A 57,671-nucleotide genomic window follows, 5' to 3' on the forward strand; every position below is an offset into this window, starting at 1 on the left:
TTTTTCAAGCAGAAGACGGCATACGAGATCTAGTACGGTCTCGTGGGCTCGGAGATGTGTATAAGAGACAGAGGTCCGTCTTAGACACGAGAAATACGGAAAAACCATTTCTATAATGAGTTTAGTGAGATTTTCATGGCCTTCTACCTGAAAGTCAAAGAAGCAATGGACGAAATAGACCTGCTGGTATTTGTTCCCATAGAAAACCCTGATAAAACCGGCTGTCCGGAATCCGAATTCCCCCAATTACGCAGGCAAGTCAACGACCTGCTGGAAGAATGGCTAGATGCTTTTGACGTGGATACAATCACGGTTAGCGGAACATTGCCGGAACGCGAGAAACAGGTCATTGAGGCCATCCTTCGATTCGATTAAACTTTTCGGGAACGGTATGATCTAAGAAACTATGAGCGAAAACGAAAAGCCGGAATTCTGGGAATCCAACTTCATCAGCAAGCAGGAAATGTGGGGAATCAATCCGGCAAAATCTGCATTAATTACCAAAGATCTTTTCCGGGAGAAATCCGTTAAGAATGTACTTATCCCCGGGATCGGTTACGGGCGAAACGCGCAGATTTTCCAGGAAAACGGCATGTCAGTAACCGGAATTGAGATTTCCGAAACAGCCATCCGGTTATTGCGGAAACATTACGGAACAGATATGATTGTCTATCACGGCTCCGTAACCGATATGCCATTCGATCAAAATCAGTTTGACGGGATTTTCTGTTACGCACTAATCCATTTGCTGGACACTGAAGAACGCAAAAAACTCATCAGTGACTGCTATAGCCAGCTTACAAACAGCGGGATCATGGTCTTTACCGTCATTTCAAAAAAAGCTCCGACTTACGGAACCGGAACACCCATCGGGAAAGACCGTTTTGAACAGTTCGGTGGAGTTAACATGTTCTTCTACGACGAAGATTCGATCCGGGAAGAGTTCGGGGAATTTGGTTTGACCGAGATCCGGGAAGTTGAAGAGAACTTTCCGTTTTATTGGATTATTTGTGAGAAAGTAAGTTAACCACTTGATATTTTTTAAGTATACTCACCCTATGAATAAATCATTCTTAACAATCTTAATCGCATTGTTTATAAGTGCTTCATGTACTGCACCTGAACTTCCCGATGTTCAGTCATTAGATAAAATTGCTGACGCAAATAGCAGTTTACTATATGATTGGAATGAAGAATCCATCAGAAATGAAAAAAGCATTTTCAATAAAAAAGATCTGGACATTAAGGTTAATCGCAAGGTTTCATTTCCTTATAAAGGTCAGAAATATTTGCTTTATCCATTTTTCAAGAAGACTTCAAACAACCACCCAATTGCGTTTCTTCATTTCTTACTCACAGAAGAAAGTTTGGACATCGCTAAACTAAGAGGTACCTCATTTAAGGATTTAACCGAACTTGATCGGGATAAAGCTTATTATTACTATCAATAAGTCTCGAATAGAATGATAGAAAATTTAGCATTTGCTTCTTCTCATTTGCTTTCTAGAATAAAGACCGATAAGTTGAATAACTTAGATTTCCTATATTTAGGATAATAATTAAATCAACCAAAAATGATCCGTGTTATTCTATTTATTATCTCATTATCAATCGGAAGTTTAATTTCCTTTGGACAAACAAGCGTTTTTGCAATTACAAATGATGGATCAATAATCAGAATTAATCCTGGAAATTGCAGTTATGAAATAATGGTACCTGGATCTCAAATCAACCAAAGCTTTACAGATATTGCTTATGATAATGGCGAATTGTATGTTTGCAACAATAAAATTTTCAGAATCGATCTATTTTCAGGGAGTGCTGTATCAACCAATATCGGATCAATCAATGATAGCCCTTTAAATGGTTTGACAAGTGATCTTAATGGAAACTTCTATGCATCCGGAGGAAAATTATCCAAAGTAATTCTATCTACAGGAAGCATTGGAAACCTTGGATTCCTAGACAATTACTATACAGCTGGAGATTTGGAAATTCATAATGAAGCTTTTTATATTGCTGCTATTGATTCAGTCGGCAGCACCAAGTTGATCCGGGTTCAAACCAATCCATTTATGATTTCGGAAATCGGTTTGTTACCAGATGCTGTTTACGGGATGACCAAACACAGCTCTTTGAATGCCGATGAAGTTTTCATCTCGAGTTTTTCAAATTTATTAGTCCTCAATTTAAACACAACCGTGACATCGGTCATTTGCCCACAAATTTGGCCAGGAATGAGTATTTACGGACTGACATCCGGACCGGAGTATTTAAACATTCAACTTCAAGCCAATTCAAGCGAAATAAATATTGTGCAACAGGAAAAACAGGTAACAATTCATATTGAAAACACGCAATTGGATCAATTCATTTACGAGATTCAAAATACTCTTGGACAAATTATTGTTTCATCGGGCATTTCTTCTCAAAACACCAGTATTAATCTAAGTAATTTTGTTAAAGGAATATATTTCCTTACCATCATTAAATCAAACCAGCCTATTCTTCAAAAAAAACTAATTTCCTTTTAATTCATTTACATGCAATCAAACCTTGCATTTTCATTTCCCTGACCCGCCTGTTCATTTACAGCGACAGATTAATCTTTGCTGGAATGGTCCCATTTTTAATCCTTGCCCTTTGTTTGATAAAAAATAAACATTGAAAATCAATCATTTAACTCATCAAGGGGTAACCCCCTATTTGCGTTTTTTTCTTAGCAAAGAGCTAACAATCAAAATTAAAACCCTAGATTCGCACCGAATTTTTAAATCACTATTTATGATGAAAAAACTACACTTAATTTTTCTTGCGTTTACTTTTTTGGGTTTTAAAGCCTATGCACAGCCATGTGCTGCCGTCATCACTGCCTCAGATGCTTTGATTTGTTCTGGTGACAGCATTACCCTTCATGCTCTTGCAAATGGTCCGGATAACCAGCTGGATGCCTCGAACACTGCCGGAAACAATCACCGAGGTAACATGTTCGATATTGTTGCCACAAATGCGGTAACTATTCTCTCTTTCGATGCTTCTCCCATGGGAAATACAACCATCGAAATCTATTACAAGGCCGGAACCTGGAACGGATTCGCTAATACACCCTCTGCATGGACGTATATCGGTTCAGCCGCCACTCCATACACCGGAGGATTCTCAACTGTTGCTGTCCCGGTAAATGTGACTATCCCGGCGGGACAAACTTATGCATTTTACGTAACGTCGAATACATCCGCAGTCAGTCTGAACTACTCAAATGGTACAGCAGTAGGAAATGTTTACTCCTCTGATGCAAACATCACTTTCCTGGAGGGAGGCGGATTGGAATATCCGTTTACGCAAAATACAGGTGCCGTTTACCAACCGCGTGTATGGAACGGAAGAATCCACTATGCCATAGCGGATCAACCGGGATCAACACTTACCTGGGGAACAGGAGAGACAACGGCATCTATTCCTGCAGCACCAACTTCCGCAACAACTTATACTGTTTCGGCAACAGTTCCCGGGTGTCCCTCAACATTAGCGGATACGCTGGCAGTAGTTGTTTCACTTCCTCCTGTAACCGCACACGCACCTTTGGTAGTTTGTGCTGAAGACGAAGTAACACTCTACGGTACCGGCGCTGAAACCTTCACATGGGACAACGGTGTAACAGACAGCCTTGCTTTCGATGCAACTGTTACAACAACTTATGTTGTTACCGGTACGGATTCCATCGGATGTGCGGATACTGACACAATAACCATGACTGTCAATCAGCTTCCTAATGTAAATGCAGGTGCAGATTTCGGGGTTTGTGAAGGGAACGATATCACTCTAACAGGACAAGGTGCAGATACTTATGCCTGGAATAACGGAGTAATGGATAATGTTCCGTTCGAACCAGCAACAACGGCTTCCTATATTCTAACGGGAACAGACACCAACGGATGTATTAAAAACGACACAATTACAGTGACCGTTAACTCTACACCAATTGTTTCTGCAGGACCGGACCTGGATCTTTGCCAGGGAATACCTCATACATTTTCAGGAACAGGTGCACAAACATATGTTTGGACCAACGGAGTAACCGATGGTACTCCGGCTATTCCTGTGAATGCAACGTACACTGTTACCGGAACAGATTCGAACGGATGTTCCGCGAGTGATCAGATGACGGTTACCATCCACAACGTGATGTCCTCGATCTTTTCATCCGGTGGAATACTCACTGCCGGGGTATTGGTCGACATGACTGCTCAGTGGGTAAATTGTGCCGATATGTCTATCATTCCGGGAGCAACAGACGTTATTTTTGAACCGACACACGGCGGAACTTACGCAATCGTTATCCAGGACAATGTTTACGGATGTATCGATACTTCAAATTGCGTAGATATTCAATTTGCAGGGATCGACGATGTGTCAGCTGCCGAGTTGAACGTTTACCCGGTTCCAACGAATGGAAAAGTAACAGTTGCTTCAACAGGAACAGTGATAGAACGCGTAGAGTTAATCGACATGCTTGGAAAAGTACTGGAAACTTCAGAACCAAATACATTGCAGGCGGAACTTGATCTTTCAGCATACGAGTCTAATACTTTTTTCCTGCGCGTTTACCGCAGCGGACAGGCGGTTTTGCTAAAAGTGGTAAAGAATTGATAAAACCAAACTTTCCGGTTGACATTTCATAAATTGTCAATTTATATTTCACCTCAGTAAACTATGTTTGCTGAGGTTTTTTATTTCAATCTAAAATTCCGATTTTACCATCTTATTTTAACGAATTTTAAGGTTTCCATCCGCTTAGAAAATCGATTTAATCACTTACCTTTATTCATTCGAAAGTACAAGCTTTATCCAATTTCACTGACCGAAAATTTTCATTCCAAACTCGCGGTCAGTCACAACTTAAAACAAACAACAACATGCGCAAAGGATTTGTATTTACACCCTATTCTGCTCCCGAGTTGTCTCCCTTCGACAGGCTGTTTGAGATCTTTAAGGAACTCATCACGCACACATCCGGGGATTTTGACGAGGCAATTGACTGGCTCCGTGTACTCGACAAGGAATACGAGCTCACTACCCCGGATTACACCATTGATGATTTCGTGGAAGATCTTCGGAAAAAGAACTTTATTCGTGATAAAAACGGAAAAGACGGAACCGGCGGAGCAGAAATTACTGCTAAAATGGAACGAGCCATTCGCCAGCATGCCCTGGAACAAATCTTCGGGAACCTGAAAAAAAGCGGGCTTGGAAATCACCGTACCAAACACAGCGGGACCGGTGATGAACAAACCGGTGATTACCGGCAGTTCAATTTCGGCGACGGACTGGAAAAAATCTCCATGACAGAGAGTCTGCGAAACGCACAGATCAACAACGGAATGGGAGAATTCCAGCTTCATGAACGTGATTTAGTGGTTGAAGAAAGCTTCTACAAAGCACAAATGAGTACGGTTTTGATGATAGACATCAGCCACAGCATGATCCTGTACGGTGAAGACCGCATTACTCCGGCTAAAAAAGTAGCCATGGCTTTGGCTGAACTTATCAAAACACGTTATCCGAAAGACACTCTCGATATCCTGGTTTTCGGAGATGATGCCTGGGCTATTGAAGCGAAAGACCTTCCCTACCTGGAAGTCGGACCGTATCACACCAATACAGTTGCAGGGCTCGAATTGGCAATGGACCTGCTTCGCAGAAAGCGCAATACCAACAAGCAGATCTTTATGATTACCGATGGAAAACCGAGTTGTGTGATCGAACCGGATGGTTCTTATTATATGAATTCTGTTGGTTTGGACAAGTACATCGTCGACAAATGCTACACAACGGCTCAACAGGCGCGTAAACTGCACATTCCAATCACCACGTTCATGATTGCGCAAGACCCGTATTTACAGCAATTCATTCAGAACTTTACAGCTGCAAACCAGGGAAAGGCATTCTATACAGGAATCCAGGGATTGGGACAAATGATCTTTGAAGATTATCAAACAAATCGAATTAAACGAATCAGAGGATAGACAACAAGTTCAAAAAGTTTAAAAGTTCAATTTGAACATTTGAACATTTGAACATTTGAACATTTGAACATTTGAACATTTGAACATTTGAACAAATTAAATACACAAACAGAACGTATGAAATCAATTAAAACATTAGGCGAATTAAAAGCATCGGGATACCAAACTAGGAGTGTTAAAGAAGAACTGCGGTCGAATTTAATGGAAGCATTGAAATCCGGGAAGCAGGCATTTGAAGGAATACACGGTTACGAAAACACGGTTATACCTGAACTGGAGCGTGCTATCCTGGCAAAACACAATATCAATTTACTGGGACTTCGCGGACAGGCAAAAACACGTTTGGCGCGCCTGATGGTAAACCTGCTTGACGAATGGATGCCGATCGTTCAGGGTTCGGAAGTAAACGATGATCCACTGGCACCGCTTTCCCGCTACGCAAAAGACCTGATTGCAGAAAAAGGAGACGACACACCGATTGCCTGGGTTCACCGTGAAGACCGCTTTGCTGAGAAACTGGCAACTCCGGATGTAACGATTGCAGACCTCATCGGGGACGTAGATCCGATCAAAGCTGCAAACATGAAATTGTCTTACGCTGACGAGCGGGTAATTCACTTCGGGATGATCCCACGCGCAAACCGGTGTATTTTCGTGATTAACGAATTACCGGATCTGCAGGCCCGCATCCAGGTGGCTTTATTCAATATTTTACAGGAAGGTGATATCCAGATACGTGGTTTCCAATTGCGCTTCCCACTGGACATTCAGTTTGTATTCACTGCAAACCCGGAAGATTACACCAACCGCGGAAGTATCGTTACACCGCTGAAAGACCGTATCGGTTCTCAAATTCTCACGCACTACCCGGAAACTATCCAGGTTGCAAGGACCATTACCGAACAGGAGGCAAAACTGGAAGGGGATCAGAAAGAGAATATCACTGTTCCGGGACTGGCAATGGACCTGATCGAACAAATTGGATTTGAAGCTCGTGAAAGCGAATACATTGACGTAAAAAGCGGTGTAAGTGCACGAATGAGTATTTCTGCCTTTGAGAACCTGGTAAGTGCAGCAGAATTGCGCGGATTGAAAAGCAAAAGCCCGAAAACAAGTGTCAGACTGGCCGATTTCCAGGGAATTATCCCAGCCTTAACGGGTAAAATGGAATTGGTATACGAAGGTGAACAGGAAGGAAGCACGTATGTTGCAGAACAATTGATCGGAAGAGCAGTAAAAACACTGTTCGAAAGCTATTTCCCGAAAGTGGAGAAATTAGAGAAACCGGGAGAAAGCGGTCCGTACCAGGAAATTGTGGATTGGTTCTTCGAACAGGATGAATTCGTTCTTTCCGAAGATGCGGATGACAAAACGTATCATGCCCAACTGGATTCTATTACTCCGCTGGAAGCTTTGATCCAAAAATACCAGCCGAAAGTTACTCCGGCAGAAAAGCATTTCCTGAAAGAATTCGTTTTATGGGGCTTGGTGGAAAGTAAGAAACTGAGCAAATCACAAATGAACAACCATACAACTTTTAGTGATCAGTTCAGCTCTTACGTCAGAGGAGGTTTGAATTAAGAGAGCGAAAAATGAGAACGAGAATGAGTAAATTAAGTTCTCGTTCTAAATCAGTTTACTTCAAGAACTTAATCTTTTTGCAATAAGATTTGTCAGTTTTAGGTCTTAAGCTGTGAGCTAACGTTTTCCATGACCCGCACAAAACAAAAAAGGGAACCCGATTCGGATTCCCTTTTATATTTTACAGTTGATTCTTATTTCTCAGTCAATTTGATCGTTGTTTTTCCTGAAGTAGAGCTTGTTGTACCTCCGGAAGTGCTGGAATTACCGATTTCAGCCTCTAAAGCCAATTCTTTACCTTTAGACTCAGTAACTGTGTAGATCATTACGTTCTCACCGGTCATGTAGCTATCTGTATCCGTAGACGTTTGAGTTGACCCTCCTTGTGGAGTGTAAGCAGTGGTTGTTGTTTCAGACAAAGTGTTGAACATTACACGCTCGTTCTTTTTGAACTCATCCCCTTTTGTTTTACCCACGAAAGACCATGTTCCGCTTGAAGTTGTAGTAACTTTTGTGGTTGCAGTAACTCCAAAAATTTCTTGAGTAGAAGACACATCTGTTGTAGAAGTCCACGTACCATCTTTCTCAATAGTCATTTCGTTTGTGTTTACAGTACCAGTAGAAGTAGTTGTAACTGTTGATCCACCACTTGTTGTAGCTGTGCTGTTAGAAACAGTAGATTCAGTCATTGTAGTAGTGTAAACTGTTTTGTCGCCATTTGACTCAGTTTCTGTTTCTGTAGAATTGTACTCAGTAACTTTCCACTCATTTGCCATTTTACCTTTGGTTGATTTACCACAAGAAGCCAATCCGGCAGCTAAAAATGCAACACTAAGGGTGCAGATAAAAATCTTTTTCATTATTGTAAGTTATAAATTAGTTGAGCAAATGTATCACTATTCGAGTAATAGTCAAACTTTTAACAAAAAGATAACTGGGTTTGCTTGATATATCCATTAGATGAATTTGCGGTTAAAAAAGAAATAACAACCTGATTCTACTCTTCTAATCTGAACATGCCTACATTCTGTTTTTCCCCGCCGGCACTGGTTCCATGCTGTTTTCATCTTCATGTCCCGGGGTAATGCTTAGAAATTTCGGAATGAGTTTTGAACGGCTAAATCTTGCGCTTCAGCCCCTGTTCGAAGGGACCTTTTTTAGAATCTTTAACAGTATTTTAGTCAAAATCAGCTACCTGACAAACTTGCGTAAACGCATTAAGATCTTTATCAAAAGAAAAAGGATCCGTTTATCGAATCCTTCCTCTTAACAATTAAATATCGGTCTCAGTCTTATTGAAGAGTCATTTTTTTAATCATCTTGGTACTGTGGCCTGACCCGGAATCCGGGGTAAATACATAATTCTTATCCAATTCAATCTCCAATGCATCTTTTTTGGACGTTTTAACCACATAAACAAGTACATTTTCTCCGGTCAAAAAAGTGGATTCGCTTGCGTTATCGGACATCACAATCGTGCCTGAATAAGCTTTTTCCTGGGTCTCAGACTTTAAAATATTGAAATGGATCCGTTCATTTTTTTCAAAATCACCTCCCTTATTTTTCTTTAAAAAGCTCCAGGTACCACTTAATTCAGTCCGGCTGTAAAAAGCAAACCCATTATTCGGATAATTGATTTCCTGCAAGTAGGTCCATGTACCGTCCTTTTTGATCGCGAATTCATGTGCTTTTACTTCTCCTGTTCTGGAATTTGTTGCACCGGGCCCGGTAGAAGGTTCATAAATCATTGAATTGGTAACGGTGCTTTCAGTCATAGTAGTCGTACTGACGTTGCGGTCCCCGTTGGATGTATTGAATTCCTGTTCCTCGAAATAAGAAACCACTTTCCAATCATTCGTCAATTTTCTTTTGGTTGTCTTGCCGCAAGAAGTCATTCCGACTAGCGTCATTACAAGTATCCCAATATATAATAAGGTATTTTTCATGCTTTTCATTTTATGTGGTATTAAGTTAAAATCCAGGATTGAATTTTGCAGCTATTTTTCTTCCAAAACAATGGATCGCGTCATTTTCTTAGTGCTGGCATTCCCGTTTATTACATCTCGTGAGTCGACATCCAATTTCAGCTCAAGTTCCTTGTTTTTGGATTTAACAATGGTGTAAACCACTATGCTTTCCCCCGGGGAATAGGTTGTTTTACTTGAGTTAGAGTTCGCTAAAACATTGTTAACAGTCTGAACGGTCGAGTTGGTACGCTCCAGGGCTTCCAGGGAAATCCGCTCATTCTTTTCAAAATCTTCTCCTTTTGATTTCTTTACAAAATTCCAGTTTCCGCTATGAACGTTCTTTACAACATAATTGCTTGTATTTCCACCGCCCAGATCTTCGTTATATACCAATTCCTGGCTCCAGGTCCAGGTACCGTCTTTTTTAATTTCGATTGTATTGGTTGTCACAGTACCAGAAGTTTCCGTCGTGATTGTGCTCCCGGAAAACGGTGTTTGTTCGGAATAATTGGAGAACGTGGTCTCGGTGTAAGTATTTTTGGAATAGCTTTTATCCCCTGCTGAATTTACAACCGTTTGTTCTTCGTTTTGAGAGACGATGGTCCAGTTGTTTGCAATTTTCCCGGTGGTCGATTTGCCGCAGGATGCCGTTCCCAGAACCAAAAATGTAAATCCAAGTCCATAAAGGATTGTTCTTTTCATAGTTTAGATGTATTAATTAAGCAATCTGTTCATACAACGCTGATTCTGATAATTTAGTTGGCACGAACAGAACAAAGTTAAACATCTTGATCAAAAATCTTTTTTTGCCCCAGTTGTTTTCCTCAGGAATTCAAACAAATAATCCACAAATAAAAATACAATACCGCTGCTAACACTGTTTTTCAGGTTTAGGATGGCATTGAATAAGAAGCGGTTGCAATAACATCAAACAACCGAATAAGCTTAGCAAATGCATGCCGAATAAATTGTTTGATCGGTAAAATGAAAAATAATATTGTTCTTTATTTGTACTTAATGGGTTAAAATGCTGACCTTTGCGGAAGAAAATATTTTTAGAATGATTCGATTCATCTTTTTAGTACCCCTAATCGCTCTTGCATTCAGCTTCACAGAGAAGAAGGAAACAAGAACTAAATTCACTGTTCAGAATATCCCTTTTGTCAATCACGAATCGGATGATACACTAAAAATCAACGACCTGGTATTTGCAGATTTCTTTTCTCCGAACGGAGACGGATATAACGATCATTTCATGATCCTGAATGTATTGAACTATCCTTCCAACTATCTAAAAGTATTCAACCGCTGGGGAGAAACCGTTTATTACGCATCACCATACCTGAACCTTTGGGACGGAAGATCAAATCAGGCTAACTCCATGCTTGGCGAAGAATGTTCGTCCGGTGTTTATTATTTTGAATTCAACGACGGATACGGAAACATTGCATCCGGTAAAATAACATTGAAACGATGAGAAAAATATACTCCCTTTTGGTGTTATTAACCATCACCGTAACATCTTCAGCGCAATTGCGTACTTTATACAATCAATACATGTTGAACCAGGGAGTATTCAATCCCGGGTACATGGATATTTCCACGCGATACAGTGCTACGCTGCATTTCAGGAAACAATGGATGACAACTCCGGAAACTCCTTTGACTTTTACAGCAAACGGTCATTATCACATTACCCAAAACCATGGAGTTGGCGCTATAGCAGTCAGTGATTTTACGAACGGAGTAAATTCCCTGGAAATCGGTGGTATTTATAATTATCACATTTGGCTGGGCGAAAGAACAGCACTTGGCTTAGGTGTAAAATTAGGTTACCAGCAGCGATCACTGCAGACAGACTACATCTATTTCAGTGAAAAAGAACCGACTCTGGACAACCGTGTTTCCCGCGGAGTAAACCTGGGAGTTGGTTTATCTATTCAGTCACAAAATTTCGATTTCGGGATTTCCATGCCGAGCATTTTTGACAATGCCTTAGCTGATCCTTCGAATTTTTACACCACCACCTACAATCATTTTTATTCGCACATCGGCTATAAGATCCGCTTCAACGACAATATTATTTTGTATCCGTCAGCAATGGCACGTGCAGTAAAAGGTTCACGCCTGAACATGTCTTTTGACGGTCACTTCCTGTTCGGCCAGCTTGTTTGGGTTGGCGGCGGCTACCAGTCCGATAATTCGGTAACCGGAAGTTTGGGTTTCTTTTTAGAAAAAGGATTACGCATCGTTTACACCTACCAGACAAGTACTTTTTCACCACACAAAACAACCTTCGAGCATACACATGAGATCACACTGAACTTTGCTCGTACAATTGAAGAACTGCCCTTTGCAAGACGCAAATTTACTACCCGAAAAGGAGGAACTTTCCGGAAGAAACAAAAGTGGTAGTCTATGGGTTGAAAACCACATAGGAACATAGAGCACATAGGTAATGTCATGAATTTTTGTTATATTAAATATATAATCATTATTCATAAACATGACAAAATCTTTTTTAGACGAGCTGACTTACAATGTTATAGGTGCGGCAATAGAAGTACATTCCAATTTGGGGCCAGGTTTATTAGAAAGCATCTATCACGAATGTATGAAAATTGAATTGGCAAAAAGGAATTTCTTTCAAGACAGAAATGTCAATTCCTGTAACATACCATGGGCAGATGTTAGAAACTATATTGCGTTGTGATTTGTATGTTGCGAATTCCTTAGTTGTAGAATTAAAAGCAACGAAAAAGATAGAACCAATATTCGAAGCACAATTACTAACCTATATGAAGCTTTTGAAATCGCCCCAAAGGAATCCATATAAATTTTAATTGCACAAATATTTTTCGTGAGGGCCAAAAGACTCTGGTTAATGAAAGGTATCGAATACTTTCTGAATAGAAATATAATTCATCTAAAAAATAAACACATCTATTCTGCTATGTGGCCTATGTTCCTATGTGGAACAAATAAAGAATCAAAACACAGATTTAAAATGCTATTTATCAATGATTTAAGAATAATCATTGAGTTTAGGGTACGAATAAGGGTACTATTGTACTCCCAACGTTCCCAGAGGGTTATAAATAATCCTCTATATTCCCTCTAATTCCCGTTCTCAGGGGTTAAAGTAGCAGATGCATGGTGTTTAACAGCAACTTTCTCCTTTTTGAATGGGTGGACATTTCACTGTTCCGTAACTGCAATAAACGCAACAATCACCCTCCAACGGTTTTAGAACTGTTTTGCACTTCTCACAGTCGTAAAAATAAGTACATGCATCCGTGGGCATGATTTCATCCTTTTTGTGTCCGCAGTTGGGACAAGTAATGGTGGAATGCAATTCTACTTCCTCATCTGAATCACAACAACGACCATGTAATCTGTGGCGATAATAATCTACAATTGTTGCAACCAACAGTCCTAGCATTCCTGCATAAAGGAAATAGACCCAGTATTTGCTATTGTTGAAATGGTATCCGTAAAAGATCAGAATGGCACTTGGAATTGCAATCATGAGCGGATACATACATCTGTGTTTCCTGTATGAAATGAAAAAACCAACCAATGATACAACGACCATTATTTGAAAAATCCACATTGTCCAACCACCGAAAACCTCGAAACTACCCAAACCAAGTGCAGATGCAGCTAGCGCAAATATTGGAAAACAGCACGGTGAGAGAATTGCCACTAACAGCATTCCAATTACACCCCATTTGCTTAAATTTTTAGCCTTACTCATTATCACAAATAATAGGTTATTTAACTCTTGCGGAAACTACAAAACAGGAAATTTTGTGTGGTATCAAATGGTGTTGTATGATCCTCGGTTATACAGCGAATCTTTTCAAATCCGTTTTGCAATTCGGCAGTCAATGTTTCTTCACTGTACTGCTTGATGTCTAACCCACTGCATTTTTTCGGACCATTTTCGGAGAACGTTCCGATAGTTAAATAACCCGTTACAGAATTTCGGGCAGTTGTCATGTACTTTTCAATTTGTTCCGTAGTGGTCAAAAAGTGAAAAGCAGCTCTGTCGTGCCAAACGTCAAATGTCGTGTTGGGTTCAAACGCTGTAATATCACTCACGACCCAATTCACTAAATCGGCTTTTGATCCCAATCTTTCCTTAGCTCGTTCCAGTGCTTTTTCTGAAATATCCAAGACGGTAATGTTTTCAAAACCATCTTCCAATAAGAAATCAACCAGTTTGCTGTCTCCACCACCAATATCGATGATGCGTGCAGATTTTTCCAAATTCAACGAGCCTATAAATTCAAGAGACGTTTTTGGAACTTCCTGTGTCCAACTTACTTGGTCGGATGTTTTTGTTTCATAAACTGTTTCCCAATGTCCCTTGTTATCCATGTTTTCCATTTCTGATTTTATCAATTTTCTATTCTTCTCCTTTGCAACAACCATCACGTTGCTTGTAACCATTTGGATCAGCTTTCACTTCATCGGCATCAAAACCAAGTAGTGAAATCTCTTTACGAATTTGTTCAGGTGTGATTTTCTTAGTCCAATAAACTACAGTTGTCGTTTGGTCAGCTTCGTTGTAAGTTACCAACTGGATTCCTTTCACAAAAACCATTTCACTTTCCAATTTCCCTCCACACGTTTCACATACTTTACAATGACTGCATGTGTTCGGAGTTTTAACTGTGATTGTTTGTCTTTTCGGTGCTTTCTGTGCTACAACTAGTTGAGTAGCAAATAAAAATGCTATAAATAATATTGTTCTCATCTTCTATTTTTTAAGTTTTAATAATGCTTCATACAACAAGTCTTCATCGCCAGGAGAATAATTGTTTCTGGTATAAACAATCTCGCCACTCTCGTTGATCAAAAAGGTGTGGGGAGTATTACTAACGCCCATTGCTCTTTTAAAATCGCTATTTGAGTCCATCAAAACTAAGAATTCCCAACCATTTGCGTTTACCAAAGTCGGAACATTGTTTTTTGTCTTTTCATCATCAACCGATACTGCTACAATGGTAACTCCTGTTTCTTCCTGCCAATCGGCATAGAGTTCGTTTAATGTTCCCATTTCTCTTTTACAAGTTGGACACCACGATGCCCAAAACGTAATAATAATTGGTCCTTTAATACCTAAATTCCCTGTATTAACCTGTTCTCCGTCAACTGTGTTTAATGATACCGACGGCAGCTTTTTTTGTTCCTGTGCAAATGATATTACTGTAAATAATAGCATGGAAAGAACCAGTAGTTGTTTTTTCATACTTGACTTTTTTAGTTTAAAGTAGATGCATAAATCTACCATTTTATATAGTTCCAATGAAACCTAAACCAGTTTCACCCTTTGAATTCTAACAGCATTCAGAATGGCTAATAACGCTACTCCGACATCGGCAAAAACGGCTTCCCATAGGGTTGCTATTCCTCCCGCACCAAGAGCTAAAACAATCACTTTAACCCCCATTGCCAACATGATGTTTTGCCAAACGATCTTCTTTGTGAGTTTCCCGATTTTGATTGCCGAAACAATTTTTGACGGTTCATCGTTCTGAATGACAATATCAGCGGTTTCAATGGTTGCATCGCTTCCCAAACCGCCCATGGCAATTCCTGCATCTGCTAAAGCAATTACTGGAGCATCGTTCACACCATCGCCCACAAAGGCAAGGGTTCTTTTCTGATCCTTCAACGCCTGTACTTTTTCTACTTTATGTTCGGGAAGTAAATCACCAAAAGCTTCATCAACTGAAAGTGCTTTAGCTACTTTATTTACGATGCTTAGCTTGTCGCCTGAAAGCATAACTGTTTTGATTCCTAAACCGTGCAAATCTTTGATTGCTTGCTCGGCATCTTCTTTGATTTCGTCTGCAATGGTGATGTAACCCGCATATTTTCCATTTATGGCAACTACCACAATAGTTTCTACAATCTGTTCTAGTTCGGAATCGAAAGCAATAGCAAATTTCTTCAACAGCTTTAAATTCCCTGCTAAAACCTCTTTTCCATCTATTATTCCTTTCAAACCATGTCCCGAAATCTCTTCGACTTGCTGGATTGTAGCATTGTTAGGTGAATCTCCTGCAAATTGAACTATTGCTGAAGCTATAGGATGTGTTGATTTGCTTTCAATGAATGCAGTAAGCCTCAACAATTCCATTGGATCGATTCCTCCGGCAACAACTTCTTGCACGTTGAAAACGCCTTTGGTCAGTGTACCTGTTTTGTCCATCACCACAGTATCAATCTTGGTCATTACATCCAAGTAATTGGAACCTTTGAACAGGATTCCGTTTCGGGATGCCAAACCGATTCCGCCGAAATAGCCCAATGGAATGGAAATCACTAATGCACACGGACAGGAAATCACCAAGAATACCAATGCTCGGTACAACCAGTCTGAAAATTGATAATCAGACACGAACAAAGAAGGAAGTAAGCAGATTCCGACCGCCAGAAACACCACGATTGGTGTATAGACTTTTGCAAACTTTGAAATGAACAATTGGGTTTGGGATTTGCGTGAAGTGGCATCCTGAACCATTGCCAATATTTTGGAAAGCTTGCTGTCTTTGAACAAAGCAGTAACCCGAATATCTGAAACAGATTGAAGGTTGATCATTCCTGCCAATATGGTTTCGCCTTTTGCTTTGTTATCGGGTTTGCTTTCACCCGTTAATGCAGCGGTATTGAATGAGGCAGTATCGGAAATCAATTCACCGTCTAATGCTACTTTTTCTCCTGACTTTACCTGAATGACTTCTCCGATCTGAACTTCTGAAGGGGAAACACTTTTCAACTGTCCATCCCGCAAAACATTGACGGTATCAGGTCGAATATCAAGCAAGGCTTTGATGCTTCGTTTGGCTTTCTGTACGGCTAATGATTGAAACAATTCGCCTATGGAATAGAATACCATTACGGCAACTCCTTCGGAATATTCGCCAATAAAAAACGCACCGACTGTGGCAATGGTCATCAGGAAGAACTCGGAAAAGAATGCTCCTTTTGCGATGGATTTAACTGCATCGATCATCACAGGTAAGCCAACGGGAACGTATGCCACTAAATACCAAATGAGTTTGATGGGATCTTTGAAAAAAGCAGGTTTGAAGACCTGTTCGAACAATATTCCCGTTAACAAAAGTGTGAAACTTACGATTGCAGGAGCGTACTGCATCCAACTCGGTTTTTCTCCGTGAGAATGATCGTGCCCGTCTTCTGCTTCTTGTTCATGAACCTCACAACAACTGTGTGGAGTACCCGTTTTGGCATCTATCTTTTCTTCCAACGAACAGCACGTCATTCTGCCCTGTGCATCGTAGGTATGAACGTGATTTGGATCTTTACTAATCATATCTTTTAATTGAATAAGGGCAAAGAACTCAGAGATGAAAAAGTCATTACTTCATGTTAAGATCCTCCAAGCCTTTGCCCCAAGATTATTAATGAGCATGTCCGCCTTCTTCCTCGGAATTTTTCATTTTTGCTAACAAACTGTATGCTCCACGCACTACCAATTGCTTTCTCAAATCGAATCCTTCAGGAAGTGTGATTGCAACGAAACCTGCTTCTGCTTTTCCAACAACAATTTCCACCATTTTGAAGACAACGTTTTTCTCTTTGCCTTCCTGATGTTCTTTTTCTTTGATGAAAATGTAGGATTTACCCTCATAAGTGACAATGGCACTTTCAGGCACGGCAGTAACCATGGCATTATCTGTTTCAACCACGGCTTTCAAGTACATTCCAGGAATCAACTCTTTGTCGTTTTTGGTGATGTCGCAATGGATTTCTACACTGCGTTCACTGTTGATTTCTCTTCCAATCAATTTTACACGTGCTTCACGCTCCTTCGTTTCATTGGTCAAACTGAACAATACCCGTTGTCCTTCACGAATAGAGGGAATGTCTTTTTCGTAAACAGTCAATTCAACGTGTAACTCTGCGGTGTTTACAATTTCAATTAGCACATCGGTTGGGTTCACAAATGCCCCAATATTGGTGTTTACTTTGGTAACGTACCCCGAAATCGGAGAATACAGATTGATGGTGTTCTGAATTTTTCCGTTTTGAAGTTTATTGACATTGATTTTCAACAGTTCCAATCGGGATTTTAACCCTTCAATGCGCCCTTTTGCAGACAGGTAATTTGCCTTCGCCTGTTCCAATGATTTTTTGGCATTTATGTTTTCCTTTGCCAATTCTTTTTGACGCTCGTACTCTGAATTCAGAAACTCCAGTTGTCCGTAGTTTTCCAAATACTCTTGTTGCAATTGGATGTAGTCCTGATTTTCCATGATGGCAACAACTTGTCCTTTTGAAACTTTTGAACCTGGCAATAACTGTGTAGATTTTACGAACCCTGCCATGGGTGCGGAAACAGAAACTTTACTTTGAGGCGGAACATCTAAAAAGCCGTTCACAGAAATAACTCCACTAATGCTTCGTTTTTCGATACTTCCCAGTGAAATTTCAGCAGATTCATATTGCGCCTGTGTCAATTCAACTGTTTCAGCTTGTTCGTCGTGATGTTCTTCTTTCGGTTCCGTGCTTGCTTCTTCACCTCCGCAAGATGCAAGTAAACCAAGGAACGCTAAATATATTAACCAATTCGTTTTCATATCTCTAATTTTTCTATCATTCAGCCATTAGGTAGTTCAGGTAAAGCAGGCTTGAATTGTATTCGTTTACTGCGTTTAAGTACCCTTCACCAATAGCTATTGTTTGCTGTGTATTTAATAAATGTGTCGTGAAATTGATTTCACCCAATTCGAATGATTTGATGGATTGCTTTTCAATCAGTTCGGCATTCGGCATGGCTGAAGTGGTGTAATAATCCATTAGGTTTTTACTCGATTGTACTTTCATTAGTGCCTTTTCGTACTCGCTTTGTAATCCGTTCAAATAACTCTCGTACTCCAAACTTTTCACGTCCCGATTAATGGAAGCGGCTTTAGCTTTGTTTAGATCAGGACCAAACCAAAGCGGAATGGTTAAACCAACCTGAAATCCTTGAAAACGATCTGAACGTCCTGCCAACTGGGTTGAATTTTCAGCAAGCAACCCACCGTATAGTGTTTGATTGAAATAGCCTACCCGAAACTCCGGAAGAGCCGAATTGGTCATAAGTTTTCGCTCATTTTCTGCAATGGCAATCTGCTGTTCCAAATACTCGGCTTGTGGATTGTTTTTCAATGCCGATGTATCTTGCAACGAAATCATGTTTAGTGGAGTGAGCGCGCTTACTTCGAATTGAACAGACGTTTTAGAACCTAACAAAAACTGTAATCTTCGGGCTATTCCATTCAACTCGGCATCTACTTGATTCTGCTTACTATGCACCTCATTCAAACGAGTTTCAACGGTTGTTTTTTCGAGTAATGATCCTTCTCCTGTCTGATAATTCAAATCGGTTGCTTTTGCAAAACGTTGCAACAAGGTGTCTTGCTTTGCTAACAGTTTTTTGTAGGAATTCCAGTAGGTACTTTGCGTGTAGAGCTGACGAATTTCGAAGGTCAACTCATTTTTAGATACTGCAAGTGCCAAAGTAGCCCCTTCGGATTGAGATTGTGCTAAATTCGACTTTGCAACAAATACCGTTGGAAAAGGAATGGTTTGCGAAATGGTAATGTTGTTATCGCCTTTGTAATAACTGTTGTACTGACCAATCATTACACTTACATCTGTTTTGGGCAATTCACTACTGGTTTTCTTCAACTGATCGTAATACTGGATTTGTTTCGATTTGGATTGCAAACTTTTATTGTTTGAGTAAGCAACCTGCAATGCAGAATCCAATGAAAGGGTAGTTTGTCCATATCCGAATTGCGCTACCAGTAAACCAAGAATGAGGATTCCGATTGGTTTGGTGATGAATCTTGTCTTTTTGTTCATGGCTTTCGGTCTATTTGTGAGGTAATAAATGCATGGAAGCACTACCAAAGTGAGTAATGTGGCAGTAATTAATCCACCAATAACAACGGTTGCCAATGGTTTTTGAACCTCTGCACCGCTTCCGTGAGAAAGTGCCATGGGCAAGAATCCGAGGGAAGCAACTGCTGCTGTCATTACAACTGGACGCAGACGGGTCTGCGTTGCTTTTAAAATGCGCTCTTTCACGTCGTCTATACCTTCTTTTTTCAAGTGGTTGAATTCTCCAATGAGAACAATACCATTCAACACGGCTACTCCGAAGAGTGCAATGAAACCGACTCCCGCAGAAATACTAAAAGGCATATCACGCAACCACAAGGCAACTACTCCACCAATTGCAGACAATGGAATGGCTGAAAAAATCAGCAAACTTTGACGCATGGAACTGAAGGTGAAATAAAGTAACATCAAGATGAGTAACAATGCAACGGGAACGGCTATTGACAAACGACCTCGTGCTTCTTGCAGGTTCTCAAATGTTCCGCCGTAAGTTGGATAATAACCAGGTGCAAAGTCAACGTTTTGTTCTACTTTCTGTTGAAGTTCTTTGACGAGGCTTTCTACATCTCGCCCACGCACGTTGAATCCAATGGTTATTCTTCGTTTTGCATCGTCTCGCTGAATCTGAATAGGTGCTAAATCATCAAAACAAACACTTGCTACTTGTGAAAGTGGAATCTGATTTCCATTAGGTGCTTTCACGTATAAGTTCTGAACGTCTTCGATACTTGTGCGCAGTTCCTTTTCCATTCTAACCACTAGATCAAAACGTTTTTCACCTTCATACACCAATCCCGCCGATTGTCCTGCAAATGCGGAATTGATAACGGTATTGATGTCTTCAATGTTCAAACCAAAGCGGGCAAGTGCATCCCGATCATAGGAAATAAGAATTTGACGTGCGCCTTTTACATTTTCGAGGTACAAATCAGTTGCGCCGTCGATAGTACCTACAATCCCTGCAATTTTCTTGGAGTAACTGGTCAGCATGTCTAAATCTTCCCCGTAGACTTTGATCACTACGTCTTGTCTTGCTCCCGTCATGAGTTCGTTGAAACGCATTTGAATGGGTTGCTGAAATCCGAAGGTAACTCCCGGAACATCTTCCAACTCCTCAGTCATCAGGTTAGCCAGTTCGTCTTTGTCTTTTGTTTTTGTCCAGTTTGATTTGTCTTTCAAAATCACCATCATATCGCAGGCTTCAATGGGCATGGGATCGGTGGGTATTTCTCCCGAACCAATTTTCCCAACTACCATTTCCACTTCATCGGGAAAACGCTCCAATAATATTTTAGAGCCTTTGTTCGACGCATCAATGGTTTCTTCTAAACTGCTACCAGACATCACACGGGTTTCGACCGCAAAATCGCCTTCGTCCAAGGAGGGAAGGAATTCTGCACCCAATTTGGTAAACAATAACAAAGACGCAACAAACAATACTACCGCAGAACCAATGATCCATTTCGGAACATTCAGTGCTTTGTTGATAATAGGATTGTACACTCGCTGAATGGCATCCACTAAGCGATCTGAAAAATTACGTTTGTGTTTGGTATTCTTGCTCAAAAACAAGGCACTCATCATTGGAACGTAAGTAAGGGAGAGTAGAAATGCACCCAAGATGGCAAAAGAAACCGTTTGCGCCATGGGCTTGAACATCTTTCCTTCAATGCCAACCAACGCTAAAATGGGCAGATAAACAATTAAGATAATGATTTCTCCGAATGCTGCCGATGAACGGATTTTACTCGCAGATTTATAGACTTCTTTGTCCATTTCATGTTGTGTCAGATTTCGATCAACTTGCAGGTGTTTCATGTGATGGAGTGTTGCCTCCACAATGATTACTGCACCATCCACAATTAATCCGAAATCTATTGCTCCCAAACTCATCAGGTTTCCTGAAACACCGAATAAATTCATCAATGAAATGGCAAACAGCATTGCCAATGGAATGACGGAAGCCACAATCAATCCTGCACGGAAATTTCCGAGGAACAAGACCAAAATAAATATCACTATCAGCGCACCTTCCAACAAGTTTTTTGAAACCGTTCCAATGGCACTGTCTACCAATTTTGTGCGATCTAAAAAGGGTTCAATGCGTACACCTTTGGGCAACGTTTTTTCAATTTGTGCAATCCGTTTTTTTACGTTCGCTATGACCTGCGAGGAATTTGCTCCTTTCAGCATCATCACAATTCCACCCACGGCTTCTCCTTTATCGTTGTAGGTTAAAGCTCCATAGCGAATGGCATTTCCAAAGCGAACCTGTGCCACATCCCGAATTAAAACAGGCAATCCGTTGTCCATTTGTTTCACAACGATACGTTTGATGTCTTCAATGCTTCCAATCAATCCTTCACTGCGGATGTACCAAGCATTTGGTTTTTTATCAATGTATGCACCTCCTGTGTTCTGGTTGTTTTTTTCAAGTGCGTTAAACACATCGGTTATGGTGATTCCCAAACTATTGAGTTTATCGGGGTTCAGGGCAACTTCGTATTGCTTTAGGTAACCTCCGAAACTGCTCACATCGGCAATACCTTCTACACCCAATAGCTGGCGGCGCACAATCCAATCCTGAATAGTACGCAGTTCCATAGCGGAGTACTTTTTTTCATACCCTTTTTTGGCGTGAATGGTGTATTGGTAAATCTCGCCCAATCCTGTTGTAACAGGTGCCAATTCAGGGATTCCAACACCTGAAGGAATCTCGTTCATAGCTACTGTTAGCCGTTCGGAAACCATTTGGCGAGCCTGATAAATGTCTACGCCATCTTTAAAGACAACGGTAACAACGCTTAATCCAAAGCGTGAAAAGGATCGCACTTCTTCAATCTCTGGTATGGTGGCAACCGACTGCTCCACAGGGTAAGTAACCAACCGCTCAATGTCCTGTGCCGACTGCGAGGGAGCGGAAGTAATAATTTGAATCTGATTGTTTGTAATATCAGGAACGGCATCAATGGGAAGTCTTGTCAATGAATAACTTCCCCAACCAACTAAAGCAAGCATTAGCATGCCTATAATTAGCTTATTCCTAATGGAAAAGCGAATAACTGCATCCAGCATAAAATAAAATTTAATGTAATAAATAGCTCTTCCGAAGGTATTCGGAATTTCGAGAAACGAGTGTATTAAGCTATTTTAGGCGGTTGCCAGATGCTTCCGTTGTATTCGGAAAAGGTAAAGCGGTAATCAGGTAATTCAGATTTTTCTTTGTCTACAACAACCGTTGTATGCTCTATGATCAGATTGGGTTCTTTTTTGAAAATATAAACCAATTGAGCTGTTCCATGGTTATGTGAAAAGGGGCAATTCTCCTGTTCGCTATCGTGATGTTCGTGTTTGTCGTGTTCCTGATCACTTGTAAAATGTTCACCAATAAATTCAAGAAACCCTATTTCATGGTGCTCCTCGTTGTGATGATTGTAATGAGCAATGAATTTTGGAACAAAAGAAAAGGCATGCGCTGTTTCTCCTGGGAAAGTAATCACCAGAACAAGAAACAAAACAAATGCTTTTTTCAGTTTATTCATTGGGCATAAATATAATGAAAAACAAGTGTTTCTGTCGTTGATTTTAAAAATTAAATGGTGAGGTTAGACGCCGTGTGAAAGTTGAAATTTTCCGCGAATGTCTTTGCTGAATTATAAAGTTACTTTTTCTATTAGAAATAGAAAACATAATTATTGCTTATTAGAGGAGTAAAAACAATTCAAAATTCCTTCAGAATTTGCATTGTATCTTTATCGAGTGAAAATTCTAATTATAGAGGACGAACTCGAATTATCAAAAGATATTATTGGATACTTGAATGCCCAAGATTATTTGTGTGAACTGGCAGCAGATTATAACCAAGCTATTGACAAAATTTCTGCATACACGTACGACTGTATTTTATTGGATTTAATGATTCCCTTTGGTAATGGTTTGGAAGTACTGGAAAGACTGAAAGCTGAAAAACGTTCGGATGGTGTTATTATCATTTCCGCAAAAGGTGCGCTTGACGATAAAATTAAGGGATTACAGTTGGGAGCGGATGATTATTTAGCCAAACCCTTTCATCTATCCGAACTATCTGCACGCATCTATTCAGTTATTCGTAGAAAGCAATTTGACAATTCGAATACCATAACACACGATGAATTGACAGTAGACATACTTTCCAAAACAGTTACGGTTGGCTCAAATATAGTTTCACTCACTAAAAAAGAATTTGATTTGTTGTTGCTCTTTTTGGGCAATAAGAATAAGGTCATTTCGAAGAATGCATTGGCAGAACATCTTTCCGGAGACATTGCAGATATGTTTGATAATCACGATTTCGTGTATGCTCATGTAAAGAACCTCAAAAAGAAGTTGACCGAAGCAGGATGCGATAATTATCTCAAAACAATTTACGGAACGGGCTATAAATGGGAACTATGAGTAAATTACTGGATAAACCTTTTCGATCATTCACCATTTACGCACTCGTTATTTTGGTATGCAGTGTTCCTGTCTACTATTTTGTTGTCGATGCTATTTGGATGGAAGAATTGGATGAACACAACTGGATCATCCGTAAACGAATGGAAAAGGGAATTCAAACGGCAAAAGTCGATGAAAAACAACTCAACCAAACACTTAAAATTTGGAATAAACTGCAACCGGGAACAAAGTTGGTCGCTATTGACGAAAAGAACATAACCCAAAATCGTATTTATACAACGAGAACCTACAATCCTTTCGAGCATGAAATAGATCGCTTCAGGGTTTTATCTACTGCGATTTGGGTGAATGAAAAACCTTATCAGCTGACGATCTCTACGAATGTCGAAGAAGCAGATGAAACGCTGATTGCAATTGCCTTTGTTACGGTATTTTTCTTTTTTCTTTTAGTTATTGGTTTTGTCTTTTTAAACAAACGAATTTCTAAAAAAAGCTGGAAACCATTCTACAAAACCCTGGATCAACTCAAGAACTTTGATCTAAGTAAAGACCAGCACATTCAATTTGAACAATCCGATATTGAGGAATTTGAAGAATTGAATCAAGAGCTGACCACATTGATTAAAAAGAATGCGACTACATTCAATCAACAAAAACGGTTCATCGAAAACGCTTCTCACGAATTGCAAACTCCTTTGTCTGTTTTAAAAACCAAAATGGATGTCTTGTTGCAGAATAACACCCTGTCCGAACAAGAAGCTTCGACTATTGAAGCGATCAATTCAAGTCTTTCCCGAATCTCGCGAATCAATAAGAATCTTTTGCTTTTAGCCAAAATAGAAAATCATCAGTTTGCAGAAGAGATGCCAGTAAATATTAAACAAACATTAGCAGAGAATATTGAATTGTTGGATGATTACTTTCAAAGCAAAGGTATTCACGTTCAAATGAACGTCGAACATTATTCCGTGAAATGTAATCCTACTTTATTGGAAGTGTTATTCAATAACTTAGCTACAAACGTGATTAGGCATGGTAATAAGAATGATATTTTACGAATTAATCTAACTGGCAATAAACTCACTTTTTCGAATACTGGGGCAGCCTCATTGAGTGCGGATAATTTGTTTATTCGTTTTGGAATTTCATCTTCTGAGACAACCAATAGCGGCTTAGGACTTGCAATCTCCAAAGAAATTTGTGATCGTTATAATTGGACGCTTTCTTATCAATTTAATGATCATTTACACGCCTTCAGTATTGAATTCTAAATGTCTTCAGAATCGGTTCGGAAGTTTGTCTTGTAACTTATAAAATAATCTTCATGAAACGATTAATCTTAACAGGAACATTGGCACTATCAATAGCTGGATGTAGTTCTGCTCAAAAAACAGAAAAGGAAGGAAAAGGCTCGAAAATCCCGGCAACAGTTCAGGAGGCTTTCAAAAAACAATTTCCAACAATTACTGATGTGGATTGGGAACAAGAAGGTTCGAATTACGAAGCCGAATTTGAAAACGGTGAAATAGAAACTTCTGTAGTTATCAATACAAGTGGTGTTATCTTGGAAACAGAAACAGAAATGGAAACGAGCGCACTTCCAAAGGCAGTTTTAGACTATATAGAATTGAATTACAAAGGTCAAAAAGTAAAAGAAGCTGCTAAAATTGTTCTAAATGATGGTACAGTCAACTACGAAGCTGAGGTAAACAAAAAAGACGTTATTTTCGATAGCAATGGTACATTCATCAAAGTGATTACTGAATAACATGAAAATCCTCCATTTCCGAAATTGGATTGTCTTGATAGGGCTAATCCTTTCATCTCAGGTATTTGCTCAAAGTGGAAATGTAACGGTCTCCGGAACAATTAAGGGTAAGGCGGATAATACTGCTTTACCCTATGTTCAGGTTGTCCTCAAAACAGAAATCGATTCTGCCCTTGTGATCGGAACAATTACCGATGAAGAAGGTCGCTTTTCCCTTTCACCGGTTAAAACAGGCAACTATGTTTTAGTTGTAACTTCCTTTGGATACAGTACATTGAATAAACTCATCTATGTGGGTTCACTTTCCGACTTTTTGGATTTGTCGGTGATCCAATTGGAAGAGACCGTTGAGTCTTTAGAAGAAGTAGTAATTACTGGTCAAATCGAAGAGGTAAGTGATAAGATGGATAAAAAAGTGTTTTCTGTTGAAGACAATGTGAGCCAAAGCGGAGGATCTGTTTTACAGGCAATGCAGAACCTACCAGGCGTTACCGTTCAGGACGGAAAAGTACAACTACGTGGAAATGAAAAAGTAACGATCCTTATTGATGGAAAACAAACAGCATTGACAGGATTTGGAGATCAGTATGGGTTGGATAATATTCCCGCATCTGCAATTGAACGCATTGAGATCATCAATAATCCTTCTTCGAAATACGATGCGAATGGAAACGCGGGAATCATCAATATCATCCTAAAGAAAAACAAGCAGGAAGGTTTTTCTGGAAAAGTTGGACTGAATAGCGGTTTGGGAGCTTTGTGGGTTAAAAAAGAAAACCTGCCTACCATTCGTCCGCAATATCAGTACACCCCAAAAGTCAATCCAACGGTTTCATTGAGCTATCGAAAAAACAAAATGAACCTGTTTTTCCAAGGTGATTACCTATACACACAAACCTTAAATAAGAACGAATTCGTTACCCGAACGTACGACGACGGAACGATTATCGACCAACAAACCAAGAGAAACAGAAATACGCACTTCGCAAATGCCAAATTAGGTTTTGATTATTCTTTCAATGACAAGAACACTTTAACTATTTCGGGTCTGTATGGAATGGAAAAGATTATAGACAATGGCGACCAACCTTTTTTCAACAGGGATTCATCCGAACGCATCCGCTTATGGCAATTCTTAGAAGATGAGTTGAAGACTACCGCTATGGGGACTCTTGCCTACCAACATAAATTCGCTCAAGCCGGTCATATTTTGAATGCCGGATTTAACTACACTTTTCACCGTGAAAATGAAAAATATTTCTTCGACAACATCTATCCAACATATACAGGACATGATTCATTTAAATTGCTTTCCGATGAACAGGTAGCAGATTTCAATTTGGATTACGTAAAACCATTGAAATTCGGTCGTTTGGAAACAGGTGCTAAATTCCGTTACCGAACCATTCCGACAAACATGCAATTCTACCCTGGCATCAATTCGCCCTTAGACACGACTGCAGGTGGATGGGCAAATTACAAGGAAGTAATTCCAGCTATTTACGGGAACTATATTGTGGATCGTAAGAAAGTAGAAGCCGAAATTGGTTTGCGGGTAGAATACGTTTTATTGAATTATAAAGTGAACCCCAATCACAGCACTTATAAAAGTGATGGGTATAATTATATGCAGCCTTTTCCAACCATGCGATTGGCGTACAAGTTCAATGACAAAAACAAAATCTCCTTATTTTATAATCGTCGAGTTGATAGACCAAATGAAGTAGACATTCGTATTTTCCCTAAGTATGACGATGCCGAAATAATCAAAGTCGGGAACCCTGCGTTAAAACCTCAGTTCACCAACTCATTAGAATTAGGCTTTAAATCAGCTTTGGAAAAAGGATATTTTTACACTGCTTTGTATGGAAGAGAAGCGAACGGAACAATCACACGCATTTCAAGTACCGTTCCCGGAAGCAACCTGATTTATGCCGTATTTCAGAATGCAGGAAAAAGCTACAATGCAGGTGTTGAAATGACATTCTCTATGGATCTTGCTAAGTGGTATTCCTTCAACGTCAATGGAAATGTTTACTACAACCAAATCAACGCTTTTAGTGTTGAAAATAAGTACCCAATCGTACATACTTTTTCTGCTGATCAGCAAAGCATCTATTCAGGGAATGCAAAGCTGAATAATACCTTTCATTTCAAGAAAGATATAGATGTTCAACTGGTAGCAGTTTACCTTGCACCTGACATTATCCCGCAAGGGAAAATCGATTCACGTTTTTCGTTGGATATGGGGATAAAAAAGAAAATACAGAAAGGTAAAGGTGAAGTGTTTCTAAATGCTACTGATTTGCTAAATACAATGGTCATTAAAAAACGAATTCAAGGTAATGGATTCAGTTATATAAGCTCAGACTACTACGAGACACAGGTCGTAAGGATTGGATATAATTATAAGTTTTAGGATTAAACCGTCTTGAGCTGTTTAAATAAACAATCAACTGCCTATCATTTGCTAGGCAGTTGATTGTTTATTTAAATGATAATTCCTAATTATTCAATACAGCTTTTTGTACTATCACCTCACCCGATTCTGAAGTAAGAGTAACAAAGCACATTCCCTTCGAAATGCTATTGGATAGTTCAATAATCGATTCCCCCGAATTAAGTATGGTTTCTTGTGTTGATAAGGTTTGCCCAAGTGAATTAACCACCAGTATAGATGCATTTTGCTGGATATCCGATTGGATATGAATTGAAGAGGTTTCACCCGATTGACTAATAAACATTGAAAGTGATGGTTTTGTATTTTCATCCAATCCAACAGATTGTCCAACCGTTCCCGTCAAATACTTCACATCATTCCCATTGCCGTCACTGTAAACCACATGAAATTTGCCGTTTGAATATTCCAGATCAGGACGTGTTTGATTTCCGCTGAATGTTGCGGTTAGGGTGTCAATTACGATTCCTAATCCACTTGCACCTGAAACCGAACTTGTAAAAAACACTCTTGGAGTTCCTGCATCTGAACCTTGCCAAACCACTGCCAATGTATCACCCTTTCCTGCAATGATTGGATAATTTTCTGTCCCCGTACCCATAGGGAATAACTGGAATTGCATTCCATTTTGCTGATTGGTAAGATTGGTAGTCCCAACATAAACTTTTCCATTACTCATCCAAGTTGAAACAAGTGAATCACCATTAATTACGTTAGAAGGTCCGCTTGAAGGGCAAGACATAATCATCCAATCGGTCTCGTCTATCTCTGAAGAAACAGGATAACTTGCACTTCCGTCTGTGGAATATGAAGCCCACATATTGCGAATATTATTGTCATTATTTCTATAAGTCAGCACATGTTGATTACCGCTGGCAATGATTGTAGCAGGACAGCAATCACAAACAGTTCCAACCGCTCCTAGCGAAGGTATAATAGACGGCATATAGCTTGTTCCCCCATTCATAGATTTGGTAACGGCATATTCGGCATTACCAAAGCTTCCGTCTAGTTGCATAAACGCTATTACGGGATTTCCTCCATATCCAACCGCAACAGTTGGGAAACGTGGTGTATCAGTTCCAATTTGGTCTACACGAACAGTGTCTTGAAAAGTCATTCCTCCATCCAATGATCTAACCGTGTAGACCTTACTTGTTTGGCTAAAATCTGTGCTGAATGTTACAAATACGGTATCACCTGACGATGCAATTTCGGAACCTGCCCAAGTCGCAATAAAAGGAAGTACCCCTGCTGGATTGATCGTTACGGGCATATTGAACGAAGCTCCGTTCCAACGAGCTGTGTAAATCTTGTCATTGTTATCGTTCATCCACGAAACCAACGGAACATCATTATCGGTTAGCGTAAGTCGTGGATAAATGTTGTTGTACATACTTCCCATTGCAACTGTAACGGGAGCATCCCAATTGATTGTCTGACTAAAAGAAGCAGACAGGAAATTCATGGATAGAATTGTAAGTAGTAATTTTTTCATATTTATAGTTTTAGTTTATTCGTATTCATTGATTGTTAATAGGTAAATGTAAATCCTCCACCAAACCCCATATCGCTATCATAATGTGCTGATAAAGAAAAGGATTTATTTAAGACATATTTTAATCCAGCCATGTATTCAAAATCCGAGTTATACATCAGCCCTAAGCGCAAACGTTTCGTTAGGGGAATATCTTCTCGCATCAATTGCAAACGTAATTTCCCATCAGTATCAACTCGTGCATCAGCAATGATAAGCATTGGCAATGTGTATTGCAAACCGAAGCAGATAACCCCACGGCGGTCTTTGGTATTTGTTTGTCCGAACAGGTTGCGTTCCGTTTCACCCATTTCCATTTTACGGTAACGCCAGTCAAATCCTACATACGGAAACAGCCATTGCATTTTTCCGATATATCGTCCGAAGTGTGTTTCTGTTTCGTAACCGTGCATATTGTTATAACCCAAACGCCATTCTGCCTGAAGATTCCAACGGGTATTTTGTAACATCATTTCACCGTCGTTTCCATTGGAGGCAAAGTCATTTTGGAACATGAAATGAAACTCCCGATCATCGGCATACAGTTTTCGCAATGCTTTTTTGGGTTCTGGCAATTGTGGGTTAGGAGGTGAATTCTCGTAAGAAAATATTCGACCCATTCCGCTCATCATGTGATAGAGGATATGACAGTGAAAGAACCAATCGCCGCTTTCCGTAGCTGCAAATTCAATGGTGTCAGTTTCCATCGGCATGATGTCCAATACATTTTTCAATGGTGAGTATTCGCCGTTGCCGTTTAAGATTCTAAAAAAGTGTCCGTGTAAATGCATCGGATGGCGCATCATGGAATTATTGTAAATGATGATGCGTACATTCTCTCCCTTTTTGATTAAGATTTTATCTGTTTCGGAAACTGTCTTGTTGTTGATACTCCAAACATAACGGTTCATATTCCCAGTTAGTTCAAAGTTATAAACGGTTGTTTTTGCATCGGGCAAAGTAGTCTTTACTGGTGATTTGAGCATGTTGTAGTTCAGCGTAACAATTTCCGAAAGTTGGTTACTGTTGTACTGACTGCCATCGCTCATATTCATGTGTTTGCTCTTCTGTTTTTTCTTCTTACCACCAGTGATTTCGGGATACATTACCACATTCATATCCATTTGTTGCAAACTCATGTTCATTCCCATGTCGTCCAGATTTCCATCCATTTTAATCATGTCGTTCATCATTTGCATGCCCTCAAAATATTTCAGCGGTTCTAAGGGGGAAATCAATTGTTTTACTCCAGAACCAAGCCATAACGATGTACTTCTGATCCGATCTTCGGAAGTTGCCTGAAGTTCGAAAGAGGTACTGTCTGAAGGAATGGTGATGATAACGTCATACGTTTCAGCAACAGCGATAATAAACCGATCAACAGGCACGGGAACAACGTCCATTCCATCACTGGCAACAACATCCATTTTACCTCCAGAATAGCGCATCCAAAAATAAGATGAGGAACCACCATTGATAATTCTGATTCTTACTTTATCGCCAGCCTTGAACTTTGGCGCATTATCCTCTTGGCGACCGTTGGTGAGCAATTTATCGTAATAGACATCGCTCACATCCATTGCTAACATACGTTTCCATTCGTTACCGAATTTGGTTTTAAGACTTCCTGCTCCAATTGCATCGGCATAGCTTTGCACCGCACCTTTTTGAAGATTGGCTTTTTTGATTGCTGACCAGTCATTGGCCATGTGTAATCTACGATGCACTTCAAAAGGCTTCATCTCTGTCCAATCACTCAAAACAACTGTATATTCCAACATTTTAGGCTCATCTTTCTTATGAATGATAAATGCCCCATACATTCCACTCTGCTCCTGCAAACCTGTGTGTGAGTGATACCAATAGGTTCCGTTTTGAACGATGGGGAATTGATACAAATGCGTTGTTCCTGCTTTAATTGGTGCTGTTGTCAAATAAGGCACACCGTCTTGTTCATTCGGCAAGATTAACCCATGCCAATGAATAGAAGTTTCAGTTCTCAATTCATTGTGTACCCATATTTCAGCTGTATCACCTTCCGTAAAATGCAATTCAGGCATTGGAATACTTCCATTGACAGCATAGGCGTGTTTTTGTTTTCCTGAAAAATTTACAACGGTGTCTCTCACATACAAATCATACCGCACTTTTTTCTGTGCGAACGTATTGAGTGAGAGTAGTGCAAACAACACCAGTATTAAAGCATTTTTCATTGTAATAGTATCAGTGTTACTGCGCTCATAGCAATCATCAGCGCATCTTCAATAATTGTAATGGTACTCATTGGCAAATTGAAAACAGCTCCCAAACAAGCACATTGTATTTTTCTTTTATTCAGTACACTTTGCAGTACTCCAATTAAACTAATTGTCATTACGACTAGTGTTATCCAATTTACGATATACGGCTCGATGTCTAATAAAAAAGCCAATCCTAACGACAATTCGATCAGTGCGTAGAAATATCCCCATGCTTTGAATCGTTTTGCAATAACATCATACATGCTATAGCTTTCTGCAAATCCTTTTAAATTCAACAACTTAAAAAAGGAGAAAACCAAAAAGAACCCTGCCATAAAGTGGCGCATCCAATGCATGTAATCAAAGTGATGGGCAACCAATTGAACCAACAATGTGGTCAATGTGATATATCCGAAAATCAATAAAACTGGCTTGTATGTTTCAATCCAACTTTTCGCTTGCTCACTCAATTCACTGTGCTCCTTTGCCGTTATTTGGTAACGAGATTCCTTTCCTCCGAGAGCTTCTTGTAAACTGCCAATTGAAATGTGTTTGTCCATCCCAATCACAACAGTTTTGTTCTCTTTTGAAACCTCAACAGAGGTAACGTCAGGTAACGTTAACAAACTTCCTTTTACTTTTGCCTCACAACTTCCACAAGTCATTCCGGCAATACTATACGTGTGTATCATACCATTAATTTTTATTTCACAAAGGTCTGAACACTCGTTTAGTAGTTCGTGATACAATTGTGGAATCGTTTGTTATGATTTACAGATTTTCTATCGGCGTTCGTTTTTGCGATTTCAACTGCTTGAAATGAGACGTTGTTAATCCAGTAACTTTTTTGAACTGTTTACTCAAATGTGAAACACTGCTGTATTCTAATTGGTAAGCTATTTCGCTCAAAGACAATTCATCATAAACCAGCAATTCTTTAACCCGTTCAATTTTCTGAGCTATATAGTACTGTTCAATACTCGTACCTTCTACCTCACTGAATAAGTTGCTGATGTAATTGTAATCTAGCGGAATTTGCTCATTGATGTGTTGAGACAAGTTTGTTCGAAGTCGTTCTGATGGATAATGAACCAATTGAACAATACTGTTTTTTACTTTTTCAATGATCCGGCTCTTTTTGTCATCAATCAATTCAAAGCCCAGTTCCTCGAACCTCAAAACAAGCTGTTCCTTATCGTATTCGGATAAGGCACGATCAAGCTCCACTTCACCCAACTCAACCGTAAGCGGATGAAGTCCGAGCTGTTCAAACTCAGACTTCACTACCATCTTACAACGGTTGCATACCATGTTTTTGATATAAACCTTCATTCGTTTATTTGATCGTCTCTGTTGTTTTTCCGCAAGACAACATGGAACTTCCGTAATACGGATTTTTCACTGTACTTTCCTTGCTCAACCAATCCGCACCTTTTCCATCATTGTACATCGGACAATGTTGCAGGTAAACCGTTTCATCTAACTTGAATGCCTTCGTTAACGAATAAACACCTTGTGAAAGCAATGAGAAATGCTCACGTTGGTGTGCAATGTCTTTTGTTTCGCTGATGTGTTCCGCATGCATCAATAAATCCTTTTCTACTTTCATCCATGCTGAATGCTCCTCAGATGACATAGCTTTCATATCCACTTCGTTGATCGCCTTTGCCAATGCAAGGGCTTTAGAAGATGCCACTGTGCCATCATCTTTTACTAATGCGTCTTTCAGCGCAAAGTATTGATCATAAACCTTCGCAAGTTGATTCACTTTCTCTTGCTCTTTCACAACAGGCTCATTTTTTGGCGAATCATTCACCGTATTGTCCGTTACCACAGCGTCTTTTTTCAGACGGTCATACTGGCAACATCCAGGAAGCTTGGTATAAGCATCATCAGGGGCTAAGAATTGCTCGTTATCATATCCTGCATAAGCCACTTTTTTAAGTACTTCGGATGCTGTGGTTTGCTTAGAGTCATAGGTAAGCTTCATGACTTTTTTGTCCTGGTCCCATTCAGCTAAAGAAATGCCTTTCTTATTTGCTGCAGTTTCGATAGTGCTTTTACACATTTCACAATTTCCCGCAACTTTGTAAGTTTCGGTTTTTGCATTTTTTATTGGGGTTGCACAACTGGTGAATGCCAATAATAACGACATTCCCAGCATAAGGTGCTGTAACTTTTTCATACTATAATTTTTTGCTGAATAACTAATGGATAACCCTAAAAGCAGGATTACAGATCAAGACAAGCCTAATGGCTTTTGGATTCTAAATTAGAAAGGAGTCGTTTTGAATGTAAATGGGCTCTTTGTACCTACCAGGCGGTAGATTTGGAGAGTAGCTTAATGCTACTTTAGGCATTACAATAATCGTATTTCGAATGAAACCGAAATCGAACTGTTTTTCTGCTAATATCTCCGCGTTAGGACTCTTATGATCTAAAGTTGATTGTTTTAATTGCTGATTGTCAAGTTTTAAAGAAAAGGTTACTTGTTCACAGCATTTTTTCTTAATATGAACCTTGTTCTTTGAAGCCATTGCCCCGCAAGCACAACTCATTTTTGGTTTTGAACCAAATAAAGAAACATCCGCCAATTTTCCACCACAATAATGCGTAGATACCGTCATTCCAAGAGCTGGAAGCAGGTATAAAACCATTATTATAAGTGAAAAAATCCGTTTCATTCTCATTTTGACTGTAAGCAAATGTAAACTACTCGCTGTTTTAAAGCAACTAATTTCAACTTAAAGTTAAAAAAGCACTCAATAGCTTTCCTATAATTAAGGTTCTTTTTGATTTCTGTTAATTTTTCGTTATCCATTAAAGAACTTATATTTAGCTCTGTGAAAACAATTTTGGTATATAGCCTTGCAGTATTTTATCTTCTAATAAGTGTTAGACTGACTGCTAATATCCATTATTGCGGAGGAAAAATCAAAACAGTTTCATTGGTTGGTTTCAGTGCGCCAAAGTCTTGTTGTGCGGGAAAACCAATGAAAAAAGGATGCTGTAAAGATGTTCAGGTTTGTCTTAAAAAGGCGAGCGAAGATCAAAAACCGACCTCTGCAATTGTATTCTTTTCATCGGTTATCGTTACCGAACCAGCTGACATGTTTGTCATAGAGCAGGATCATGAACTTTATGTACCTAAGCATATTAAGCCTTCGGTACATGCACCACCTCCCGAACTCAAAGTTCCAATTCATTTAAAAAACTGCGTATTTATCATTTGATTTTTGAGGATCAGTATTCAGGCTACGCTTGATTTTCTCTATTAATAATCAATTTGAAAAAAAATGCGGAAAATTACTTTAGTTCTATCACTCGCTATGGTGGTAACATCACTTTTCACTTCTTGTAATTCAGGCAGTGAAAAGTTCAGTTCATATCAATGCCCTATGAAATGTGAAGGTTCAAAAACATACAACAAGGCAGGTTCTTGCCCGGTATGTAATATGGATCTTGAGGGTGTCAAATCAAAAAACAATAACTAAATTATTATGAAAACTACACTTTACAAAAGTCTGGCAACGGCTTCATTTGCTATGCTAGCATTTCTTGGCTTTAGCCAAACAACAGCAATGAATTTTTCAGGGCAGGATTGCAATGGAAATAACGTAGATCTATTTTCTGATCTGGATGCAGGAAAAGCAGTTATGCTGATTTTTTATATGCCAAATTGTGGTTCTTGTCCACCTGTAGCTTCGAAAATGCAAACGATGGCAAACAACATCAACGCTTCAAATCCAGGTCTGGTTAAGGCTTATTCATTTCCGTACCAAAACAGTACAACTTGTACTTATTCGTCGAATTGGGTGGTGAATAACAATTTACCTCTTTTTGCTCCAATGGATAGTGGCGCTGTTCAGGTTGCATATTACGGCGGTTTCGGTATGCCAACAGTGGTGCTTTTAGGGGGTGATAATCACGACGTTTTGTTTGTGACTCAAGATTTCAATACTTCAGACACAACTACGATGCGTGATTTGATCCTGAACACATTTACAGCAGGAGTAGCAGAGCAAACACCACTTCAAAATGTGAGTGCTTACCCAAATCCCGCTTCGGGAATTGTAACGGTAAATTTTGAAGCGTTACAAGGTGCTGAAATCAACATGCAGATCACTGATCTTTCAGGAAAAGCCGTGATGACTTTTGAAAAAGAAAAACTGAATAAGGGTTTAATCGAAAAACAAATTGATCTTTCAAGTCTTCCCGTAGGATCATACATTTTGAATTTAGAAATGAATGGAACTTTCGTTACTGAGAAAATCAATGTGGTTCGCTAATTTTTCCAATAAGGTATTTTGGCAATTGGTTCTGGTGGTTGTGCTGTTTAGTGCGACCACCACAATCGGTTATGCCCAATCTTATTTTCATTCACCAAACGACACGTTGATTTCAAATACAACCGTAAACAATTCGGTGACTATGAATATCACGCAAGTTCATCCGAATAACGATACATTGCAATTTGTCTGGAAGAAGTCTTCTGTCTCCATGCCGAATGATTGGACGGCTACTATTTGCGATAATAACACCTGTTTTCCATCGCTTATAGATAGTTCAACGACATTGCCTGTTCTTCCCGGAGACGATGGATTGATGTTGATTCATTGCTTCCCGAATACGAATGCAGGAACTGGAATCATTCGATACACCATTTATGAAATTCATTCGCCACTACAAGTAGATACGCTCACTTGGATCATAAATGCGGAATCTACTGCTGGAATAAGTGAGTCTATTTCTGCAAGTCAAGCCTATACCATTATCGGAAATCAATTTCAATTAACCGATTCCAAGTCTAAATTTACTGATCTCACCCTTCTTGATCTAAACGGAAAGGAAGTTTTTACGAGTGGTATTCCAACATCATCATGTGTTGAAATGCCATCATTCCCCGCTAATTTTTATTACCTCATTCTTAGCGGAAACAACATTATTATACGTCAAAAAATATGGTACGCATCAAATTAGAATTGCTAAAAATCTTTTTTGCAGCGTTCATTCTTTGTATTTCAGGGAATGGACTGGCTCAAAACGCACTCTACATACCTCCTGCACTAACAGGAACTACATTTAACCTGAATGTTCAATCAGGTACAACGCAATTGTATCCCGGAAATCCAACGCCAACTTATGGTATAAACGGTTCATTTCTTTCTCCGACTATCATTGTCAACAAGAATGATGTGGTAACCTTAAATGTCATCAACAACCTGACCGTCGCCACAACAATGCATTGGCACGGTTTACATGTTGCGCCTGAAAATGACGGTGGTCCGCATCAATCTATTTCGGCAGGTTCTACGTGGAGTCCTTCGTTTGAAATATTAAACAATGCAGGTACATTCTGGTATCACCCACATGGTGAAGGAAAAACGGAATTGCATGTTGGGAAAGGGCTTGCAGGTTTATTCATTATTCACGATCCAGCAGAATTGGCATTGGGTTTACCTCAAACGTATGGAGTGGACGACATTCCATTGATTGTTCAAACAAAGGCATTTGATGTGTTACAACAAATTGCAATTGCAGATCACATGGACACGGCAGTTTTTGTGAATGGTACACGTAATGCAACGCACAACCTTCCTTCACAAGTGGTTCGAATGCGCCTCTTAAATGGAAGCAGTATGCGTTCGTTTTATTTTGGATTCTCCAACAACATGACCTTTTACCAAATTGCTACTGACGGCGGTTTGGTAGAAACACCAAACGCATTGACACGTTTATTGATTGCACCAGGAGAACGGTCGGAAATTCTTGTTGATTTGAGTGGTATGAACGGACAAACTGTTGATTTGGTGAGTTACGGTTCTGAAATGCCTGATGGAATCTTCGGATCTCCTTCGGTTGGTAGCGGAGCAGACACCATGGACATGTATATGGACAATTTCCTGAACGGTGCAGACTTCAATTTGGTAGAATTTACAATTGGCGCACAAACAGGAAGTCCAATTACATCCATTCCATCAACATTAGTTCCTTATGTGCCTTTTGATATTGCTGATGTAGACGTTAATAGAACCTTGGTTTTTGATACGATTACACTCGTACAAGGAGACACCCCTAATCGTGCTGAAGGACCGTTTGGAATCAATAACACCACCTTCAATATGGATTCAATCAATATCACGATTCCATTGAATTCAACGGAAATCTGGACATTGAAAAACAATACACTAATTGCGCACCCTTTTCATATTCACGACATTCAGTTTAATGTAATCGAAAAGAATGGAACTACTCCTCCAATAACAGAACAAGGCTGGAAAGATGTGGTTTTAGTAATGCCCGAAGACAGCGTGAAATTTATTACACGGTTTACCACCTTCACCGATGAGATGGTTCCGTACATGTATCATTGTCATTTGTTGCATCACGAAGACGATGGAATGATGGGGTCTTTTTTGGTGGTTGATCCGTTTGCAGGAATAAATGAAAATGACATTTCCTCTTTTGAAGTTTTTCCGAATCCATCATCCGATGAATGGAACATTACAGGCAAATGGGGCAATGAAAGCGTTACTATACAATTGACCGATGCGCAAGGCAAAGAAGTTTTGAAACGTGATTACTCCAATGTTTCAGCGGAAGAAGGGATCAAGGTAAGCGCATCGACTTTAAATGCGGGCATCTATTTTCTGACGATTGTTTCAGAAAAAGGAGCGCAGAAATTGCATTTGGTGAGGAATTGAGGCGAAGTGAAATGAGATGAACAAATCTTGTTGATACTGAAATAATACAATTGTTATTTATCCTCTTTTTCTTTTGAAGGAGTAGGAGCCAAAAGCTCCTGAACGTTTACACCCAATGCAAGTGCAATTTCTCGTAAAAATGCCAAGGTGGGTTGACCAGCATTTTTGCAATAGCGATTGATTACTTGTCTCTTTTTTCCAAGACGTTCAGCCAATTCAGTTTGTGAAATCTCTAATTCAAATAAGACTTCTGCAATTCGGTTTATTTTTACCTTATCATTTTCACCCATGGTGGGATAAAGATAAAAAATTTCTGACTTACGTTCAAAGCCTAACCCCTCGTGAATACTAGATATGTAAACGTAAAAAGATTACATGTAATCATTAAATGTTTCTTTGTAATTGAAATTTGTTTCATAAGAAACATTATTTGTTTACTTTTGATTCAATAAAAATATTGAGTCATGCAGAAAAAAACTTCCAAAAAGCTTATCATTCAATTGATAAAAGACGATTTAAAGCACGAACATACCGTTTGCGGGTTAAACTTATTAGGGTTCGGAAACGACAATGCCACGTTGGATATATCCCAAGCCGTTTTCTCTCTCATGGAACTCAATATTAACGACAGACGTTTGGAGCATTTAACGGATCAGTATTGCGACCGAGCCTACCATGTTACGGAACTTGCTTTTAATGACAACGAGTCTTTTGAACGGTTGGCAACTGGAATTTATGATTGGCTGGCTTTGGAGCGCAGGAAATACAAGAAGCTGTTGCTTAAATCTTGAAAGCTCACAAATGTCGGTGTTTCCAATTTTTTTCTAGTTGCCCCGCAATGGGTGGGGCAACTGTTTTTTTATTCCTTTTCGAAACCCGATTTTGAGCAATTAAATTCTACTTGCCCCACGTTAGGTGGTGCAACTAAGATTTTTTAACCTCGAAAATTGATAAACTGCCAAATAAAAAGTTACTTGCCCCACGTTAGGTGGTGCAACTAAGATTTTTTAACCTCGAAAATTGATAAACTGCCAAATAAAAAGTTACTTGCCCCATAGAGGGTGGTGCAAGTAGATTTTTATTCTGTTTTGAAAATGATCCATCTGAATAAAATCATAACTGCCCACCATTTAGTGGGCAACTAATTTTTTATTATTCCTTTGAACCGAAAATTGCTTAAAAAAACACTAACTGCCCACCTTTTAGTGGGCAACTAACTTTTTATTATGGTTTGATGGGGAATTTTGACCGAATAAAGTGCTAACTGCCCACTAAAAGGTGGGCAACTAATTTTTTATTCTATTTCAATTCACCGATTTCAGTATTGGAGATTCACTAGTCAAAATTTCGTTCACACCTCGGTAATTAATCGTTACCGTATCTGCATACTCCAAAGCAGCATTCATTGTTGATTGGAACACTGGGTTGAGAACCAAAAAAGATAAGTGAATTGCTTTTTCCATTTCTTCGATCGAATCAAATTCGTCTTTCTTTTTCAATACATGTTCACATGACTCTTCCAACATGGCTTTGTGAATCGGATGGATAGTTTGTACTGGCAGGTTTGCCAAAACTGCATCTAACAGCTCATTTACGGTAATTTCTTTACTCATACTTTTTTCTTTACAAGTTAACTCGAAGAAAGTGGATTATTCGACTTGACTTTTACCTATTTTTCTGTATGTAAAGGCTTAGTCGATAGAAAAGTAAACTTGGGCAAATCGGATCAAACGATTCGTCAAGTCGAAAAGAAAGATTCGTCGAAAGAGATTCAACTCAAAATCGACTCAAACCGACTCGGATTCAACCAACCACAGTAACAGCAGCTTATTCGTCTATTGAAAAGTAAACTTCGGCAAGTTGAAACGTTGAATTGGGCTAGTCGAAAAGTAAGATTCGTCGAAATCAATCCTACTCGAAATGGACTCAAAACCGACTCGGATTCAACTACGCGCAATAACAACAATCTATTCGTCTATCGAAAAGAAAAGTTAGTCAAGTCGGATAGTTGAATTGGTCAAGTCGGAAAGAAAGATTCATCGAAACAGATTCGAGTTGGAATCGAGTAGAAATGGAGTCGGATAGTCGCTTTTTCAGCGAAATATATGCTGTTTTAGATGAATGGTGGAAAGTACTCTGTCAATGGTGTAAAGTACTTAACCCATGGTGTAAAGTTGAAATGTAATGGTGTAAAGTTGGAATTTCATGCGATCAACTAATGCACTACTTGCGGTAAGCTACTGCAAACATGGTGTAGAATGGTGTAACATGGGTTTTTACTGGGGTTCAGGAATTTTGCCTGTTTGATGTAAGATTTACGATCCCTAAACGTTATTCTATTATGGAAGCAAATCAATCACCTGAAGAGCTGTTTCAAAAAGCCTATACACGTTTTTATCAATCGTTGAAACGTCGGTATCTGTTGAATTTAGAGAAAGCAACAGACAAATCGTATGCGAGCGAATATTTCAGGCGCACGTTGTTCCTGGAAAACGAAAACATTCCCTGCTATTCCGTATTTTATCATTCGTTGGTTTCCACGTTCAGGCATCATCAAAAACTAGGTGAAATGAACCCGCTCGAATTGACGCTTTCCAACCTTTCGCCCATTCAGGAAATGACTTCGAATATCATTGAACAGACGTTTATCATCAATGCCTCCGTTGCCGAAAGGCTCTACCAGTTGAACTGGCTCTACCTGCAAGCCATTGAAGAAAGCAACAAATCGGTTTTAGAACTGATAGACACCGAACGACGGTTAGTGAAATACAGTGATGAAAAGGTTGTTTTGCTCTTGGCGTTGGATCGGGCAACACAAGAATTGAGCGAAGAATTTTCCGATAAGCAAGACGGTACCGAACAACCGATTTCTAGTGAAGGTTTTGCTATTGGTCAACAATCGTATGAAGCCAAATTCACCCGTTCACAACAGGTTTTGATTGCTTATTACATTTCGCAGTTAATAGGTACAAAACACAAAAAGAATGTCAGCAAGTGTGCGGATGCTTTGCATTCCTTTTTAGGGATTTCGTATAGTCAAATCACGCATTCGGAACTGTACAAAAAACTACTTCATCCGTTGACCTTTTCCAGTGAAAAAGCAACACTTCAAAATCTGCTCATCGTTCGGTCTTTTTTCGAAAACATCGGTTCGGTTTCTGCAACTTCACTCATTGATTCCGATATTGAAACCGTTAAAAAGGGACTCGAATAAACTCCATTTTTGATCCTTTTGAGTCCTTTTCGATCCCCAAATGTTAAAACTTAGAAAAAGTTGAATTTTTGGAGTACCCCAATGTTTTTTCGGTTTTCATTTCTTTCATATACTTGGATTATATCTAAGATACATTCCTATTTCTGAATGGATGGAGAGATTAAAAAACAAAGGAGATCAACCATTAAAAAACACCTTTAATCATGGAAACAGTGGTTAAACTCGCCATCGAAAAAATGTGCGAGGAAATTGAACGATTGAAACAAACAGTTGGAGAACAGCAAAAGCGCATTTTGGAACTGGAAAGAAATCGAAATCGCAGTACAGTTGTTGAACCTAGCGCACCTAAAAACGAAGATGAATTGCTTAACAATGAGCAAGTGAAACGCATCTTGAAAATCGGGAAGAACTCCCTTATTAAACTCGTTCGTGATGGAGTTTTGATTGCTATTCGGATCAACGAGAGAACCGTGCGTTTTTCCCGCAGTGCAATCATGGAATACATCCAACGCAAACAAGCATCAACAACGATGTAACCACCAAAAAAGCGACCCCGAATTGAGGTCGCTTTTTATTTGATCTTACACCAAGTTTATTGGGAAATCATCCAGTTTATCTTCCGTATAAATTCGGAGTATTTTCACAAGTAGTGCAGCGTTATCGACCAATGAAATTTTGTTGTACTTGAAAATCTCACTACTACCCAATCCTTTGAAATCAGATTCTACTGCTGAATTGGTGTGTCCAGTTATCTTACTTAACACCGTAATCGGAATGTAACTCATCAAATTGGTAACAAATGACCTACGCCCGATATGTGAACTAATCAGTTGAAACAGCTTTTTGGTTGTTAGTTCTTTCTTACCAAAAGAGTTCGTATGAGAGAGGGTGATTTCTTCCTTTAATCCAACACTTTCAGCAATATTCCGTGCGAGTGTGTTGAACTTTTGCATTGCCATGGGTTCTGCGATTCCTCCGTTTGCATCAAATGCTTCCTGCAATGGTTTTAAAATTGGTACAACGATTTCTGTATCGGTTTTCGTTGTCAAATAACGTGCGTAATGAAACGTTACGTTGTTTTTCGAGTATGTGTATTCGGGCTTGATCTTATGAACGTCGGAATATCTGCATCCAGTGAAAAGAAGTGTGAGTAAAATGAGTTTTGCGTTTGCTAATTCATCCGAGGTTGGTTGATAAGCGATAATCTTCTCAATCTGCGAAAATTCAAGATAAATTTTCTCTTCCGTAACCGAACGTAATTTGTCCGTGGTTCGCAGTTCTTTTGTGGGGTTGAACACATTCACTTTATACTTTCGAGCAATTCTGTTCAACACTGCTTTAAAAGCTTTGTAGTAATGAGTAACCGCATTGATTCGTGTACAGCGTTCACGGATCGTATTCATAAAACTCACATACAATTCCTCATTCAGATCACTACTGTACAAATGCTTTCCGATTTTAGTTTCAAAATCAGCTATTCGATTCGCTAAAACTTGATAGCAGTTCTTAGTTCCTTGTTTGATTCCATTTTCTAACAGGATTTCATTTTCAATGAAATCTACCAATCGAACTCGGGTTACGATTGCTTGTTCTTCTTTCTTCTTGATCTTAACGTCCAACTCTTGTTTGAAGCGTTCAGGGGTTACTGTTTCTGTTGTGATCAGATAATTGAAAATATCCGTTGCTTGCTTTTCAATTTGCAGAAGCGTTGCTCGTTTGGATTTATCTCTCGGAAGTTTTTCTAATTCATCCCAAGCAGATTTCGTAACTTTAACTCCTGTGTAATAACGCAGTGGTTTATACACATACGTTTGTTTCAACGCATCGAACTCTTTGTAACCGAAGTTCATTACAGCTAATACAGGAATTTCTCCTTGAACTCCCGTTTTTAGTATGAAATTGATCTTTAATTTCATGGTGATTCTTTTAATTGGTTGATTCAAACATATAAGGAATAACCCGCAGTTTGGGTACTAAAAAGGGTAGGAATATTGAGTTTCTGACCCCCAATTCCCCTAGAATCCTGCTAGTTCCTCTATGTATAACGAATGCGCTGAATCCTTTATTGTGATTGGGATGCAGGGATTCTAAAGGATTTTAAAGATTTTGGTGAATGTTCCTATGTGGTTAACATTATTTGTCTTTCTTAGCGCGGAAGATCACCAAAGGAACAATAAATATCGCCAGTGTCAGGCCGGAAACAAACAAGTCAAATTGCTCCGATTCGATCCATTTTGCAGAAGGCATGTAATGCACCAGTAAAGCCAAACACAATTTAATCCCCAGGATTCCGATCACCAGGAAAGCAGAATTTTCGAGGAACGGATATTTCTCCATCAATACCACGAAATACTTCGCTACATAACGCATCGCCAAAATCCCGATAAACACCCCGATGCAGATCAGGACCACATTATCCGAATAAGCAACTACCGCAAAAATATTATCGATTGAAAAAACGATATCCATGAACTCAACCGCCAGTACAGTCGACCAGAAAATCCCGATTACCCCTACCGTTCCGCGATAAATAAAGCTTTTCTTGGTTTCCTGAACTTCAGATTCGATCTCTTCCTGTACACTTTTCGCTGCGAAATGCTTGATAGCCATATAGATCAGGTAAGCGCCTCCGATCGGTTTGAACCACCAGATGCTCAGGATTGATTCCACCAGTATCAATGCAAGTCCACGAAAAATATAAGCTCCCAGGATTCCGTATTTCAATGCTTTTGCCTGCTGCTCTTTGGGAAGGTCTTTCACCATCGTTGCCAGTACGGCAGCATTGTCGAATGACAGGATAATCTCCAACAGTAAAATTCCAAGTATCAGTAAAATAGCATTGAGAGGATTCTCTGTCATTAGTGCCGCAAATTCCTGGAATTGATTCATCATAGGACTGTGTCTGTGTTTTTAATGAGCTGTAAAGATAAGCTATAATTCAAAAAGCAAAATGTCAAAAGTGAAATGAATCAAAAAACAAGTAGTATCAAGAAGAAAATTTCACAGCTTAAAAACTGATTTCATCATTCGTAATTAGGAATTAGGAATTCGTAATTAGCTATATTTGTTACTATGGATTTCCAACTCACTTCTGAATTTAAACCGACAGGGGATCAGCCTGCTGCAATTAAACAATTAGTCAGCGGAATCCGCGACGGACATTTCGCTCAAACCCTGCTTGGTGTTACGGGAAGCGGTAAGACTTTTACAATGGCAAATGTCATTCAGCAGGTCGAAAAACCAACATTAATCCTTTCACACAACAAAACACTGGCAGCTCAGCTTTACGGGGAATTCAAACAATTCTTCCCGAATAATGCCGTGGAATACTTCGTAAGTTATTACGACTATTATCAGCCCGAAGCTTATTTGCCGGTAACGGATACCTACATCGAAAAAGATCTGCAAATCAATGACGAAATTGAGAAACTGCGTCTTTCAGCTACTTCAGCCCTGCTTTCAGGACGCAGAGATGTGATCGTAATCGCTTCCGTGAGCTGTATTTACGGTATCGGGAACCCGAATGAATTTGCGAACTCCATTATCCCGATACGCATCGGGCAGTCGTTCCCAAGAAATAAGTTCCTGCTGAGATTGGTCGAAAATTTATATTCAAGGACAGAAGCCGAATTCAAACGCGGGACTTTCCGTGTAAAAGGAGATACGGTCGATATTCACCTTGCCTATGCGGATTATGCATTGCGTGTGGAATTTTGGGGAGACGAAATTGAACGCATACGGACCATTGATCCGGAGAATAATTCCGAGATTGAAGTTTTTTCCGAAATCAACATTTATCCGGCAAACATTTTCGTTTCCAGTCCGGAAACCACCAGAAGAGCAATTGATCAAATCGGTGAAGATATGGTCATCCAGGTTGAGAACTTCAAACGTGAAGGAAAACTGCTCGAAGCAAAACGCCTCGAAGAACGCACTTCCTACGACATGGAAATGATGCGCGAATTGGGCTATTGCTCCGGAATTGAGAACTATTCCCGCTATTTCGATCAGCGCGCTCCGGGAACACGCCCTTTCTGTTTACTGGACTATTTCCCGGATGATTATTTGATGATCGTAGACGAAAGCCACGTGACTATGCCTCAGATACGCGCCATGTACGGCGGTGACCGCGCACGAAAGATCAATCTCGTGGATTACGGTTTCCGGATCCAGGCAGCGATGGACAACCGTCCTTTGATGTTTGATGAATTCCAGTCACTGATAAATCAGATTGTTTATGTTTCCGCTACTCCGGCTGATTTTGAGCTGGAACAATCCGAAGGGGTCGTAGTAGAACAATTGATACGCCCGACCGGATTATTGGACCCTGTAATCGAAGTACGTCCGAGCCTGAACCAGATTGATGATTTGATCGAAGAAATGCAGTTACGCATCGAAAAAGACGAACGTACATTGGTTACTACTCTGACCAAACGCATGGCGGAAGAATTGCAGAAATACCTGGATAAACTGGGCATTGCCTGCCGCTACATCCATTCGGATATTGACACCATTGAACGCGTGGAAATCCTGCGTCAGCTGCGTTTGGGGGAATTTGATGTTCTGATCGGGGTAAACCTGCTTCGCGAAGGACTCGATTTACCGGAAGTAAGTTTGGTCGCTATCATTGATGCCGACAAGGAAGGATTTTTGAGAAATGAGCGCTCACTGGTCCAAACAGTCGGTCGTGCCGCAAGGAATGTAAATGGGCGTGTTATCATGTATGCGGACAAAATGACCGATTCGATGCAGCGCACCATTAGCGAAACAGAGCGCAGAAGAGCTATGCAGATAGCTTACAACGAAGCGAACGGCATTGTCCCGACAGCATTGAACAAATCCAAGGAAGTGATCCTGAAATCAACAAAAGTAGCAGACGGAGATCCGGAAACGCGTTCACAAAAAGCATACTATGCTCCGGAAGAATCCGGCTCAATGGCTGCAGAACCGGCGATGAATTACTCCGATCCGGAAGATTTGGAAAAAGCGATCGTTGCGAAACGCAAACAAATGGAAAAAGCCGCAAAAGACCTCGACTTTATCGAGGCAGCACGTCTGCGCGATGAATTATTTGAATTACAGGCTAAGAAAAAGTAACTACATTTATCAAAAGACTTAAAGACTTTGAGAGTCAAGACATCAGATTGTAAAGCTTATCCAAGTCTTGCCTCTTAAAATCCTGACTCTTTTAGTCTTTCAAAATAAAATCTAAAACATGAAAAAAGTTTTTCTCTTTGTTACCACCTGCCTCTTGCTAATTGCCTGCAACAAACCGCTGTTGAAATACAATTCTGATTTTGAAGGGACCTGGTACAGCGAACCTCAGTACAACCCGGATTTAGGCGTTTTTGTAAGTGATGAGTTGGTTTTTTCCGGAAAGGAAGGCAGCTACCAGGTTGATTGCAAAGACACCTGCGCGACCAACTTATGTGATTGCACGGCAAAAATCACCGGAACCGCGGAAATCAATAAACAGCACACGATCATCCGGTTGAACTCCCAAACCAAAAGAACATTCCAGCTGGACGCAGAACCTTACGAACAAGGTGGTTTTTGGTTTATGGAAGTGGATGGCAAGACCTATAAAAAACAGTAAGCTCGCGATGCGTCGCGAACGTACTGTTTTATCCAAGCATTTTTCGGCGAATCGTACCTGCCCTATTCATTCAATTCGTAATTTCGCAAACAAAAAACTATGAACTTCAAGTCTGCTTTGGGTGCGCTTCGCATCGTCGGGATATTGGAAGGAATCTCCTTTCTTTCGTTTTTGGTAACCATGCCTTTGAAATATTGGATGGATATCACAGCTCCGAATAAAATTGTCGGAATGGCACACGGTGTTCTATTCATTGCGTACGTGTTTTTGGTATTTTGGGCGTCAACAGAAACAAAGTGGAATATGAAGACCAAATTTTGGGCATATGCCGCTTCTCTATTGCCTTTCGGGACCTTTGTTGCAGACGCTAAAATTTTCAAACCGACACAGGAATCCCTGAAATCCATCTGATTTTAGTACCTTCGCACTTAATATGGATACAAGAAAACTGATCGAAGTTTGCTATACTCCCGGTGAGTACGCATATTTTAAAGATGAATTTGAAATCGTGGTGGTGATTGACGTGTTGCGTGCAACATCTGCAATCTGCGCGGCATTCGACAATGGAATTGCATCCATTATCCCTGTTCCTACGGTAGAAGAAGCCTGGGAATACAAACAAAAAGGATTCCTCGCCGGTGCCGAACGCAAAGGTCAGATCGTAGAAGGTTTTGACTTCGGAAATTCACCTTTTTCTTATATGAAGGAAGAATTCAAAGGCCAGGAAGTTGTGTTAACAACAACCAACGGGACCAAATCACTTGATGTTGCCAAAGATGCGGAGATTGTAGTAGTTGGCTCTTTCCTGAATTTGAAACACCTGAATGAATGGCTGGAAAAGCAGGATAAAAATATTCTGTGTTTATGTTCCGGCTGGCAGGACAAATTTAACCTGGAGGATACCATTTGTGCGGGTGCAATCTGCGACCACCTCATTAATACCGGGAATTTTACTTCCGTGGAAGATTCATCCATCGCTGCAAAATACCTATATCTTTCAGCAAAAGACAATTATCTCGGATTTTTAAAGTCCAGTTCGCACAGAAGACGATTAAAAAACTTAAATTTGAATGAAGACATCAAGTATTGTTTGACACCAAATCAAACAAACGTGATTCCAATTTTAAGGAATGGTAAACTCGTCAACATTTCGGAGAACTAGCACTACTTTACTACTGAGCCTGTTTTTAACCGGCTTCGGGAACGCAGCTCCACTGCCTATTTATCAGAAGCCGAATCCTGCATTGTGGGGATTTTTCGGTCACAAACGTATTAACCGGGTAGCAACCTTTACGCTTCCGCCTGAAATGTTCGGCTTTTTCAAGGAAAACATTGAGTTCATTACAGAACATGCCGTAGATCCTGACAAACGTCGTTATGGAGTGGATGGAGAAGCTCAGCGGCATTACATCGATATCGATCATTATGCGGTCAATGGCCAAAATCCTTTTGAAGTAGTGCCGAAACGCTGGAAGGATGCCGTTGCCAAATTCACCGAAGACACCCTTCAGGCTTACGGAATTGTTCCATGGCACATTTTGGTGATGAAAAACCGGCTTCAGAAAGCTTTCGAATCGAAGAATATCGATCTGATCCTGAAAAACGCAACGGAGATCGGTCACTACATCGGGGATGCGCATGTACCTTTACACACCACAGAAAACTATAACGGACAATTAACCGGGCAGCGCGGTATTCACGGTTTGTGGGAAAGCCGTATCGTTGAATTGAACGCGGAAGAATACGATTACTTCGTAGGGAAAGGAAAGTACATTCCGGACGTACTGGAATTTGCATGGGATGCCGTGAAAGCTTCCAATGCAGCCGTAGACTCGGTATTGAGGATGGAAAAAGAACTGACAGCAGAGTTTCCCAGCGACCAGAAATACACTTATGAAACACGTGGAAATGTGGTGATCCAAACGTATTCCAAAGCTTTCTGCGACGAGTATCAAAAACGCATGGACGGTATGGTAGAACGGCGTATGCGACAGGCAATCATTGCTGTAGGCTCCATCTGGTATACAGCTTGGGTAGATGCCGGTCAGCCCGATTTATCAAAATTAACGAACAAGCCTCCTTCCGCAGAATTACTGAAAGAATTGGAAGAACTGGACAATTTATACCAGCATTCGGATCATAAAGGAACCATTTGTGATTGATCCCGGCCATTCTAGCAGGTAGGAAATCTGTAATTATTTACGCGAAAAACGCATCTTGATTTCCCTGAATAATAGTACCTTTATTCACTATATAGTAAACATTATGACAGTAGACACAAACATGGTGGTTTCCTTGAGTTACAAGTTAACCAATCACAAAACAGGTGAACTTATTGAGGAAACATCGGAAAGTCAGCCAATGGAATTTTTGTACGGAGTTGAGCGCATCATCCCGACATTCGAAGTAAACATCCATGGATTGAAACCTGGTGATACTTTTGAGTTTGATATTCCATCAGCAGAGGCTTACGGTGAAAAGAACGACGACCATGTTGCGCTTATTCCTATCTCCGTATTTTTCGACGAATCCGGAAAGATCGATGAAACACAGATCAAAGTCGGTGCGGTACTTCCAATGACAGACAACGAAGGAAACCATTTGAGAGGAACGATCCTTGAAATTACGGATGAAACAGTTACCATGGACTTCAATCACCCGCTTGCAGGGACAGATTTGTTTTTCTCAGGCACGATTTTAACAGTAAGAGCTGCAACCAAGGAAGAATTGGACCACGGGCATTCTCACGGAGCACATGGACATCATCATTAAACAATAGTTAAAAGAGTTCAAGGGTTCAAAGAGTTTAAACTTTGAACTTTTGAACCTTTTGAACCTTTTGAACCTTTTTAAATTATCATGAAAAACACCTTGATCATTGCTTTGTTCCTGGCACTTGGAATGACTTCTTTGAAAGCACAAAACAGCATGTTTGATCTCGGCCTGGAAGGCGGACCGAACCTGAGTACCGTATTTGTAAAAAGCACCCTATATGATTTTGATACCGACCAAGCAGTTTATTGGTCAGGCGGAGCCATTTTTCAATACAATTTCAAAAATTTTCTTTCTATCAAAACCGGATTTTCTTACCAGCGAAAAGGATTTCAACTCAACAATATTCTTTTCGTGGATAATTCAGGCAATACGGTAGCTGGAAAAGGAAAATCCAATACACGCATGGATTACCTCACCTTTCCTGTTTTAGTAAAGGCCAGTTTCGGAAAAAAAGTACAGTTCTTTGTCAATGCAGGGCCCTATGCAGGATATCTTTTGCAAAAAACAGACCGAACTAAAATAAACGGCACATCAAACACTTATACGGATGATATGAACAGTAATGGTATAAATCGTTGGGATTTTGGGATTGCGGGAGGAGTCGGTATTGCCGTTCCTATTCGAACTTTTTGGGTCATTACGGTTGAAGCACGAAATTACTCCGGGGTATTAGATATCGCAACGAGCAGCAAAACCCAATGGCGCACCAACACCACCGATTTGCGTGTGGGAGTTGCTTACAAACTAGGGTTTTATAAGGACGAAGAATAAAAAAACCGAACACCTGAATCACTTTGAATTACATAAGAAACTAAACATTTTGCGTAACTTTTCGGGATGAAAAAACCGACTCCCGGGAATACCGGGACCAGTTGCTATATTTTATCCGGTTTAGGAGCAGATGAACGTGTTTTCGATCAAATAGATTTCGGGACCTTCTCCCCTGTTTTCATTCCCTGGGAATCCGTTGATCCGGAACAATCATTTGAATCTTATGTAAAACAGCTATGCATTCATGTAAAAGCTGAAAATCCGATTCTCATAGGCATTTCATTCGGTGGAATTATTGCTCAGGAAATGAGTACTTTGCTTACTAATTGCCCGGTCCTGATTATCTCCAGTGTAAGGGAACGCAATGAACTTTCTCCGTTTATGCGTTTCAGCGGAAAAATAGGTCTGTATAAACTCATGCCTGTAAAACGAATACTAAAACCCAGCCGCATCAATTATTGGCTTTTCGGGACACGAACACATTCCGAAAAAAAGCTGTTGGATCAAATTCTGGCAGATTCCGACCCGGTTTTCACCAAATGGGCAATCCGCCAAATCACAAACTGGCAAAGAAAAGAACCTGTTCCTGCAAAAGTGCTTCACATTCACGGAGATGATGACCACATTTTTAAAATCGGTAACGTGCATCCGGATTATATTGTTCCCGGAGGAACCCATTTCATGACCGTTTCACAGCACAAAGAGGTAAGTCAGGCAATACAAAATGCATTGGAGAAACTGGCAATTCGTAATTCGTAATTGGGAATTCGTAATTCACACCGACCACTCATCCTCAAAAAACACTTTCGTCCAGTATTTAGTGGTATTCCTTCGAACAACTTATTAATTTAGTGAAATAATCTCTCATCTATGATTCAAATTTCGCATCTCAGTAAATCTTTTACTTTAAACAGACAGCAAAAGAAAGAATTGGGAACTAACCAGAATTCCGTCCTCGCTGTAGACGATATCAGTTTCGAATGCCTTCCTGGTCGTGTACATGCGCTTCTTGGCCCCAATGGAGCCGGAAAAACGACTACACTCCGCATGTTATCGACGATTTTCAAGCCCACTAAAGGCAGCATTGTCATCGATAATATCGACGCTGTGAAAAATCCGCAGGAAGCACGCAAACATATTGGTTTTTTAACCGGTTCTGCAGGACTTTATGCCCGTCTAACTCCCAACGAACTCATCTCATACTTCGGAGAGTTATACGGTGTTTCAAAGAACGATATTGAGATGCGTAAGAAGAAATTATATGATCTGCTCGATATGCACGATTTTCAGAACAAGCGCATCGGGAAGCTGAGCACGGGAATGAAACAAAAAGTTTCTATCTGCAGGACCATGATCCACGATCCGCAGGTTGTCATTTTTGATGAACCCACCAGCGGTTTAGATGTGATTACAGCTGAAAATATTATCCAGCTTATTCGTGATTGCAAAAACCAGGGAAAGACTGTGATCTTTTCCAGCCACATTATGGGAGAAGTTGACTTGCTCTGTGATGACATTACCATCATCCACAAAGGAAAAGTTTTATTTAATGATACCATGGAAGCATTCCGGGCACAGCAGCAGGCACCAAACCTGACAGCAGAATTTATTCGAATTGTTCACGACCAAAAAACTGAAACACGATGATCTTTACAGTATTTAAAAAGGAACTGCGCGACACATTGCGCGACCGCAGAACGGTGATGATGATGATCGTCATCCCAACATTGGTTTTCCCGATGATCATGAGTGTATTCATGTCCGTATCCGAAAGTTTCCAGAAGAAAGCAGCGGAAAAGAAAGTGAAAATAGGATTGGTGAGCAACCAGGTAGGAAGCCTTGAAGCCGACTTACTAAAAGTTCCCGAAAGTCTTGGAAAAAAAGAATTCATTCCGTTTACAGATACCGTTTCATTGATCCGGGCAATCCGCATGGATTCCATCCAGGTGGGAATTTACATTCCGAATAATGCCGAGCAGCTAAAAAGTGCCATGCAGCCGATTTCCGTTACTGTTTTCCATGACGGGACAGATCTGGGGATGAAAGAACGCGCAGATGCTTACGTAACTTATGTGCAGGAAAACTGGAAAAAGCAGCGGTATGCCGAGCTTAAAATTGACGAAGCAAAGATAACTCCGTTCATCCTGGAGCATTCCAATGTAGCTTCCAGTAAAGAAATGATCGGGAAACTTGCCGGCGGGTTCCTTCCCTATTTGTTCATTGCTTTCGGTTTTATGGGTTGTATGTTCCCTGCAATCGACCTGTTTACCGGTGAAAAAGAACGGGCAACCATTGAGACATTGCTGACCACTCCTGTTCCCCGCTGGAAAATCCTTTTCGGGAAAATGGGTGTTGTGGTACTATCCGGATTACTGGCTGCGACTTTCAATTTATTGGGTATTTACCTGTCAATTGAAGTACTGAACCTGGTAAAAGACCCTGTTCTTCTTCAGGCAATTAAAGACATTCTTTCACCGACATTTATTATCATGCTTTACGCTTTGCTGATTCCGCTGATTACTTTCTTTGCCGGAATTATGATACCGATCGCTGTTCGTGCAAAGAGTTTCAAGGAAGCACAAAGTATTATTTCTCCGCTCAATTTATTGATTATTTTGCCTGCAATGGTCGGGTTTTTCCCGGGCGTAGAATTGAATGAAGTAACGGCATTGATCCCGGTTGTAAACATTGTTTTGGCAACCAAAGAATTGATCGCCGGTACGCTTGAATGGCATTTAGTCGCCATGGCTTTCGGGGTGATGGTATTGCTGGCTGTCATTGCTGTCCTGTTTTCCTACCGTAAGTTTGAGAACGAAAACAATGTGATCTCTTGATTTACAGCAAAGACGCTGAGGGCGCAAAGTTTTATCTGATTCTTTGCGCTCTTTCACTCTTTACGGTTAAAATTGCCCTTATCTTCGTGAGATAAAAACAAGTCATGTCGATACACCCGCATTTGGAACAAGCTGTTCAGGAGGAAATTTCTTATTCCCGAGCACTTGCTGCTGAGAACCTAAAGGCTTCACCCAACGAATTGCGCAAACAGGGATTGAGTTTATTTCCTTGTGAAATTGCAGAGATTCGCAGTGGAATCGACGGTGACTTTTACCAGCTGGAAACTTCCTTCGTGATCAACAATGCTTTTTTCAGGAGAGGTGCCAGCGTTTTATTTTACATAGAGAACAAATCTTACAAAGCGCGGATTGTAGAACTGAATGCCTATTCCCTGCTCCTTTTCTGCAAAGAAGAATTGGAGGGAAATGTGCGGGAAAATCCGGTGCGGGTAGATTTCACTCCGGATGACCGGACTTTGGAATGCATGCAGCTGGGATTGCGTTTCCTGAAAGAGCACAAACACCTGCAGGAATTTGAACGCAGTTTTCAAACAGAAAAAGAAACAGCTTCTTTCGAACATCCGACACTCAACCTTTCCCAGCAGCGTGCTGTCGGTGCTATTTTGAGCCCGGATCCAACTGTTGTCATCCAGGGTCCTCCGGGAACAGGTAAAACCCACACACTTTCCATTGCCATTGAAGAATTGGTAAAACGCGGAAAAAAAGTACTCATCACCGCTCCGAGCAATACGGCGGTTGACAATTTATGCAAGAAAATCGCAGCTGCTAAAATCTCACTTCTACGCGTTGGAAACGAAGAAAAAGTAGCTCCGGAGATAATGCCTTACACCATTGATGCTTATTTGGATTCCGGAAAAGCCGCTCAATACGGTCAAAGTTTGAAGAAGCAAATTCAGAAGGCCGAACAAATTGCCAACCGGCATATCCGGAATTATACCAAAGAAGCAGCAGACGAAAAACGCACGGCACGAAAAGAACTCCGTGAATTACAAAAAGAACTGCGAAAACTGGCACATGATTCGGAAGAACAACTGATCGAATCGAGTTCCGTCGTTGCAGGAACACCTGTCGGTTTATTCAACGAGCTTTCCAAAAACCATTCGTTTGATGTTGTGATTATGGATGAAGCAGGCCAGGCTTTGGCTCCTTTAACCTGGCTGACGGCAAGTTTCGGGAAGAAATTGGTATTATGTGGTGATCCGCAGCAATTACCGCCGGTTGTTTTGAGCTCAAAAGCAATTCAATTAGGATTGAACAAGAGTTTACTAGAAACCGTTACGGAGTTCCAGCATCCCATTTTATTGAATGAGCAATACCGGATGTCCCCGGAAATTGTTTCAGTAATCAACCCCTATTTCTACCAGGGACTTTTACAAACAGCGGCAGGAATGCCGGCAGGACAGATCCAGTTTATCGATATGGCCGGATTTGGAGAAGGTGAAATCCAGAACGAAACTACCGGCAGCTTTGAAAACGAAGATGAGATCCGCATCATTCAAAAACTAATAGAATCAGAATCCCCTGACCCCAAACGGACGGTTATTCTCGCTCCATACTCTGCACAAATTGCGCGCCTGGAGAAAGAATTGGGAAGCGCATGGAAAGTCTCCACCATTGATGCCATTCAAGGCCAGGAACAAGAAAACATTATTATTAGTTTCACACGTTCCAACCCGGATGGAATTATCGGTTTTCTCAGTGACTACCGCAGAACAAATGTGGCGGTCTCACGTGCTAAAAGAGCTTGCTATTTAATCGGTGACAGTGCTACACTGGGAAATGATCCTTTCTACTCTGAACTGTTGAATGAAATTGAACAATTCGGGGTTTACAGAAGTGCGTGGGAGTTTGAATGATTCCGAATTTAAATCTTAGAAAGATTACAAATATGAGCGATTTGGTCTTCTTCCCCTCTGACGGAGTCTGATACTCGTCAGACCTTTATCCCCCTCCGAAGGGCGATTGACTAGTAAACAGCACAAAGCTCATTTATTTGATCAATCTTACTTTTTGGCATCGCCCCAAAAAGTAACAAAAAGCTCTAGGCCTCCCGAAATATCGGGACAAGTAGTACTAAAGAATCTGCAAACTACGGGTCTTTACACGAAAGCATTCGAAACTTGTCCGCCCCACTAAAGCGGTTCGGACTTCAAACAAAGAATGCTTTTTTTCGCTCCTCCTTCAGAAGACACCTTGCAGGTTTTCTTCAGTCTTCACCAGCGATGCTGGCTCTTCTTGTTTGCTACGATTCTTCGCGTAAGGGCCATTTATTCTGATCCTCTTTCAATTGTAAAAAACAAGTGTGCCTTATAATACGAAATCACCCTCCGAAGGGAGAAACATAAGATTCACCTTTGAAGGATGAATTCTTCTTCAAAATTTAAGAAGTAAACAATTTTCTCTTTGCTAAGAGGATTAAAAAATTCCCCTTCGGAGGGGGACAAAGGGGGGATAGATATCCTGCTACACAAAAAGCTGTGCCTTCTCCGTATAATCAATGATCTTGATCTGAATGTTTGTTCCCGGACCTTCAGCAGTCTTCTTACCGATCATAAAACTTGCATCAATCTGTTCGCACAGGGATCGGATCAGTTCAAAACCGAGCCTGGACGGGTTTTCTTCTTTACCCGCTTTGATTCCCGGGCCATTATCTGTGACATCAATCTGAAGGGAATTACCGATTTGAGAAACATGGATCTTAACAATCAGCTTTTTATCGGGTATCGCGGCATGCTTATACGAATTCGTTATCAATTCATTCATGATCAGACCAATAGGAACTGCTTTTGAAATGGGTAGAATCAGCTCCCCTGAATCTACTTCCAGAATAACGTCCGCATCGCCTCCAAAAGCGTGTTCTACATTTCGGATCAGTTCTACCATGTAATTCATCATATTTAAATTCCCAACTTTCGAACCCGAATACATTTGCTGATGCACCAATGCCATGGAGTATACGCGTCCACGGCAATCTTCCAGAGCATCTATAACCTCCTGTGAGTCTGAATTGTTCTTTTTGATATTGATGAGGCTCGTTACAATATTCAGGTTGTTTTTCACCCGGTGGTAAAGTTCCGCCAAAAGTAGTCGCTTCTCGTCAATAACATTCCGGATTTGTTCTTCCTGCCGGATATTCAGCCAGGTAATGACAGTAATCTGCATTAAACCGCAAAAGAATGCGAAGAGCCCGTTAAAGATTTTCAAAGCATCCATTGTGGTATCCGGAATCTTTATGGGGTAATATTTCGGTCCGAAGATTACCAGTAAGCCAATGGTCAGGAAATAAATCGTGCACCAGATAATCAAATGCACAAAAGTCTCCCTTCTCCCATAAATCTGGACAATCGAAAGTGTTAACGGAAAAAAGTACATTAATACATTACTTTCCAGCCGCATATAAATGGTGGCCACTCCCAGCAAATAAATACCAATTGCAAAAAACAGGTAAGAAGCCAGAATAAACTTTCCCTTGTAATTCAGCAAAAAGATGGTTGCTGCCAACCCCAAAACGACAAAAAGATGAAAATTCAGGAATTGAAACCCAATGATTTGAAAAACGATAAAGGCAGCAATTACATTCAGGACTCCAATCAAACTTAGGAAATTGACCTTACGAACTAAATTTCCCTTCCATTCAGGTGTTGACTCAGGCCATTTTAGTCCTAATTTATTGCTTATCACGCGTTTCAGTTTTGGCTAATATACCAACATTTTTTTTTAAAAATGCGGGTTATGTCAGATATGCTGTATACATTTGAAGCAAAATTAATAGACTCGATCCATGCCTATGCAGAAGACCTTTTTACATGCTGTCT

General features: G+C 40.2%; 55 protein-coding genes and 2 pseudogenes (1 of these 57 running past the window's edge). 34 read left to right on the forward strand and 23 right to left on the reverse strand.

Annotated features, from left to right (window positions below):
• The first annotated feature begins 135 nt into the window (after positions 1 to 135).
• From QZT69_RS18725 to QZT69_RS18755, 7 genes are all read left to right on the forward strand, one after another.
• On the forward strand, positions 136 to 375 hold the full coding sequence (locus QZT69_RS18725) for a hypothetical protein (protein ID WP_294680261.1): 240 nt from the start codon (positions 136 to 138) through the stop codon (positions 373 to 375).
• 31 nt (positions 376 to 406) lie between these two features.
• Entirely contained in the window at positions 407 to 1,027 is a 621-nt protein-coding gene (locus QZT69_RS18730; RefSeq protein WP_294680262.1) for a bifunctional 2-polyprenyl-6-hydroxyphenol methylase/3-demethylubiquinol 3-O-methyltransferase UbiG, read from the forward strand.
• A 31-nt stretch (positions 1,028 to 1,058) separates the two neighbouring features.
• Complete coding sequence (locus QZT69_RS18735) at positions 1,059 to 1,451, forward strand: hypothetical protein (protein WP_294680263.1); 393 nt, start codon at positions 1,059 to 1,061, stop codon at positions 1,449 to 1,451.
• Positions 1,452 to 1,574: 123 nt separating this feature from the next.
• On the forward strand, positions 1,575 to 2,534 hold the full coding sequence (locus QZT69_RS18740) for a T9SS type A sorting domain-containing protein (RefSeq protein ID WP_294680264.1): 960 nt from the start codon (positions 1,575 to 1,577) through the stop codon (positions 2,532 to 2,534).
• A gap of 250 nt (positions 2,535 to 2,784) precedes the next feature.
• Positions 2,785 to 4,650, forward strand: a complete 1,866-nt coding sequence (locus QZT69_RS18745; protein ID WP_294680265.1) for a T9SS type A sorting domain-containing protein — start codon at positions 2,785 to 2,787, stop codon at positions 4,648 to 4,650.
• A gap of 266 nt (positions 4,651 to 4,916) precedes the next feature.
• Entirely contained in the window at positions 4,917 to 6,026 is a 1,110-nt protein-coding gene (locus QZT69_RS18750) for a VWA domain-containing protein (protein WP_294680266.1), read from the forward strand.
• A gap of 117 nt (positions 6,027 to 6,143) precedes the next feature.
• Complete coding sequence (locus QZT69_RS18755) at positions 6,144 to 7,607, forward strand: magnesium chelatase (protein WP_294680267.1); 1,464 nt, start codon at positions 6,144 to 6,146, stop codon at positions 7,605 to 7,607.
• Positions 7,608 to 7,801: 194 nt separating this feature from the next.
• On the opposite strand, the gene QZT69_RS18760 is transcribed toward QZT69_RS18755, so the two are convergent.
• The 3 genes from QZT69_RS18760 to QZT69_RS18770 all read right to left on the reverse strand — a co-directional run bounded on the left by QZT69_RS18760 (position 7,802) and on the right by QZT69_RS18770 (position 10,276).
• Positions 7,802 to 8,467, reverse strand: a complete 666-nt coding sequence (locus tag QZT69_RS18760) for a hypothetical protein (protein ID WP_294680268.1) — start codon at positions 8,465 to 8,467, stop codon at positions 7,802 to 7,804.
• Positions 8,468 to 8,899: 432 nt separating this feature from the next.
• Positions 8,900 to 9,553 carry a hypothetical protein gene (locus QZT69_RS18765; RefSeq protein WP_294680269.1) on the reverse strand — a complete coding sequence of 218 codons (654 nt, stop codon included), beginning with the start codon at positions 9,551 to 9,553 and terminating at the stop codon, positions 8,900 to 8,902.
• 51 nt (positions 9,554 to 9,604) lie between these two features.
• Entirely contained in the window at positions 9,605 to 10,276 is a 672-nt protein-coding gene (locus tag QZT69_RS18770; protein WP_294680270.1) for a hypothetical protein, read from the reverse strand.
• A gap of 358 nt (positions 10,277 to 10,634) precedes the next feature.
• Between QZT69_RS18770 and QZT69_RS18775 the strand changes: the two genes are divergently transcribed.
• From QZT69_RS18775 to QZT69_RS18785, 3 genes and pseudogenes are all read left to right on the forward strand, one after another.
• Positions 10,635 to 11,051 (forward strand): gliding motility-associated C-terminal domain-containing protein, encoded by a 417-nt coding sequence (locus QZT69_RS18775; protein WP_294680271.1) that lies wholly within the window; start codon positions 10,635 to 10,637, stop codon positions 11,049 to 11,051.
• Positions 11,048 to 11,989, forward strand: a complete 942-nt coding sequence (locus QZT69_RS18780; RefSeq protein ID WP_294680272.1) for a PorP/SprF family type IX secretion system membrane protein — start codon at positions 11,048 to 11,050, stop codon at positions 11,987 to 11,989. The genes QZT69_RS18775 and QZT69_RS18780 overlap by 4 nt, the downstream gene beginning before the upstream one ends.
• A gap of 91 nt (positions 11,990 to 12,080) precedes the next feature.
• Positions 12,081 to 12,417, forward strand: a pseudogene (locus tag QZT69_RS18785) (GxxExxY protein).
• Between the two features lie 317 nt (positions 12,418 to 12,734).
• Here QZT69_RS18785 and QZT69_RS18790 read toward each other — a convergent pair.
• The 9 genes and pseudogenes from QZT69_RS18790 to QZT69_RS18830 all read right to left on the reverse strand — a co-directional run bounded on the left by QZT69_RS18790 (position 12,735) and on the right by QZT69_RS18830 (position 23,043).
• Positions 12,735 to 12,929 carry a GDCCVxC domain-containing (seleno)protein gene (locus QZT69_RS18790; protein ID WP_294680334.1) on the reverse strand — a complete coding sequence of 65 codons (195 nt, stop codon included), beginning with the start codon at positions 12,927 to 12,929 and terminating at the stop codon, positions 12,735 to 12,737.
• Between the two features lie 63 nt (positions 12,930 to 12,992).
• Positions 12,993 to 13,331, reverse strand: a pseudogene (locus QZT69_RS18795) (MerC domain-containing protein); the annotation flags it as partial.
• Positions 13,332 to 13,351: 20 nt separating this feature from the next.
• Positions 13,352 to 13,966 (reverse strand): trans-aconitate 2-methyltransferase, encoded by a 615-nt coding sequence (locus QZT69_RS18800; protein WP_294680335.1) that lies wholly within the window; start codon positions 13,964 to 13,966, stop codon positions 13,352 to 13,354.
• Positions 13,967 to 13,985: 19 nt separating this feature from the next.
• A complete protein-coding gene (locus QZT69_RS18805) occupies positions 13,986 to 14,336 on the reverse strand; it encodes a hypothetical protein (RefSeq protein ID WP_294680273.1) in 351 nt (116 codons plus the stop codon).
• Between the two features lie 3 nt (positions 14,337 to 14,339).
• Entirely contained in the window at positions 14,340 to 14,831 is a 492-nt protein-coding gene (locus QZT69_RS18810; protein WP_294680274.1) for a TlpA disulfide reductase family protein, read from the reverse strand.
• Positions 14,832 to 14,894: 63 nt separating this feature from the next.
• Positions 14,895 to 16,922, reverse strand: coding sequence for a heavy metal translocating P-type ATPase (locus QZT69_RS18815; RefSeq protein WP_294680275.1), 2,028 nt, complete (start codon positions 16,920 to 16,922; stop codon positions 14,895 to 14,897).
• 88 nt (positions 16,923 to 17,010) lie between these two features.
• Entirely contained in the window at positions 17,011 to 18,189 is a 1,179-nt protein-coding gene (locus tag QZT69_RS18820) for an efflux RND transporter periplasmic adaptor subunit (protein ID WP_294680276.1), read from the reverse strand.
• A gap of 16 nt (positions 18,190 to 18,205) precedes the next feature.
• Entirely contained in the window at positions 18,206 to 22,576 is a 4,371-nt protein-coding gene (locus tag QZT69_RS18825) for a CusA/CzcA family heavy metal efflux RND transporter (protein ID WP_294680277.1), read from the reverse strand.
• A 65-nt stretch (positions 22,577 to 22,641) separates the two neighbouring features.
• A complete protein-coding gene (locus QZT69_RS18830) occupies positions 22,642 to 23,043 on the reverse strand; it encodes a hypothetical protein (protein WP_294680278.1) in 402 nt (133 codons plus the stop codon).
• 217 nt (positions 23,044 to 23,260) lie between these two features.
• Here QZT69_RS18830 and QZT69_RS18835 point away from each other — a divergent pair, with 217 nt between their 5' ends.
• The 4 genes from QZT69_RS18835 to QZT69_RS18850 all read left to right on the forward strand — a co-directional run bounded on the left by QZT69_RS18835 (position 23,261) and on the right by QZT69_RS18850 (position 28,125).
• Entirely contained in the window at positions 23,261 to 23,935 is a 675-nt protein-coding gene (locus QZT69_RS18835; protein WP_294680279.1) for a response regulator transcription factor, read from the forward strand.
• 143 nt (positions 23,936 to 24,078) lie between these two features.
• Positions 24,079 to 25,209, forward strand: coding sequence for a HAMP domain-containing sensor histidine kinase (locus QZT69_RS18840; RefSeq protein WP_294680280.1), 1,131 nt, complete (start codon positions 24,079 to 24,081; stop codon positions 25,207 to 25,209).
• Positions 25,210 to 25,262: 53 nt separating this feature from the next.
• Complete coding sequence (locus tag QZT69_RS18845; RefSeq protein ID WP_294680281.1) at positions 25,263 to 25,706, forward strand: PepSY-like domain-containing protein; 444 nt, start codon at positions 25,263 to 25,265, stop codon at positions 25,704 to 25,706.
• Positions 25,707 to 25,740: 34 nt separating this feature from the next.
• Positions 25,741 to 28,125, forward strand: coding sequence for a TonB-dependent receptor (locus tag QZT69_RS18850; protein WP_367242464.1), 2,385 nt, complete (start codon positions 25,741 to 25,743; stop codon positions 28,123 to 28,125).
• An 85-nt stretch (positions 28,126 to 28,210) separates the two neighbouring features.
• On the opposite strand, the gene QZT69_RS18855 is transcribed toward QZT69_RS18850, so the two are convergent.
• The 6 genes from QZT69_RS18855 to QZT69_RS18880 form a co-directional block, all read right to left on the reverse strand.
• Positions 28,211 to 29,662, reverse strand: coding sequence for a hypothetical protein (locus QZT69_RS18855; protein ID WP_294680283.1), 1,452 nt, complete (start codon positions 29,660 to 29,662; stop codon positions 28,211 to 28,213).
• A 35-nt stretch (positions 29,663 to 29,697) separates the two neighbouring features.
• The gene (locus QZT69_RS18860) at positions 29,698 to 31,914 is read right to left on the reverse strand and encodes a multicopper oxidase domain-containing protein (protein ID WP_294680284.1); all 2,217 of its coding nucleotides are present in this window, start codon (positions 31,912 to 31,914) and stop codon (positions 29,698 to 29,700) included.
• The gene (locus tag QZT69_RS18865) at positions 31,911 to 32,633 is read right to left on the reverse strand and encodes a heavy metal-associated domain-containing protein (protein ID WP_294680285.1); all 723 of its coding nucleotides are present in this window, start codon (positions 32,631 to 32,633) and stop codon (positions 31,911 to 31,913) included. The genes QZT69_RS18860 and QZT69_RS18865 overlap by 4 nt, the downstream gene beginning before the upstream one ends.
• A 79-nt stretch (positions 32,634 to 32,712) precedes the next feature.
• A complete protein-coding gene (locus QZT69_RS18870) occupies positions 32,713 to 33,273 on the reverse strand; it encodes an AraC family transcriptional regulator (protein WP_294680286.1) in 561 nt (186 codons plus the stop codon).
• A 4-nt stretch (positions 33,274 to 33,277) separates the two neighbouring features.
• On the reverse strand, positions 33,278 to 34,126 hold the full coding sequence (locus QZT69_RS18875; protein ID WP_294680287.1) for a DUF3347 domain-containing protein: 849 nt from the start codon (positions 34,124 to 34,126) through the stop codon (positions 33,278 to 33,280).
• An 82-nt stretch (positions 34,127 to 34,208) separates the two neighbouring features.
• Positions 34,209 to 34,625, reverse strand: a complete 417-nt coding sequence (locus QZT69_RS18880) for a hypothetical protein (RefSeq protein ID WP_294680288.1) — start codon at positions 34,623 to 34,625, stop codon at positions 34,209 to 34,211.
• Between the two features lie 159 nt (positions 34,626 to 34,784).
• On the opposite strand from QZT69_RS18880, the gene QZT69_RS18885 reads away from it, so the two are divergent.
• The 5 genes from QZT69_RS18885 (at position 34,785) to QZT69_RS18905 (ending at position 38,645) form a co-directional block, all read left to right on the forward strand.
• Entirely contained in the window at positions 34,785 to 35,174 is a 390-nt protein-coding gene (locus QZT69_RS18885; RefSeq protein WP_294680289.1) for a hypothetical protein, read from the forward strand.
• A 165-nt stretch (positions 35,175 to 35,339) separates the two neighbouring features.
• Entirely contained in the window at positions 35,340 to 35,435 is a 96-nt protein-coding gene (locus QZT69_RS18890) for a heavy metal-binding domain-containing protein (RefSeq protein ID WP_294680336.1), read from the forward strand.
• A gap of 6 nt (positions 35,436 to 35,441) precedes the next feature.
• Positions 35,442 to 36,230, forward strand: a complete 789-nt coding sequence (locus QZT69_RS18895) for a T9SS type A sorting domain-containing protein (protein ID WP_294680290.1) — start codon at positions 35,442 to 35,444, stop codon at positions 36,228 to 36,230.
• Complete coding sequence (locus QZT69_RS18900; protein WP_294680291.1) at positions 36,190 to 36,921, forward strand: hypothetical protein; 732 nt, start codon at positions 36,190 to 36,192, stop codon at positions 36,919 to 36,921. The genes QZT69_RS18895 and QZT69_RS18900 overlap by 41 nt, the downstream gene beginning before the upstream one ends.
• A complete protein-coding gene (locus tag QZT69_RS18905) occupies positions 36,903 to 38,645 on the forward strand; it encodes a multicopper oxidase domain-containing protein (protein WP_294680292.1) in 1,743 nt (580 codons plus the stop codon). Before QZT69_RS18900 ends, QZT69_RS18905 begins: the two co-directional genes overlap by 19 nt.
• Before the next feature lie 53 nt (positions 38,646 to 38,698).
• Here the strand turns inward: QZT69_RS18905 and QZT69_RS18910 are convergent, their stop codons facing one another.
• The gene (locus QZT69_RS18910; RefSeq protein ID WP_294680293.1) at positions 38,699 to 38,935 is read right to left on the reverse strand and encodes a helix-turn-helix transcriptional regulator; all 237 of its coding nucleotides are present in this window, start codon (positions 38,933 to 38,935) and stop codon (positions 38,699 to 38,701) included.
• 174 nt (positions 38,936 to 39,109) lie between these two features.
• Here QZT69_RS18910 and QZT69_RS18915 point away from each other — a divergent pair, with 174 nt between their 5' ends.
• Entirely contained in the window at positions 39,110 to 39,436 is a 327-nt protein-coding gene (locus QZT69_RS18915; protein WP_294680294.1) for a hypothetical protein, read from the forward strand.
• A gap of 513 nt (positions 39,437 to 39,949) precedes the next feature.
• Here the strand turns inward: QZT69_RS18915 and QZT69_RS18920 are convergent.
• Complete coding sequence (locus QZT69_RS18920; RefSeq protein ID WP_294680295.1) at positions 39,950 to 40,258, reverse strand: hypothetical protein; 309 nt, start codon at positions 40,256 to 40,258, stop codon at positions 39,950 to 39,952.
• 728 nt (positions 40,259 to 40,986) lie between these two features.
• Here QZT69_RS18920 and QZT69_RS18925 point away from each other — a divergent pair.
• Together QZT69_RS18925 and QZT69_RS18930 are read left to right on the forward strand one after the other, a co-directional pair.
• Complete coding sequence (locus QZT69_RS18925) at positions 40,987 to 41,859, forward strand: hypothetical protein (RefSeq protein ID WP_294680296.1); 873 nt, start codon at positions 40,987 to 40,989, stop codon at positions 41,857 to 41,859.
• A gap of 203 nt (positions 41,860 to 42,062) precedes the next feature.
• A complete protein-coding gene (locus tag QZT69_RS18930; RefSeq protein ID WP_294680297.1) occupies positions 42,063 to 42,395 on the forward strand; it encodes a helix-turn-helix domain-containing protein in 333 nt (110 codons plus the stop codon).
• A 45-nt stretch (positions 42,396 to 42,440) separates the two neighbouring features.
• On the opposite strand, the gene QZT69_RS18935 is transcribed toward QZT69_RS18930, so the two are convergent.
• Positions 42,441 to 43,775: a hypothetical protein gene (locus QZT69_RS18935; RefSeq protein ID WP_294680298.1), complete on the reverse strand. Its 1,335-nt coding sequence runs from the start codon at positions 43,773 to 43,775 to the stop codon at positions 42,441 to 42,443.
• Between the two features lie 217 nt (positions 43,776 to 43,992).
• The gene (locus QZT69_RS18940; protein ID WP_294680299.1) at positions 43,993 to 44,751 is read right to left on the reverse strand and encodes a DUF475 domain-containing protein; all 759 of its coding nucleotides are present in this window, start codon (positions 44,749 to 44,751) and stop codon (positions 43,993 to 43,995) included.
• 180 nt (positions 44,752 to 44,931) lie between these two features.
• Between QZT69_RS18940 and uvrB the strand changes: the two genes are divergently transcribed.
• The 11 genes from uvrB to QZT69_RS18995 all read left to right on the forward strand — a co-directional run bounded on the left by uvrB (position 44,932) and on the right by QZT69_RS18995 (position 55,712).
• Entirely contained in the window at positions 44,932 to 46,956 is a 2,025-nt protein-coding gene (gene uvrB / locus QZT69_RS18945; RefSeq protein ID WP_294680300.1) for an excinuclease ABC subunit UvrB, read from the forward strand.
• 118 nt (positions 46,957 to 47,074) lie between these two features.
• Positions 47,075 to 47,455, forward strand: coding sequence for a hypothetical protein (locus QZT69_RS18950; RefSeq protein WP_294680301.1), 381 nt, complete (start codon positions 47,075 to 47,077; stop codon positions 47,453 to 47,455).
• Positions 47,456 to 47,554: 99 nt separating this feature from the next.
• Positions 47,555 to 47,866, forward strand: a complete 312-nt coding sequence (locus QZT69_RS18955) for a DUF3817 domain-containing protein (RefSeq protein WP_294680302.1) — start codon at positions 47,555 to 47,557, stop codon at positions 47,864 to 47,866.
• A gap of 22 nt (positions 47,867 to 47,888) precedes the next feature.
• Positions 47,889 to 48,617: a 2-phosphosulfolactate phosphatase gene (locus QZT69_RS18960; protein WP_294680303.1), complete on the forward strand. Its 729-nt coding sequence runs from the start codon at positions 47,889 to 47,891 to the stop codon at positions 48,615 to 48,617.
• Complete coding sequence (locus QZT69_RS18965) at positions 48,586 to 49,617, forward strand: zinc dependent phospholipase C family protein (RefSeq protein WP_294680304.1); 1,032 nt, start codon at positions 48,586 to 48,588, stop codon at positions 49,615 to 49,617. The genes QZT69_RS18960 and QZT69_RS18965 overlap by 32 nt, the downstream gene beginning before the upstream one ends.
• Positions 49,618 to 49,720: 103 nt before the next feature.
• The gene (locus QZT69_RS18970; protein ID WP_294680305.1) at positions 49,721 to 50,227 is read left to right on the forward strand and encodes an FKBP-type peptidyl-prolyl cis-trans isomerase; all 507 of its coding nucleotides are present in this window, start codon (positions 49,721 to 49,723) and stop codon (positions 50,225 to 50,227) included.
• An 87-nt stretch (positions 50,228 to 50,314) separates the two neighbouring features.
• Positions 50,315 to 51,001 carry a porin family protein gene (locus QZT69_RS18975; RefSeq protein WP_294680306.1) on the forward strand — a complete coding sequence of 229 codons (687 nt, stop codon included), beginning with the start codon at positions 50,315 to 50,317 and terminating at the stop codon, positions 50,999 to 51,001.
• A gap of 66 nt (positions 51,002 to 51,067) precedes the next feature.
• A complete protein-coding gene (locus QZT69_RS18980; protein ID WP_294680307.1) occupies positions 51,068 to 51,760 on the forward strand; it encodes an alpha/beta hydrolase in 693 nt (230 codons plus the stop codon).
• Positions 51,761 to 51,871: 111 nt separating this feature from the next.
• A complete protein-coding gene (locus tag QZT69_RS18985; protein ID WP_294680308.1) occupies positions 51,872 to 52,648 on the forward strand; it encodes an ATP-binding cassette domain-containing protein in 777 nt (258 codons plus the stop codon).
• A complete protein-coding gene (locus QZT69_RS18990) occupies positions 52,645 to 53,835 on the forward strand; it encodes an ABC transporter permease (RefSeq protein WP_294680309.1) in 1,191 nt (396 codons plus the stop codon). Before QZT69_RS18985 ends, QZT69_RS18990 begins: the two co-directional genes overlap by 4 nt.
• A gap of 104 nt (positions 53,836 to 53,939) precedes the next feature.
• Positions 53,940 to 55,712, forward strand: coding sequence for an AAA domain-containing protein (locus QZT69_RS18995; protein WP_294680310.1), 1,773 nt, complete (start codon positions 53,940 to 53,942; stop codon positions 55,710 to 55,712).
• A gap of 607 nt (positions 55,713 to 56,319) precedes the next feature.
• Here QZT69_RS18995 and QZT69_RS19000 read toward each other — a convergent pair.
• On the reverse strand, positions 56,320 to 57,537 hold the full coding sequence (locus QZT69_RS19000) for a sensor histidine kinase (protein ID WP_294680311.1): 1,218 nt from the start codon (positions 57,535 to 57,537) through the stop codon (positions 56,320 to 56,322).
• Between the two features lie 100 nt (positions 57,538 to 57,637).
• On the opposite strand from QZT69_RS19000, the gene QZT69_RS19005 reads away from it, so the two are divergent.
• A protein-coding gene (locus QZT69_RS19005; protein ID WP_294680312.1) for a hypothetical protein crosses the window boundary here: on the forward strand, positions 57,638 to 57,671 show its 5' end (the start). It continues 665 nt past the right edge of the window; 34 of the gene's 699 nt are visible here — the first part of the coding sequence; its start codon is at positions 57,638 to 57,640; its stop codon lies off the right edge, out of view.

The organism is uncultured Fluviicola sp., from assembly GCF_902168135.1.
Lineage (GTDB): Bacteria > Bacteroidota > Bacteroidia > Flavobacteriales_D > Crocinitomicaceae > Fluviicola.

Coding starts and splice junctions, on each gene's coding strand:
- QZT69_RS18725 (WP_294680261.1), top strand. CDS start 136: ATGGCCTTCTACCTGAAAGTCAAAGAAGCAATGGACGAAATAGACCTG.
- QZT69_RS18730 (WP_294680262.1), top strand. CDS start 407: ATGAGCGAAAACGAAAAGCCGGAATTCTGGGAATCCAACTTCATCAGC.
- QZT69_RS18735 (WP_294680263.1), top strand. CDS start 1,059: ATGAATAAATCATTCTTAACAATCTTAATCGCATTGTTTATAAGTGCT.
- QZT69_RS18740 (WP_294680264.1), top strand. CDS start 1,575: ATGATCCGTGTTATTCTATTTATTATCTCATTATCAATCGGAAGTTTA.
- QZT69_RS18745 (WP_294680265.1), top strand. CDS start 2,785: ATGATGAAAAAACTACACTTAATTTTTCTTGCGTTTACTTTTTTGGGT.
- QZT69_RS18750 (WP_294680266.1), top strand. CDS start 4,917: ATGCGCAAAGGATTTGTATTTACACCCTATTCTGCTCCCGAGTTGTCT.
- QZT69_RS18755 (WP_294680267.1), top strand. CDS start 6,144: ATGAAATCAATTAAAACATTAGGCGAATTAAAAGCATCGGGATACCAA.
- QZT69_RS18760 (WP_294680268.1), bottom strand. CDS start 8,467: ATGAAAAAGATTTTTATCTGCACCCTTAGTGTTGCATTTTTAGCTGCC.
- QZT69_RS18765 (WP_294680269.1), bottom strand. CDS start 9,553: ATGAAAAATACCTTATTATATATTGGGATACTTGTAATGACGCTAGTC.
- QZT69_RS18770 (WP_294680270.1), bottom strand. CDS start 10,276: ATGAAAAGAACAATCCTTTATGGACTTGGATTTACATTTTTGGTTCTG.
- QZT69_RS18775 (WP_294680271.1), top strand. CDS start 10,635: ATGATTCGATTCATCTTTTTAGTACCCCTAATCGCTCTTGCATTCAGC.
- QZT69_RS18780 (WP_294680272.1), top strand. CDS start 11,048: ATGAGAAAAATATACTCCCTTTTGGTGTTATTAACCATCACCGTAACA.
- QZT69_RS18800 (WP_294680335.1), bottom strand. CDS start 13,966: ATGGAAAACATGGATAACAAGGGACATTGGGAAACAGTTTATGAAACA.
- QZT69_RS18805 (WP_294680273.1), bottom strand. CDS start 14,336: ATGAGAACAATATTATTTATAGCATTTTTATTTGCTACTCAACTAGTT.
- QZT69_RS18810 (WP_294680274.1), bottom strand. CDS start 14,831: ATGAAAAAACAACTACTGGTTCTTTCCATGCTATTATTTACAGTAATA.
- QZT69_RS18815 (WP_294680275.1), bottom strand. CDS start 16,922: ATGATTAGTAAAGATCCAAATCACGTTCATACCTACGATGCACAGGGC.
- QZT69_RS18820 (WP_294680276.1), bottom strand. CDS start 18,189: ATGAAAACGAATTGGTTAATATATTTAGCGTTCCTTGGTTTACTTGCA.
- QZT69_RS18825 (WP_294680277.1), bottom strand. CDS start 22,576: ATGCTGGATGCAGTTATTCGCTTTTCCATTAGGAATAAGCTAATTATA.
- QZT69_RS18830 (WP_294680278.1), bottom strand. CDS start 23,043: ATGAATAAACTGAAAAAAGCATTTGTTTTGTTTCTTGTTCTGGTGATT.
- QZT69_RS18840 (WP_294680280.1), top strand. CDS start 24,079: ATGGAAAAGGGAATTCAAACGGCAAAAGTCGATGAAAAACAACTCAAC.
- QZT69_RS18845 (WP_294680281.1), top strand. CDS start 25,263: ATGAAACGATTAATCTTAACAGGAACATTGGCACTATCAATAGCTGGA.
- QZT69_RS18855 (WP_294680283.1), bottom strand. CDS start 29,662: ATGAAAAAATTACTACTTACAATTCTATCCATGAATTTCCTGTCTGCT.
- QZT69_RS18860 (WP_294680284.1), bottom strand. CDS start 31,914: ATGAAAAATGCTTTAATACTGGTGTTGTTTGCACTACTCTCACTCAAT.
- QZT69_RS18865 (WP_294680285.1), bottom strand. CDS start 32,633: ATGATACACACGTATAGTATTGCCGGAATGACTTGTGGAAGTTGTGAG.
- QZT69_RS18870 (WP_294680286.1), bottom strand. CDS start 33,273: ATGAAGGTTTATATCAAAAACATGGTATGCAACCGTTGTAAGATGGTA.
- QZT69_RS18875 (WP_294680287.1), bottom strand. CDS start 34,126: ATGAAAAAGTTACAGCACCTTATGCTGGGAATGTCGTTATTATTGGCA.
- QZT69_RS18880 (WP_294680288.1), bottom strand. CDS start 34,625: ATGAAACGGATTTTTTCACTTATAATAATGGTTTTATACCTGCTTCCA.
- QZT69_RS18890 (WP_294680336.1), top strand. CDS start 35,340: ATGAAATGTGAAGGTTCAAAAACATACAACAAGGCAGGTTCTTGCCCG.
- QZT69_RS18895 (WP_294680290.1), top strand. CDS start 35,442: ATGAAAACTACACTTTACAAAAGTCTGGCAACGGCTTCATTTGCTATG.
- QZT69_RS18900 (WP_294680291.1), top strand. CDS start 36,190: ATGGAACTTTCGTTACTGAGAAAATCAATGTGGTTCGCTAATTTTTCC.
- QZT69_RS18905 (WP_294680292.1), top strand. CDS start 36,903: ATGGTACGCATCAAATTAGAATTGCTAAAAATCTTTTTTGCAGCGTTC.
- QZT69_RS18910 (WP_294680293.1), bottom strand. CDS start 38,935: ATGGGTGAAAATGATAAGGTAAAAATAAACCGAATTGCAGAAGTCTTA.
- QZT69_RS18915 (WP_294680294.1), top strand. CDS start 39,110: ATGCAGAAAAAAACTTCCAAAAAGCTTATCATTCAATTGATAAAAGAC.
- QZT69_RS18920 (WP_294680295.1), bottom strand. CDS start 40,258: ATGAGTAAAGAAATTACCGTAAATGAGCTGTTAGATGCAGTTTTGGCA.
- QZT69_RS18925 (WP_294680296.1), top strand. CDS start 40,987: ATGGAAGCAAATCAATCACCTGAAGAGCTGTTTCAAAAAGCCTATACA.
- QZT69_RS18930 (WP_294680297.1), top strand. CDS start 42,063: ATGGAAACAGTGGTTAAACTCGCCATCGAAAAAATGTGCGAGGAAATT.
- QZT69_RS18935 (WP_294680298.1), bottom strand. CDS start 43,775: ATGAAATTAAAGATCAATTTCATACTAAAAACGGGAGTTCAAGGAGAA.
- QZT69_RS18940 (WP_294680299.1), bottom strand. CDS start 44,751: ATGATGAATCAATTCCAGGAATTTGCGGCACTAATGACAGAGAATCCT.
- uvrB (WP_294680300.1), top strand. CDS start 44,932: ATGGATTTCCAACTCACTTCTGAATTTAAACCGACAGGGGATCAGCCT.
- QZT69_RS18950 (WP_294680301.1), top strand. CDS start 47,075: ATGAAAAAAGTTTTTCTCTTTGTTACCACCTGCCTCTTGCTAATTGCC.
- QZT69_RS18955 (WP_294680302.1), top strand. CDS start 47,555: ATGAACTTCAAGTCTGCTTTGGGTGCGCTTCGCATCGTCGGGATATTG.
- QZT69_RS18960 (WP_294680303.1), top strand. CDS start 47,889: ATGGATACAAGAAAACTGATCGAAGTTTGCTATACTCCCGGTGAGTAC.
- QZT69_RS18965 (WP_294680304.1), top strand. CDS start 48,586: ATGGTAAACTCGTCAACATTTCGGAGAACTAGCACTACTTTACTACTG.
- QZT69_RS18970 (WP_294680305.1), top strand. CDS start 49,721: ATGACAGTAGACACAAACATGGTGGTTTCCTTGAGTTACAAGTTAACC.
- QZT69_RS18975 (WP_294680306.1), top strand. CDS start 50,315: ATGAAAAACACCTTGATCATTGCTTTGTTCCTGGCACTTGGAATGACT.
- QZT69_RS18980 (WP_294680307.1), top strand. CDS start 51,068: ATGAAAAAACCGACTCCCGGGAATACCGGGACCAGTTGCTATATTTTA.
- QZT69_RS18985 (WP_294680308.1), top strand. CDS start 51,872: ATGATTCAAATTTCGCATCTCAGTAAATCTTTTACTTTAAACAGACAG.
- QZT69_RS18990 (WP_294680309.1), top strand. CDS start 52,645: ATGATCTTTACAGTATTTAAAAAGGAACTGCGCGACACATTGCGCGAC.
- QZT69_RS18995 (WP_294680310.1), top strand. CDS start 53,940: ATGTCGATACACCCGCATTTGGAACAAGCTGTTCAGGAGGAAATTTCT.